This is a genomic window from Nonomuraea mesophila (assembly GCF_004352805.1).
GTDB lineage: Bacteria > Actinomycetota > Actinomycetes > Streptosporangiales > Streptosporangiaceae > Nonomuraea > Nonomuraea longispora.
In genome coordinates, this window is sequence record NZ_SMLD01000071.1 from 1 (window position 1) to 43360 (window position 43360).

Here is a 43360-nt window from a genome sequence, read left to right on the forward strand (position 1 = left end):
TGCACCTCCTCACTGAACCCCGAAGGACGAAGAATGTCGTTCACACCGGAGTTGCCAGGCCCACCCGGATTGGTCAGCAACGACCCGATCCGCGCGGAAGGATCAGCGGCCTTACGCCGGGCGAGAGTCAACTCCACGGTGGGCCCGTCCGGCTTCGACCAGTCGATCGGGACAGCCAGCTTGCCGCACTCGACGCTGGGCTCCTCCTCACACGCACCCCACGCGATGCCACCCTTGTCGGCGGCGTCCGTGGCGCCCTTTCCTGTCACGTCCGCGTCGTCCGCCCCGGCCATCAGAGCGGTCGACAACGTCGCCACCGCCACGAGGGCGGCGACGAACAGGAATGTTTTCTTCGGCACATTGCTCCTATCGATGATCCGCCGGCCGGCCTGCTCACACGACCCGCCGGCGATCCACCCGTCGATGACGGCGCGGACGCTCACCTCGTCGACGTCGCCGTGGGTCTCGGCGAACTCCGCGACGGGTCCGGTCGACGGTCCTGGTTCCGGTCATCAGGATGATCACAGCCGGGCGAATGGCGTCGTTCCCGCCGCCCGGACCTGCGGATCAGTTGCCCGGAGCATCCAGGTCTTACTTACTTGAGTTAAATTTACCTTTTATGAGTAATCAACGGCAACCCACCGTGGTGGTGCACGAGAACTCGTGGACACGCAACGTCACCGGAGCGCGCGAAGCGTGATTGTCCGCGCCCGATCAATTCGGATACAATTACCTGTGCCAGCAGGACCTGATGCCCCTCACACCTTCACGGCGACCGCCCGCCGCCAGCAGATCATCGCCGCGACGATCGACACGATCGCCGAGCTCGGTTATGGCCAGGCCACGTTCGCCCGGATCGCCGAACGCGCCGGCCTGAGCAGCACCCGGCTGATCTCCTACCACTTCGAGGGCAAGGCCGAACTCATGAGCGCCGCGGTGGCCGAGGTCTATGGGCGGCTCCGCCCGTTCGTCGCCGAACGCATGACCGGCCACCCTGACGCACGCGGCGAACTGCACGCCTACATCACCGGTTCGATCGAGTTCATCGCCGAACACCGCGTCCAGATGCAGGCCCTGATGGCGATCTTCCTGAATCTCCGCACCATCGAGGGCGGCAGCCGCTTCTACAATCCCGACAACGACCGCAACGTCGTCGGCCACGTCGAGTCCATCCTGAGCAAGGGTCAGGCCAACGGCGAGTTCCGCGACTTCGACACGTTCGTCATGGCCGCGACCATCCAGCGGAGCATCGACGGCCTGCCCTTCCTGCTGCAGAGCGCACCCGACCTCGACCTGACCGGCTACGCCAGAGAGCTGACGACCCTGTTCGATCTGGCCACGCGCGCACAACCTGCGCGGCCGGAGGAACCGCCGCCGCCGCAGGATCGTTGAGCAGGCAGGCGGACCACCGAGTTTCGGGAGTTCAGCGTGGAGATCACCGGCATCATTTCCGGTCTCATCATCGGCATCGTGATCGGCGCCTTGGGACGACTGGTCATCCCAGGGCGGCAACGCATCCCCATCTGGCTGACCATCGTGATCGGCGTCGTCGCCGCGCTGATCGGCACGGCCATCGCGGCGGCCCTCGGGGTCGCCGACACCGGCGGCATCGACTGGATCGAGTTGGGCATCCAGGTCGCCCTGGCCGCCCTGGGCGTGTCGCTGTCGGTCGGCATGTACGGCAAACGCCGCGAGTGACGTACGGGCGGCGGGCGGCGCACTCACGGCCGCCCGCCGCCCGCAGTCGGGCGCTCCGGTGATCACGATGGGACGCGGGCCGCTTTGAGCTTCGCCGCCGTCTCCACCGCGCGCCGCGCCTGGTAGCGGCCGCTTTCCAGGGCCAGTTCGCCGGGCTCGCCGTCACTGTCGAGGTGGGTGGTGCCGTACGGCGTGCCGACCTGGAACTGGACGGAGTGGGTGTATCCGGGCGGGACGATGATGCCGCCCCAGTGGTAGAAGATCGTGTGCAGCGAGAGCAGTGTGCTTTCGTGCCCGCCGTGTCGTGTGCCGGCCGAGCCGAAGGCGCCATAGACCTTGTCGGCCAGCAGCCCCTGCTGCCATACCGGCCCGGTGATGTCGATGAACTGCTTGAGCTGGCTGGCCATGGCGCCATACCTCGTCGGCGTTCCCAGCAGCACCGCGTCGGCCCAGAGCAGGTCGTCCAGGCTCGCTTCTGCGACGTCGCGCGTGTTCTCGACGTGCTCGGCCCACTTCGGGTTGCCCGCGATGGCCTGGGGCGGGGCCAGCTCGGCCACCTTGCGCAGGCGCACTTCTGAGCCGGCCTTCTCCGCGCCCTCGGCGAGTGCGGTGGCAAGCGCGTGCACGTTGCCGGTCGAGCTGTAGTAGATCACGGAGGTCTTGACGGGTTCGCGCATCGTTTTTCCTTACTGTGTCGTGCGAAGCGTCGGCCGGCGGGCCGGCCAGGTCAGGGCCAGTACGCTGGCGCAGGCCAGCGCCGTGGCGAGTGCGACGGCCAGGCGCATCCCCTGCGGCTCGTAGCCGGCGAGGGCCCATACGCCCGTGGCCAGCGCCGGGCCGAGCGCGACGCCCAGTTGGCGGGCGAGGCTCGTCGTCGCGGCGGTGGTGCCGAGCAGCAGGCGAGGTGTGGCGGCCATGGCCATGGCCTGGTCGGGGCCGGCGAACAGGCCCGCGCCCGCCCCCACGACGGCCAGCCGCCAGGCCAGGTCGGCCGGGCCCCAGCCGGAGCCGAGCGGGATGATCAGCGCGATGCCGGCGGTCACCAGCACCGTGCCCAGGCGGGCCACCCGCCTGGCATCCCAGCGGTCGGCGAGCGCGCCGCCGACCGGACCGGTCAGCAACATCGCCACGGGGAAGGCCAGCATCGTCAGTCCGATCTGCGCGGGCGCGACCCCCGCGACCCGCTGCAGGTGGAACGGGACCAGGAACTGCACGGCCATCACGGCCGCCATCTCGGCGAGCAGCGCCAGATGCGGGGCCGCCACCCCGGGTGCGCGCAGCAGGTCCACGACGGGCCGGCTGCCCGGCAGCCGGAGCCACACCAGCATGAACGGCACCGCGGCCGCCGCCAGCGCCACCCAGCCGGCGCCTGATCCGCCCGCGAGTGACAGGGCGAGCAGCAGGGCCACGGCGGCGGCGCCGAGCAGCCCGGCCTCGGCGACCCAGGCCCGGTCGGGCAGGTGCGGCCGGCCGCCAGGGGGAAGCTGTGTCATCCCGATCGCGATCACGAGGACGCACGCGGGCACGTTGAGATAGAAGATCCAGGGCCAGCCCAGCGTCTCGATGAGCAGGCCGCCGAGCACCGGGCCGCTCATCCCGCCCAGGCCGCCCAGCAACAGCACGAGGGACATCGCCCTGCCGCGGGCCTGCTCGCGTACCGCGATCGTGGCCAGGAGGGAGATCAGCGCCAGCAACACCGCGCCGAACGCGCCCTGCAAGGCCCGCGCCACGACCAGCCAGACGATGCCGGGCGCCAGCCCGACCAGGGCGCTGGCGACGCCGAAGCCGGAGACGGACAGCACCAGGGCGGTACGCGCCCCGACGCCGTCCAGCCAGCGGCCGCTCGGCACGGTCAGGGCGATCAGAGGCAGCGTGTACGCCAGCACCACCCACTGGGCGAGGCTGGGCCCGATGCCCATCTCCTCCTGGATGGTGGGGATGGCGACGTTGACGACGGTGGCGTCGAGCTGGGTCATGAACACGGCGATCCCGCTGGCGGCCACCAGCCACCACCGGTTCCGCGGTGTCTCTCCGTTCATGTGCCCAGGCTCCCCGAAAACTTCTCATGCTGTGCAGTTCGTAAAGTACATAGCGCGAGAAGTTCAACGCAAGGAAATCTGGACAAGTCGTCCTTAAGCGTGGGATTTCCGGCCGTACGGAACCCCGGACCGCGGCCCGCCGCTCAGCGCACGAACGTCGACTCGTAGAGCACGAGCAGATGCTCCAGGACCCGCTCCTCCGGCCAGCCCCGATCGACCATGATGCGGTCGAACAGGTCGGTCGCGATCAGGCTCCAGAGCATGTCGGCCGCCGTGTCGACGGTCCACGGGGGCGCCAGCCGGTCCTCGTCGGCCAGGCGGGCGGCGATGCGGCGGCAGTTGTCCATCTGGGCGGTCGCGACCGTCTCCTTGTGCCGGGCGGCGTCGGCGTCGTGGGGGTCGACCCGGCTCAGCGCGTGGTTCATCGCGGTCAGCCGCGGGTGATAGCGGACCAGGTGGCGTACCCACGCCCGCAGCCCCTCCGCCGCGTCGGGAGCCTTCCATACCTCGGCCAGCGACTCCGCCAGCCCTTCCCGCCCGGCCACGTGCCCGAACAACGCGGTCACCAGGTCGGTACGAGAGTGGAAGTGCAGATAGACCGCGCGCCGGGAGACGCCCGCGCGTGCGGCGACCTCGGCCATCGTCAGGGCGTCGAACCCCTCACGCTCCAGGATCTCCCTGGTCGCCGCCAGCAGGGCGTCGCGGGTGCGCCGGCTGCGCGCGTTGTGCGGATCATCGATCGCCGGTGTCATGGCCGCCCCTCGTCGCTGACAACTGCGCATCATGTGCACTTTACTGGGCGACCCGTATGCCCCACGATGCCGGTAGCCTGCCTTGCATGACGCGCGCCTGGGCCCTGCCGATGGTGTTCGCGGTCTGCGGCGTGTTGGCGGCGGTCGTCCAGGTGTCCAGCGGTGCTCCCGGCGCGGCCGTCGCTCTGCTGCTGGTGTTCGGGCTCCTCGCCGTCATGCACTCGTCGCTGGTCTTTCCGCGGTCGATCGCCGCGGTGGAGGCACAGCGCCGCAGCGCGGTCGACGGCCGGCCGATCGTCTACTGGAGGCCGGGGTGCAAATACTGCCTGCGCCTGCGGATCCGGTTGGGCCGCAACGCCCACCGGGTCCACTGGGTGAACATCTGGCGTGACCCGGACGGTGCGGCGGCGGTGAGGGCGGCCGCCAACGGCAACGAGACGGTGCCGACCGTCGTGGTGACGGGCCAGGCACACGTCAACCCCGATCCCGCATGGGTACGCGGGCAGCTCTCCCCGCCTGCGTGACCGCCGTACCCCTCGGGGTGGTGTGGCACGGCGGGTGCGGTGACGCCGAAAAGGCGTGGTCAGCGGATCGTGTAGCCGCCGTCCACGAGGATGTCCGCGCCGTTGATCATGTCGGAGCCGTCCGAGGCGAGGAACAGCGCCGTGGCGGCGATCTCCCCGGGGAGGGCGAAGCGGCCCGTGGGGATCTGCGCCTTCAACGCCTCGCCCTTCGGCCCCTCCCACGCCTTGCGCCCCAGGTCGGTGAGCACCACGGTGGGGGAGATGGTGTTGACCGTCACCCCGCGCCCCGCCCACTCCGAGGCGAGCACCTTCGACAGGCCGACCACGCCGAACTTGCTGGCGCAGTACGCGGCGTGCTGGTCCAGAGCCACGGTGGCGGCCTGCGACGCCAGATTGATGATCTTGCCGCGGCCGGCGGCCAGCATGTGCCTGCCGACCTCCTGGCACATCAGGAACGTGCCCTTGAGGTTGATGTCGATCGTCCGGTCGAACGCGCTGACGTCGAGTTCCTCGGCCGGGGCCAGGATCGCGACACCGGCGCTGTTCACCAGGATGTCGATGCGGCCGTAGGCGTCCACGACCGCGCCGGTCGCCGCCCTGACCGCCTCCGGGTCGGCCACGTCGCACGCGAACCCGGCGTGACCCGGCCCGAGTTCCTTCGCCTTCGACCCGGCGGCCTCGTGGTCGATGTCGACCACGGCGACCCGGGCTCCCCTGGCCGCGTACGTCGCGGCGACGGCCGCACCGATGCCCGACGCGCCGCCGGTCACCAGCGCCACCCTGCCCTCCAGCCCGAACGTGAGGTCGAGGTCCTTGTCCGCTGCCGTCATGAGCACTGCTCCTCGCTGTTGGTCTGTACGGCCTGCTTGTCCTGTTCGTCGGCGGTGCCGAGGGACGAGTGCACCAGTTCCTCACCCAGCCGCAACGTCTCGGCCTGGTCGGCCAGGTCGTGTCCCGACTCGTACTTCAGCAGGGTCCTGACCTTGGCCGCCGAGCTGGAGTTGGCGTCGAAGCGGTAGCCGAGCCACTCGCTCGCCAGGCGGCGGGCCAGTTCGAGGCCGACGACCCGCTGCCCGAAGCAGAGGATCTGGGCGTTGTTGCTCAGCACGGACCGTTCGACGGAGAAGCTGTCGTGGGCCGTCACCGCGCGGATGCCGGGCACCTTGTTGGCGCTGATCGCGACCCCCAGCCCGGTGCCGCACACCAGCAGCGCGCGGTCGGCCTCGCCGGCGGCGACCATCCGGGCCGCCGTGACGGCGATGTGCGGGTACGGTGTCGTGTCGTCGGCCCCGACCCCGATGTCGACGACCTCGGCCACCCTGGCGTCCTCCTCCAGGTCGGCCTTCAGGGCGTTCTTGTACTCCAGGCCGGCATCGTCGGAACCGACGATGATCCGCCATTGGTGAGGCATGGCCCCCCATCCCTTCCTCTTCGTACGACTCAGCGGGCGTGTTCCAGCACGTCCGCGACGGCGAGGGCGCACAGGGCGAGCGACGTCGCGCCCGCGTCCGGGGTCCCCACGCTGCGTTCGGCGAGGGGACGCGCCCGGCCCACCCGGGGACGCAGCCCGGCGGTCGCCCCTGCCGCGGACTCGCACGCCCGCGCGGATTCCCGCCAGGCGGCGGCCAGCTCAGCCCCGGAGCCGACGTGTTCGGTCAGCGCCTCGCAGAACGGCACGAAAGCATCGACCATCGTCTTGTCACCCGGCTGCGCCTTGCCGAGGTCGAGCAGCGCCTTCAGCCCCGCCGCGACGGCGTCCGCGACGTCGGTGCCGGTGATCTTCTCGCGGTCGTCGCCCAGGTTCTGGCCGACGGCGCACAACACGGCGCCCCAGAGCACACCCGACGTGCCGCCGGCCTTCGCGGCCCACGCCTCGCCCGCCGCCACCAGGACCGCCCGTGCCCCGGCCCCCGCTGCGGCCACCTCACGGGCGGCGGCGAACGCGGCGGACGAGCCCTTGACCATTCCGCGCCCGTGATCGCCGTCGCCGGCCACCGCGTCGATGCGGCCCAGCTCGGTCTCGGCCCCCGCCATGGCGGCGGCCACCGCCTCGAGCGCCGAGACGGCGACCTGGGCACAGGCGCGGGAGGCGGGCGAGCCGGGTGGATACGCGGTCCCGGACGGCTGGTCCTCGTGCGCGGTCCCGGACGGCTGGTCCTGGTGCGCGTCCAGGGCGTCCGGGCGTCCGCCGGGCTGATCGCGTGCCCCGGCGGCACCGGGCGCCGCCCTGCGCAGGGCCGCCGTGCGCGGTTCCACGCGGCCCCTGCGGAAGGCCGGGGAGTCGGCGGGCGCGCACCACAACCGTTCCAGCTCGTCGTCGAGGAAGACCAGGGTCAGGGAGCACCCGGCCATGTCGAGGCTGGTGACGAGCTCGCCCACCTCCGGCGCGACGACCTCGAGCCCCTGTTCGGCGAGCAGCGCGGCCACGGTACGCCAGACGACGAAGAGCTCCTCGTACTTCGTGGTGCCGAGGCCGTTCAGTATCGCGGTCACCCGGTCGCCGGAGCCGGCGGGCTTCTCCGCCAGCACGCCGGACACCAGCCGCCGGGCCAGCTCGGCGGCGGGCGGCAGCGCGTCCTCGCCGACGCCGGGCTCGCCGTGGATGCCGAGGCCCACGCCCATGCGCCCGGCAGGTACGGCGAACAGCGGCTCGGTGCCGCCGGGCATGGTGCACCCGGCGAAGGCCACCCCGAGCGTGCGGGTCCTGTCGTTGGCGTGGCGGGCTACCCGCTCGACCTCGTCGAGGTCGTAACCCTCCTCGGCGGCGGCCCCTGCGACCTTGAAGACGACGAAGTCGCCGGCGATCCCACGGCGTTGCCCGGCCTCGGACGCGGGCGCGCTGGCGATGTCGTCGGTCACGAACACCACGCGGGTGTCGATGCCCTCCTCGTTCAGCCGCTGCTGGGCGAGGGTGAAGTTCATGACGTCGCCGGCGTAGTTGCCGGTGGAGAACAGCAGGCCGGCGGTGCCGGCGGCGGCCCTGCCCACCGAGTACGCGTCCTGCGCCGACGGCGAGGTGAAGATGTTGCCGACGACGGCGCCGTCGGCGAACCCGGGCCCGACCACGCCGCAGAAGGCGGGGTAGTGCCCGGAGCCGCCGCCGACGACGACCGCGACCTTGCCGGGCGGGGTCTCCGCGGCGCGTACGACGCCGCCCGGCACGCCGGTCACGGTGTCGCGGTGCACGTCGAGGAACCCGGCGAGCATGTCGTCGGTGAAGGTGGCGGGGTCGTCGTACAGACGGGTCATTGAGGTTGTCCCTTCGGTCGCGACGGGTGGGCGCGCCTGCGTGTCAGCGCTGGGGGTTGATCACGGACTTGACGGCGAGCGGGTCGCGTTCGGCGGCGAGCAGCGCCGCCTCCGACTCCGCGAGGGGGAAGTGACCGGTGACGAGGCTGTCGACGTCGACCCGGCCGGAGGCGGCGAGCGCGATGGCCGCGGGCCAGGTGTTGGCGTAGCGGAACGTGCCCGTGACCTCGATCTCCCGGCTCTGGACGAACGTGAGCGGCAGCGGCAGCCCGTCGTCGCCCATCCCGACCAGCACGGCGCGGCCCGCCCTGCCCAGGGTGCGCAGCGCGTCGGTCGTGGCGCCCGGGTGGCCGGAGCACTCCAGCAGCACCGTGGGCTCGATCCCCGTCTCGCCGAGCGGGGTGTCCCCGGCGTCGACGGTGGCGGTCGCGCCCAGGTCACGGGCGAGCTTGAGCCGGTGCGGGTTCAGGTCGGCGACCACGATCTCGGTGGCGCCGAAGGCGCGGGCGCACTGCGTCGCCACCAGCCCGATGGGTCCCGCGCCGGTGATGAGGACGCGGCTTCCCGCGCCCACGCGGCCCTTGCGGCAGGCCCAGACCCCGACCGACAGCGGCTCCAGCAGCGCGGCGGCGTCGTCCGAGATCGAGTCGGGCACGGGATGGGCGAAGGCCGCGTGCACGGTGACGTACCCGGCGAGCGAGCCGTCGATCGGCGGCGTCGCGAAGAACCGCATGCCGGGGCAGAGGTTGTAGCGCCCGGCGAGGCACTCCGGGCAGGTGAGGTCGGGTACGCCGGGCTCGACGGAGACGCGCTGCCCGATCCGGGAGGCGTCCACGCCGGGCCCCACGGCGGTGACGACGCCCCCGGACTCGTGGCCGAGCACCATGGGCCGCTCCACCACGAAGTCGCCGATGCGGCCGTGCTGGTAGTAGTGGACGTCCGAGCCGCACACGCCCACCGCGTCGACCCGCACCAGCACCTCTCCGGGGCCGGGTTCGGGGACGGGCCGCTCCTCGATCGCCAGGTGCCGGATGTCACGCAGGACCGCTGCCCGCATCGTCGTCATGGAGGATCTCCTCGTTGCTCGGACCGGCCTACTTGGCCGTCTCCTCGTTGGCGATGTCGCCGGTCTTGAGATTCGCCTCGATCAGCGCCGGCAACTGCTGGAGGAACTGGTCCTTCTTGGTGACCACGTGCTCCATGTAGGTGTCCACGTTGTCCTTCGTGACCTTGGGCATCAGGTAGACGGGGTTCTTGTCGACCTCCTCGCCCTTGGCGATCTTGGCGGCCACGGCCAGGCCGGTGGCCAGCTCGACGGTGCCGTGCTGCAGGTTCGTGCCGATGAAGTCGCCGCTCTTGACGGCGTTCAGGCCGTCCTCGATGCCGTCGACGCCGACGATCGGGATCTTGACGCCGGCCTCGCGGGTGGCCTGCAGGGCGCCGAGCCCCATGTCGTCGTTCTCCGCGACGACCCCGTCGATCTTGTCGCCGAAGCTGGAGAGCCAGTTCTTCATCTTGTTGACGGCCTCGTCACGCTTCCAGTTGGCCGTGTCCTTGGCGAGGATCTTGATGTCGGGGTACTTGGCCAGGACGTTCTGGATGCCCTTGGTACGGTCGATCTCGCCCGACTGGCCCAGCGGGCCCTGCAGGACGACGATGTTGCCCTTGCCGTCGAGCTCGTCGGCCATCATCTGCATCTCCTGCTCGCCGGCCTTGACGTCGTCGGGCAGGACGGTGCCGGCCAGTTCCTTGCTGTCGAGGCCGGCGTTGACGGCGAGGAACGGGATGTTCTTCGCCTTGGCCGCGGCGACCTGCGGGCCCAGCGAGTCGGCCTGGACGGGGACGACCATGATGGCGTCCACGCCGGCGTTGACGTACTGGTCGACCTGGCTGGCCTGGGTGCTGACGTCCAGGCCGGCCGAGTTCCAGAGGACCTCGATGTCGTTGGCCTTGGCGTAGGCGTCGATGCCGGCCTTGCCCGCGGTGATGAAGGACGACATGTCGTAGACGCTGATGCCGACGCGGAGCTTGCCCTCGCCGGACGCGCCGGCGTTGGGGTCGCCCGCACCGCAGGCGGAGGTGGCGAGCAGGGTCGCGCTCGCGGCGGCGAGGACGACGGCACGCAAGCTTTTCATGCGCATGGAGACTCCATTGGTGCGTTTCGTGCAGGTCTGTAGGGGAGGTGGGGCGTCAGCCCCTGCGTTTCGCGGACCAGACGTCCACGGTGACCGCGGCGACGATGAGCGCTCCCTTGATCACGCTCTGCCAGTAGGCGGGGACGACGAGGATGTCGAGGCCGTTGTTCAGCGTCTGGATCAGGAACAGGCCGAGCGCCGTGCCGAGGATGCTGCCCCGGCCGCCGAGCAGGCTCGCGCCGCCGATGACCACGGCGGCGATGGCGTCCAGTTCGTACCCCTGGCCGAGGTTCGGCGGGCCGGAGATGACCCTGGACGCGAGCATCACGCCGGACAACCCGGCCAGCAGCCCGCTGAGCGCGTAGACGCTGAACAGGATCCGGGTGGTCTTCACGCCGGCGATCTGCGCCGCCACGGGGTTGCCGCCCACGGCGTAGACGCGCATCCCGTACGAGGTCCGCTTCATGATGAGGGCGAGCGCGACGATGCCGACGATCATCACCACGACGGGGATCTGCAGGCCGAGGATCTGGTTGTTGGCGATCTCGCCGAAGTTCTGCGGCAGGCCGTTGATCGGCGCGCCCTGGCCCACGACGTACGCCAGCCCGGACGCCGTGGTCAGCATGCCCAGCGTCGCGATGAACGGTGGCACGTTCACTTTCGAGACCAGGAAGCCGTTGACCGCTCCCGCCGCGAGCCCGACGAGCATGGCGACCAGCAGGGCCAGCCAGAGCCGTTCCGGATGATCTTTTACCGTGTAGGCCGCGGTCATGGCGCTGAGCGCGATGATGCTGCCCACGGACAGGTCGATGCCGCCGGTGAGGATGACCAGCGTCTGGCCCAGCGCGATGAGCGCGAAGGGTGCGGCGGCGATGGCGATCGTCTGGAGGTTGTCCAGCGTTCCGAACCGGGCGCTCCGGTAGCTGAAATAGGCGATGATCAGGAGCATCACCACCACCATCGAGTGGCGGATCAGCTGGTCGCGGATCCATGGTCCGGACAAGCGCCAGGGCAGGAGCCGCGCGGCCGCTCCGCCCGGGGTCGTGGGCTCCTGGGCTGACTCCTGCGTGGTCATCGGCCCTCCTTCTCGGTGTGTCGGGGCGCGGGGGCGCTGTCCGGGTTCAGTCCGGCGGCGTACCTGAAGATCAGGTCCTGGACGTGGGGCGAGGACAGGTCCTCGCGGGTGAGTTCGCCCGCGACCCCTCCTCCTCGCATGACGAGCGCCCGGTGGGCCAGGCTGAGGATCTCGGGCATGTCGGAGGAGGCCATGACCACGGCCATGCCCGACGCCGCGAGTTCGGTGATGATGCGGTAGATCTCGCTGCGCGCGCCGACGTCGACGCCGCGGGTGGGCTCGTCGAGCAGCAGCACGTTGACGTTGCCGGTCAGCCAGCGCGCGAGGACCACCTTCTGCTGGTTGCCGCCGGACAGCGTGCCGACCTGCTGCGACAGTCCGCGGCTGCGCAGCTTGACCGACTCCATGGCCGCGCCGACCTGCCGGCTGCGGCTGCGCTGCCGCAACCAGCCGGCGACGGTGAAGCGGGACAGGCGCGGCAGGGAGCCGTTGTCCAGCACGTTCATGGTCAGCACGGCCCCCGCTCCCTTGCGGTCCTCGGGGACGAGGGCCATGCCGCCGGTGATGGCGGCGGCGGGGGCGTTGCGCTTGACGGGCCGGCCGGCGACGGTGACGGTCCCCGCGGTGCTCCTGCGCACGCCGAAGATCGCTTCGAGGAGCTCGGTCCGGCCGGCCCCCACGAGTCCGGCCAGACCGAGGATCTCGCCGCGGCGCACGGTCAGGTCCACCGGCCGCGGATAGCCGCTGACGTGCAGCCCGCTGACCTGGAGGGCGACCTCGTCACCCGGCGCGTGCAGGTCGGGGAAGAAACCTTGGAGCTCGCGCCCGATCATGGCGTGCACGATCTCGTCGTCGGTGATGTCGCCGATCGGCCGGTCGAGGACCAGCCCTCCGTCGCGCAGCACGACCACCCTGTCCGCCAGGGCGCGGATCTCCTCCATCTTGTGGGTGGTGTAGAGCATGGCGACGCCCTGCTCGCGCAGCCTGCCGATGACGGCGTAGAGCCGTTCGACCTCGCGGTCGGAGATGGCCGAGCTGGGCTCGTCCAGCAGCAGGATGCGCGCGCCCCCGCTCGTGCTCTTGACGATCTCGACGAGCTGCCGCAGGCCGACCGGCAGGCGCCGCATGGTCGCCTGCGGGTCGATCTCCACGCCGAAGACGTCGAGCAGCTCGCGGGCCCTGCGCGCCATCCCCCGCCGGTCGAGCAGCCCTGCCCGGGTGCGCAGTTCCCGGCCGATGAACAGGTTCTCGTACACCGTCATGTCCATGATCGGCGCGAGCTCCTGGGGGATGATCGCCACTCCGCTGCGGTGGGCCGCCTGCGGGTCGCCGTGGGGCAGCGGCTCGCCGCCGACCAGCACCTGGCCTCCGTCCGGCTTGACCTGGCCGGACGCGATCTTCATCAACGTCGACTTGCCCGCGCCGTTCTCCCCGGCGAGGGCGGTGACGGAACCGGCCTCGAGAGCAAGGGAGACGCCTTTCAGCACGGGCACGCCGCCGAATGCCTTGGCCAGATCCCGGCACTCCAATGCGACATCTTGCACGACTGATCTCCAGTCCCGGCCTGACGGCTCGGTGTTCGGTCGGGGGCCCACCCGGAGGGCGGCGGCCGTCCGGAACGGGTCCGGACGCGGACGGAAGGTGCCGGGTGCGAGAAGCCGATCCAGGTCAGGGTGGCCGGCGCTCGCCCGACGGGTTCCGAGCGAGATCCCTTGTTGTTTGCTTGTGTGAACATCACACGAAGCGACATCCCAGTGTCAAGGGTGTGTTACCCATTCGATACCTCTCGCATGGAACGTGACCTGCGCCGTGCTGACCAGGAGAAGGCGGCATTACGCGGCCTTGAACAAGGCGGCCGGATCATCTATCGTTCACTCGCCAGCGATCCCATGCTGTCTCCTGACGAGACTGCGTGTGTGAAGTTGACAAGACTGAACAACAGAGGAGAGCGAAGCCGGCATGGGCGTCAGGAGCAGCGTGGACCTGGAGAGCAGGCGCCAGGCGCTGGCCGAGCTGCTGTCGTCCAGCGGCAGTCTGCGCATCGAAGACCTGGCTGCCCGCTTCGAGGTCAGCACCATGACCATCCGGCGGGATCTCCAGGCTCTGGAGGACGAAGGTCTGGTCCGCCGTGTGCGCGGCGGCGCCGTCAGCTCGGCGCAGCCCTTCGAGGCGCGCAAGAGCCGGGCCTGGCGGGCCAAGGAGGAGATCGCGCGGAAGCTGACCAGCCTGGTGCCCTCCGGCGGGGTCGGCATCTGCATGGACGCCTCGTCGACGCTGGCCGTGCTGGCCGGCTCGATGCCTCCCGCCGAGAACCTCTCCGTCGTCACCGACGGGATCGAGACGTTCCTGACCCTGACGAGAAACCCGCGGGTGCACGCCTACCTGACCGGAGGTCAGAAGGACCCCAACGCGGGCAGCCTCGTCGGCCCTCTGGCCTCACTGACGCTGAAACAGTTCTCGTTCGCGCGGGCGTTCCTGTCCGCCGCCGCCATCGACCCGCACTTCGGCACCAGCGAGTTCAGCGCGGAGGAGTGCGAGATCAAACGGCTCATGGCCGAGCTGTCCGAGCACGTCGTCATGGCGGTCGACTCGCAGAAGCTCGGCACCGGAGCCGCCGCCCGCTGCCTGCCCTGGGACGGGATCGACCTGATGGTCACCGAGCTCGACGTCTCCGACGACCGGCTCGACCCCTACCGCGACCACGTCGAGCTGCTCTGATCCCGCCCCTGCGCCGTTCACGGCATCGCGTGCCCGGCGCCCTCCACCGCGTACGTCACCAGCGTGGTGAGCACGTCCCTGACCGACGCGCGGTCGCGCACGTCGCAGAGCACGATCGGCACGTGCGCGTGCAGCCCGAGCGCCCGCCTGACCTTGGCCGGGTCGTGGCGGCGGGCGCCGTCGAAGCAGTTCACGCCGACCACGAACGGGATGCCGCGCTGCTCGAAGTAGTCCACGGCGGGGAACGAGTCCTGCAGGCGTCGGGTGTCGGCGAGCACGACCGCGCCGAGCGCGCCCAGCGCCAGCTCGTCCCACATGAACCAGAACCGGTCCTGCCCCGGGGTGCCGAACAGGTAGAGCCACAACCCCTCGCGGATGGTGATGCGGCCGAAGTCCAGCGCCACGGTCGTGGTGCTCTTGGACTCCACGCCCGAGACGTCGTCCACCCCGACGCCGCGCTCGCTCAGCAGTTCCTCGGTGTGCAGCGGCCGGATCTCGCTGATCGTGCCCACCATGGTCGTCTTGCCGACGCCGAACCCGCCCGCGATGAGGATCTTGATGGCCAGAGCCGAGGTGACCGCGGTCGCCCCCGGCTCATAGGCTGCGTAGTCCATCCAGCACTTCCCTGTAGATGTGTTCGTCGATCGTCTGCGCGACCGGGCGCGGGCGCTCGATGGTGACGAAACCCTCCCGCCGGAGGTCACCCAGGATGACCCGGGTGACGTTCAGCGGCAGCCGGAGGTGCGCCGCGACGTCCGCCACCGGCGTGGGCCTGCGGCACACCGACAACACGGCGCGATACTCCGGGATCAGGTCCGCGAGGGTGTGCGGGCCGCCGACCGTCGTGACGATGGCCACCAGGTCGAACGTCTCGCCCTGCGGGCGCGCCCTTCCCCCGGTCAGGCCGTACAACCGGATCAGCGGCCCGGGATCCTGCCCGGTCACGGTCGTGAGCCGTTCCAGGCGGGTGCCGGTGCCGCTCCTCTCGGCTGCGCGGAGAGGTGCTCGCCGACCCTCTTGACCATGAGCGCCATTTCGTACGTGACCATGCCCAGCTCGGCGTCGCCCGCGGCGAGCACGGCCAGCCGCGCGCCCTGGCCGGCCGCGGTGACGAACAGGAAACCACCCTCCATCTCGATGATGGTCTGGCGTACGCCGCCCAGGCCGAAGTGCCGTCCCGCGCCCATGGCAAGACTGTGGCTGCCGGCGGAGATGGCGGACAGGTGCTCGGCGTCCTCCCGGGTCAGCTCCCGGGAACCTCCCATGGCCAGCCCGTCGGAGGACAGCACGATGGCGTGCCGGATGCCGGGGACTCGCTGGGTGAGGTCGTCGAGGAGCCAGCTCAGTTCACTTCTGGGGTCGGGCATCGGGATGGTCGTCCTTTCGGTTCCACATGTCGGCTCCGTGCTCGACCTGGCGGCGTCCTTGCCGCCAGCCTTGCTGCATGGACGACATGAGTTGTGCGAGTTCCTCAGGCGAGCGCGCCGATACCGGGCGCCGCGCGGGGCCTCCGGTGGAACGCAGCTGGGGAGCCATGCTTGCCTGCGGTATCCGCATCGGCAGCCCGTCGAGGTCTTCGTCGGCGTCCTGAGCCGGCACCGTGACGCTCCATTCGACGGAGGGCCCCGGCGGCTGGGACGCGGTGGGGGAGAACTGCCGTGCCGGACGGGTCACCGGCGGGCCGGCTTCGCCGTTCCTCTGCGCGGGCACGGCCTCGAACCAGGTGCCCGGCGCCGGCTCGGGGGAGTTCTCCACCGGGTCGGCGTGCCGGCCGTTGACCGCGTCCGGCCGCTCGGGAGCGGCGGAGACGACACCGGAGAGCGTGCCGGACGGCGCCGTGCCGAGCGCCCGCGCGGGCCTGCCCGTCCGGTCGCCCGGGGTGACGGAGGGGGCGGTGGAGCCGGCGAGCAGGACGGTGGGCAGCAGCACGATCGCGGTGGTCCCGTCGTACGGCGAGGGGCGCAGCGAGACCTTGACGCCGTGCCGGGCCGCGAGCCTGGACACCACGAACAGGCCGAGCCTGTCGCTGTCGGCCAGGTCGAACTCGGGCGGCTCGGCCAGCCGGGCGTTGTACTCGTGGAGCAGGCCCGCGTTCAGCCCCAGCCCGCGGTCCTCCACCTCGATCGCGAAGCCGTTGGCCGCCGTCATGCTGCGGATCTGCACGGTGGTGTCGGGCGGCGAGAAGACTGTGGCGTTCTCCACCAGCTCGGCGACCAGGTGGATGACGTCGGTGACGGCCGCGCCGACGAGCATTGGGGCGTCGGGCATGGGCGCGACGGTGACGCGGGTGTAGTCCTCGACCTCCAGCACGGCCGCGCGGACGACGTCGAACAGCGGCACGGGGTCGCGCCAGCGGCGCGCGGGGGCGGAGTCGGCCAGGATGATGAGGTTCTCGGCGTGCCGCCGCATGCGGGTGGTGAGGTGGTCGAGCTTGAACAGGTCCTCCAGGACCTCCGGCTCCTCCACGCGGCGCTCCATGGTGTCGAGCAGCGTGAGCTGGCGGTGCAGCAGCGCCTGGTTGCGCCAGGCCAGGTTGAGGAAGACCTGGCTGACGCCCTTGCGCAGGACCGCCTGGCCCACAGCGGCCTCGACGGCGGTGCGGCGTACGGCGGAGAACGCGTCGACCACGCGGTCGACCTCGGCCGTCTCCGCGGAGTCGAGGCCGGGCGCCTCGGTGGCCGGGTCGACGTCCTCGCCGCGGCGCAGCCGGGCGACCAGCCGGGGCAGCCGCTGCTCGGCCAGCTCGACCGCCGAGGCCTGCAGCCGCTTGAGCTCGTCGATCAGCGACTGACCGAACCGGTACGACAGCGCCAGCGACGCGAGCATCGCCGCCAGGCCCACCAGCAGGACGAGCCCGATCCGCCAGTAGGCGCCGGTCTTCTGCCCCTCGGCCTCGGCGGCGGCGCGGGCCAGCTCCTTCTGCGTGTCGCGGTTGATCGTGTTGACCACGGCGTCGGCGTCGCTCTTCCACTGGGCGGGCTCCACCGGCGGCGCCCCGTTGGTGTCCCAGTTGAACAGCTCGTCCTCGACCTCGACCAGCCGCTTGTAGGCGGCGCTGTCGACCAGCTTGTCGTAGTCGGCGCGCAGCTCGGGGCCGGCGTCGCGTTCGGCGTTGGCGAAGACGAGCCGGCGGCTGGTCATGGCGGCGACGAACGCGGCACGGTCGGTGGCGGTCATCTTGCGCTGCACGATGGTGCTGGTGAGCACGGCGTGCTCGCGGCCGAGATATTCGGCGGTGGCGTTGTAGGCGGCCATGCCGCGCACGGCCCGGTAGGAGGAGACGCTGCTCAGCGCGTCGCGGTCGTTGAACTGCCCGTTGGCGACGGCGATCAGGTTGTCGTAGGCCTGGATGATCGTCAGGGGCGGGGCCAGCACGCCGCCGTCGGCGGAGGCCCGCAGGGACTGCAGCCCGTCGAGCGCCTGCACGAGCGCCTGCACCTGGGCGGGGGTCTCGGCGCCCGACGACTCGACGTCGACGGCGCCGATGACCTCGCGTAAGCGTTCGACCTTCTCGTCGGTCACGTGCCGCTGCTCCGACAGGGGCGCGTACGTGGCCGTGCTCTTCGGCGCCTCAGCCGACAGCTGGCGTTCCCGTTGCAGCTCGACGATCAGTTGTAACAACGGGGACCCGATGGCCTCCCAGCGGTCCTGCGTCTGGGAGACTTCGGCGATCTCCTCCACGCTGGAGTAGGCGATGAACCCCCACAGAGCGACCATGGACACGAGCGGGAGCAGCAGAATCCTGAGCAGCTTGGTACGGAGAGGTGGGGGCGAGCTCATCCATCTTGTCCAATTCCGCGCGTGATGATGCGCCGCTGGCAGTCGCGACCTGGTACCGGCCCCCGAGAATCCCGTCACGACTGGTACGCCTGTGGTCCGTCCACTATGCCGATGGGGCAGATGTACTTCAAGCAACAGATGTGAACATTCGTCCCGAATGGCGGGTTGACTCATAGTCAGCATACGTGTCGTGAATGTAACCATGGGTAAGCGTCACGGACGGTGATGACGGCCCCGTCTTTCCTTACTGCCAGGCCTGATCTGTAAGGCCTTCCGGTCACCATGTTCGCCCCCTCCGCCACGGTTGGCCGCGCCGGGGTCGTCCCCACGCCAGGGGTTTCGTTCCGTCCAGATTCAAGGGACGATACGGGAGGAACCGGGCAAAACGGTCGAGCAACGGTTTTCGGCCTGCTATTGACGTCCGTATAGGGACGTTCCTAAGTTGGCCTCCCAATGAACGCAAAGACAGTTCCACTGAGTGGAAGCGAATCCCGTACCAGCTACCTCGCCCGGTTGCTCGACGTCCTGGACGTCGCGGTCACCCACGACCGCGCCCCCCTGCAACTGGGCGAGATCGCCGCGGCGGCGGGCGTTCCGCCCTCGACCGCGTCGCGGCTGGTCGCGCTGCTCGTCGAGCGCGGGTTCCTGGTGCAGCTGGACCGGTCCGGCTACGCCGCCGGGCCGAGGCTGCTGCACCTGTCCGTGCGGACGCTCGACCAGATGCACGCCGCCGACCGGCTGAAGGCCTCCGTCGAGGCCCTGGCCGAGCAGACCGGCGAGAGCGCGAGCGCCGGCCTGCTGGTGGGTGACGAGATCGTGCTGGTGGCGCGGAAGGAGCCCGCGCACTCGCTGCGGGCCGTGGCGCGCGTCGGTGACGTGCTCAACCCGCACACCTCCGCGATGGGCAAGGCCGTGCTGGCGATGTTGCCCGCGCGGAGGCGGCTGGAGGTGCTGCGCACCGCCGTCGGCGACCACGCCGAGGAGGCGCTGCGCGAGGCGGAGGCCGAGCTCGCCACCGCCCGCACGGAGGGATTCGCCGTCGATGAGGAGAGCTACGCGGTCGGCCTGCGCTGTCGCGCCGCCGCGATCCTCGACCGGTCGGGGCAGGCGGTGGGCGGCATCTCGATCGCCGGGCCCGCCGCGCGCTTCACGCGCGAGAACGCCAACGCGTGCGTGCCCGCGCTGCTGGCCGAGGTCGAACGGCTCTCCCTGGAGATCAGGAGTAACAAGTGAGCACGTCGCAGAGCCTGTACGAGCGCGCGAGCCGGTACGTCCCCGGCGGGGTGCATTCCAACACCCGCTTCCAGGCGCCGCACCCCGTCTACTTCCAGCGCGCCGAGGGCGCGTACCTGTGGGATGTCGAGGGTGAGCGGTACCTCGACTGCACTATGGGCAACGCCTCGGTGATGCTCGGCCACGCCCACCCCGGCGTGGACGCGGCCGTCGCCGACGCGGTGAGCCGCGGGCTGACCACCGGCGTGGAGACCGAGGCCGCGGTGACCGCGGTGGAGACGCTGGCCGGCATGATCCCGGACTTCGGCCGGGTCAGGTTCGCCAACACCGGCACCGAGGCGCTGATGCACGCGCTCACGATCGCCCGCCACCACACCGGCCGGGAGCGGGTGGCCAAGGCCGAGGGCGCCTACCACGGCTGGTTCGACCCGCTGTGGGTGTCGACCTGGCCCGCCCCCGACCAGCTCGGGCCCGCCGACCGGCCGGCCGCGCCCCCCAGCTCCGCCGGTCTGTCGCGTTCGGCGCAGGGCACGGTGGTGCTGCCGTTCAACGACGCGGACGCGACCGAGCGGCTGCTGCGCGAGCACGCCTCCGACCTGGCCGCCGTGGTCGTCGAGCCCGTGCTCATCGACATCGGCTACATCCCGGCGACCGGCGACTACCTGCGCCTGCTCCGCGACCTCACCGCCGAGCTGGGGATCGTGCTCGTCTTCGACGAACTGCTCACCGGGTTCCGCCTGGCGCCCGGGGGCGCCCGCGAGGTCTACGGCATCACCCCCGACCTCACGACGTACGGCAAGGCCCTGTCCAACGGGTACCCGCTGGCCGCGGTCGAGGGCCGCGCGGACCTGATGGCCAGCACCGACCCGTCGAGCGGCGGCCCGGTCGGCTGGGTCGGCACCTACAACGGGCACGGCTCGGCGGTGGCCGCGGCGGCTGCGGCGCTGCCGCTGCTGGCCGACGGCTCGGCCCAGGCCCGGCTCGACCGGCTCGGCGGCCTGCTGCGCGACGGGTTCGCCGAACTGTCGCGCACGTACGGCGTCCCGGCCGTGGTCGCGGGCGGGGGCGGCCACTTCCAGCCGTACTTCCTGTCGGAGCCGGTCACCGGCTACCGCACGGCGATGGCCACCGACGCGGCCCGTTACGGGGTCCTGCACCGGGTCGCGCGCGAGCACCGCATCCTGCTGCCGGCCAAGCCGCTGCTGCACGCGGCGCTGTCCACCGCGCACACCGAGGACGACGTGGCGGCCCTGCTGAAGGCGGCCGAGGAGGCGTTCGCGGAAATGAGGAGCGCGACATGACCGGAGCGGCGACCGGCGGGCCCGATGCCGAACTCCGCGGCATCCGCAAGGTCTACGACAACGGCGCCAGGGGCGTCGAGCAGGTCGACTTCACCGTGGCCAAAGGGGAGTTCTTCTCCATGCTGGGCCCTTCGGGCTGCGGCAAGAGCACGACGTTGCGCATCCTCGCGGGGCTGGAGGAGCCCACCTCGGGCGAGGTGCTGATCAGGGGCGAGCCGATGCGGGGCCGTCCCGCGCACCGGCGTCCCACGAACATGGTCTTCCAGCGCCTGGCCCTGTTCCCGCACCTGACCGTGGCCGACAACATCGCCTTCGGGCCGAAGCTGCGGCGCAGGACGGCCAGGCAGGTGAGCGAGATCGTCGGCTCGATGCTGGACCTGGTGGACCTGGCCGGTTACGGCGCCCGCTACCCCGCCCAGCTGTCCGGCGGCCAGCAGCAGCGGGTGGCCATCGCCCGCGCGCTGGCCAACGAGCCGGCCGTGCTGCTGCTCGACGAGCCGCTCGGCGCGCTCGACCTGCGGCTGCGGGTGCAGATGCAGCAGGCGCTCAAACGGATCCAGCACGACTCGGGCACCACGTTCGTCTACGTCACGCACGACCAGGTGGAGGCGCTGACGATGTCGGACCGGATGGCGGTGATGAACGAGGGCCGCATCGAGCAGATCGGCCCGCCGGCGGAGCTCTACCGGTCGCCGGCCACGACGTTCACCGCCACCTTCCTGGGCGACACGAACCTGTACGAGGGCACGTACGACGGCGGCCTGCTGGAGGCGGAGGGCATCGGCGTCAAGGTCGCGCGTCCCGGCCGCGCGGTGTCCGTGCGGCCCGAGCACGTCGCCGTCGGCAAGGGCCTGACCTGCGCCAACCGCTATCACGGCCGCCTGGAGGACGTGATCTTCCAGGGCGCGAGCACGCGATACCACGTACGTCTGGCCTCCGGCGTACTGGTGATCTCCGAACGGCGCGAAGAAGCCGGATCCACCCTGACGGTCGGCGACGAGGTCGAGACCGGCTGGGACGTGGACGCCGGTGTCGTCCTCGACCACTGAGGGAGTTAGCTCGATGACGGGTATGTCCGATATTTCGCGACGCCGGTTTCTCGGCACCGCGGCCGGAGCGGCGGGCCTCGCCCTCGCCACGGCCTGCGGCAGCGTGTCCCCCCAATCCGCCGCGCCGTCCGCGTCGAAGGGCGGCAAGCTCACCCTGACCATGTTCGCCTTCCTCGGCGGCGACCTCGGCAAGATGCCCAAGGAGTTCGCCAAGGAGTACATGGCCTCCCACAAGAACGTCGAGCTCAAGATCTACGAGCAGTCGAACTCCGTCGGCTACACCAAGATGCTGGCCCAGAAGAAGGCCGCGCCCGACCGGCCGCTGGTCAACTTCGGCTTCTTCAACGCCCAGACCTCCGTCCAGGGCGCCGACGACAAGATGTTCACCAAGCTCGACTACTCGGCGATGAGCAACGCCGCCGACATCGACGAGCGCTTCCGCTACGACGACGGCATCGGGATCGGCATCGGCATCGACCAGCTCGGCCTGCTCTACAACAAGCAGGAGATCTCGCAGGCCCCCGGCTCGTGGGCCGACCTGTGGAACCACGCCCACCAGGGCAAGGTCGCGTTCTTCTCCTTCCCCTGGTACGCCGTCTACATGGCCGCCAAGCTCAACGGCGGCGGCCTGGAGAACATGGAGCCCGGCTGGGAGTTGTGGAAGCGCGAGGCCAAGCAGATCCGGCTGCTCGTCGAGTCGAACCCGCAGTATCTCAACGTGCTCAGCAACGGCACCGCGCCGCTGACCGCCTACTTCGCCGGCACCGGACAACAGTGGATCAACTCCGGCGCCCCGCTGACGTACGTCGTGCCCAAGGAGGGCGCGATCCCGCTGCCGGTCAACCTCCAGGCCGTCGCGGGCCAGTCGCAGAGCCAGCTCGAAGCCATCCACGACATCATCAACGAGATGCTCTCGCCCAAGTGGTGCGCCCGCTGGGCCGAGACCAGCGTCGAGGTGCCCGCCAACACCAAGGCCGAGCTGCCCGAGAACCTGGCCGGACTGCCCGCCTTCAGCAAGGCGACCAGCGACGGCTTCCAGCAGATCGACTACGGCATCGTGGGGCGCAACAACGCCGAGTGGCAGAAACGCTGGGAAACCGACGTCGCCTCGCGCATCTGAGAGGCCCGGCGACATGCGCAGACATCGCACGGCCTACCTGCTGGCGGCGCCCAGCGTCGTCCTGCTGGCCGGTGTGTTCGCAGGGGCCATGCTCACCCTGCTCGAATACAGCTTCCACCAGTACCTGCCCGACGGCACCGACATCGCGCACACCACCGTCACCTGGCAGACGTTCCTGACGGGCGGCTACCACTGGCAGATCGTCGGGGAGACCGTGGTGCTCGGCCTGATCACCACGGTCGCCGCCGCCGTCGTCGGCTATCCCACGGCCTACGCCCTGCACCGGGTGCGGCAGTCGCGCTGGCGTTACGTCGGGCTGTTCATCATCTTCGCGCCGCTGCTGACCAGCGTCGTGTCCCGCACCTACGGCTGGGAGCTGATCCTGGGCGACAGCGGGGTGCTCAACAGCCTGCTCGAACCGGTCGGGCTCGGCCCGGTCGAGCTGCTCTACGAGCGCTCCTCCGTGGTGATCGCGCTGGTGCACATCCTGCTGCCGTTCATGGTGTTCCCGATCATCCAGTCGCTCGGGCAGCTCGACCCGGCGTTCGGGGAGGCGGCCGGCGACCTCGGCGCGGGCGCGTTCCTGCGCTTCGTCAAGGTCACGCTGCCGCTGACCATGCCCGGCCTGATCGGCGGGGCGCAACTGGTGTTCGCCTTGTCGATCAGCTCGTTCGCCACGCCCAGCCTGCTCGGAGGCGGACGGGTCAACGTGCTGGCCACCGAGATCTACGACAACGTCAACAACGTCGACTGGCCGCTCGCGGCGGTCTCGTCGTACGCGCTGCTCGCGCTGGCCGTCGTCGCGCTGGGCGTCTTCGGCTGGCTGCAGCGGCGTACCGGGCGGGCCGAGCAGGGCGGGGTGACGGCGGCGGGCGCGGCCTCCTCCGGGGCGCGCGGCTGGAGCGTGTGGCTCGTGGCGGTCTACGTGTACGTGCTGCTGCCGCTGGTCATCATCGTGATCAACTCGTTCTCGTCCGTCTCGTACGGCACGTGGCCGCCGCCGGGCCTGTCGGTCAAGTGGTACGCCAACCTCTTCGAGCAGGAAGGATTGGGCGCGGCGACGCTGCTGAGCCTGGAGGTGGCGATCGCGGCCACCGTCCTCGCCATGGTCATCGGCACGGCCGTCGCGGTGGCGCTGGTCCGGCACCGCATGCCGGGGCGCGGGGCGTTGCAGTCGTTCGTGCTCTCGCCCACCGTCGTGCCCAAGGTGGCCTTCGGCTTCGCCGGGTTCATCTACCTGCACCGGCTGGGCCTGTTCGGCGGCGTCGTCGGGCTGGTCGTGACGCACACCGTGATCGTGCTGCCGTTCGTCGTCATCGTGGTGACGGCGGCGCTGATGCGGGCCGACGCCACCCTCGACGCGGCGGCCAAGGACCTGGGCGCGGCGCCGCTGCGGGCCTTCCGGCTGGCCACGCTGCCGCAGATCAGACCCGCGCTGATCGCGGCCGCGCTGTTCGCGTTCGTGGTGAGCTTCGACGAGGTCGACATGACGGTCTTCCTGCTCTCGCCCGACCAGAACACGCTGCCGGTCTGGATGTTCATCTACATGCAGAAATTTCAGGACCCGACGCTGGCCGCGCTCTCCACCCTGCTCATCGTCGCCGCCCTCGCCATCGCCGCGACCGTCGCCGTGCTGCTGGCCCGCTCCGGCGTCTTCTCCTCCCTGACCCCCTCCCCTGAAGAACCCGTTGAGAAAGTGAAGGAAGGAACCTCCGCATGACCGTCGAACGGATCCCGGTGACCACCCTGGCCAGTGGCCACCGCCTGGAGCTGACCGTGCACACCCTGCGAGGCGCCTCCGAGGGCCCCCGCATGGTGATGTTCGGCGGCATCCACGGCGACGAGCCGATGGGATCGGAGACGGTCCGCCGCCTCCTGGACGCCATCGACCCCGCCGAGCTCAGCGGCACCGTCGTCGCTGTGCCCGTGGCCAACCCGTACGCGCACCAGGCGCTGACCCGCAACACGCCGCTCGACGGCGTCAACCTCAACCGCATCTTCCCCGGCGACCGGGGCGGCAGCGTCACCGAGCAACTGGCCGCCGTGCTCTCGGAGATCCTGGACGGCGCCGACTATTTCATCGACTTCCACTCGGGCGGCAACTTCGCCACCGTCGAGTACGCCTACCTCCACGACGCCGGCGCCGAGATGTCGCGGGCGTACGGCACGTCCGTGCTCTACCGCGGCCACCCCTATATCGGCTCGGCCACCGGCTGGGCGCTGGAGAAGGGCGTACGCTGCATGGTCAGCGAGCTCGGCGGCGGCGGCCAGCGCATCGAGCACTACCTGAAGCGGGGCGTCGACGGCACGCTGAACGTCCTGCGCACCATCGGCATGCTGCCGGGCGACCCGGTGGCGCCGCCGGAGGACCAGGTGGTCGTCGACACGCTGACCACGCTCAGGCCCACCGTCGGCGGCACCGTGCTGTCGGACTTCGGCGCGGCGCGGCTGGGCGAGCGGGTGCCCAAGGGCACGGTGCTGGCCACGGTCGTCAGCCCGTACACGTCGGAGGAGCTCGAAGTGATCAGGGCGCCGTACGAGCCGAGCATCCTGGTCCTCGGCCGTGAGCACCTCACCAACGTCGCCCCCGGCGACTACGGCTTCATGGTCGCCGACGGGGCCACCGCCAAGCCGGCCGACGCCGGCTGACCGGTGTCCGGGGAGGGCGCCGATGCGTGGACGGATGTCGAAGCGTCACACAGCGTCGTCGTGATGCGTACTACCGTGATCGTGCATGAGGTACACGACCGTCATGACATCCTTAATCGCCGCTTTTCTGGTCACCGGGTGCTCGATCACCACTCCCGAGCCCGACCAGAAGGGCATCGTCTACGACGCCGGCGTCTTCTCCGACACCACGTTCCAGAACTGCGTCGACCCGGGCGTGCGCGACGTGTCAGGACCGGGTGACCAGGGCTACGTCTATCCGGCCGGCCAGCGCACGTTCGAGTTCGCCGCCGACCCCAACGATCCGCAAGGGGAGAAGACGAAGCCGGGGGCCGAGGCCGGGCCGCTGACGATGTGGACGAAGGACCCGCTGGAGATGCGGGTCTCCGGCGTCGTCACGTTCTCGCTCACCAGCGACTGCAAGACGTTGCGGCAGTTCCACGAGCAGATCGGGCTGAAGTACGAGGCCGACACCGACGAGGGCTGGGACAAACTGCTCAGCGTCTACATCGGCCAGCCGCTCGACCGGGCCCTGGACGCGGCCAGCAAGGAGTTCGCCTGGCGCGAGCTGACGTACCGCGATCCGCAGGCCAAGCAGCAGTGGGAGGCGAAGGTCGCCGACTACATGGTGCAGTTCCTGCGCGAGCAGGGCGGCACGGCGTTCTTCGAGAAGTTCTCGGTCACGCTGCAGCAGCCGCAGCCGCCGCTGAAGGTGCGCGAGGCGATGGCCGCGGTCCAGCAGGCGCAGGAGGAGAACACGGCGCAGAAGGCCAAGAACGAGAAGGCGCGTACGGAGCTGGAGGCCATCAAGGACCTGAAGAACGTGCTCGGCCCGCAGGGCGCGGTCATGTGGCAGGCCGTCAAGGACGGGCGCATCCAGATCATCGTCTCCGACAGCGGTCAGATCAACGTCACGCCGAACCAGCGACGGCAGGGCGACTGACCTGTCGCCGCGCCTACCGGGGGAGGAGCGGCTTGGACAGGGTGTAGACGCCGCCCAGCCCGCTGTCGGGCCGATCGTTGACGACGGCGGCCAGGGCCTTGGCCGAGATCACGTGGGATCCGAGCGCGCCCTTGGCCACGTTCGGGTCCCAGACGGTGATCGTGCCCTTCGCCCTGTCGTAGCCGTAGGCCACGATCGCGTGACCGTAGGTCCTGCTCGCCTTGCTCCACGGCAGCTTGTTGCCGAGCACCGCGAGGATCGTGGGCTTCTTGAGCACGCCCACCGCGTGCGAGACCCGGAGCATCAGCGCGGCGGGTCTGTTCCTGGCGTAGGTCAGCCGGAACGTGTAGCCCTTCGGCTTGAGGTGCCGGTTGAGCACGGACAGGGTGTTCTGCCGTTTGGTGGCGCCCGCCTTCGGGTCGGTCTTCATCTCCTTGGCGAGCTGGTCCTGGCTGCGCTTGACGCCGAACATCCGCAGGACGATCGAGCTGGACGCGGGTGCGCAGTAGTAGCCGGTCTTCTGCGCCTGCCCCTTGATCTTCACCGAGCCCTTGAACAGCGGCAACCCGGTGAGCCGGGCGCTGACCGGCGGCTGGGCCGCGGTCCGCGCGGCGGCGGGGGAGGCGCCCGCGGACAGGCCGGTGGCCATGACCGCCGTGGTCAGAAGGGTGCCGAGGGCGAGCTTGGCAGGGGCCACGTGGTGCCTCTCCGTGCACGAGGGGTTACGGAAGTGACCAAGATACCGAATCCGGCGATTGTCCGTGACCATGAAGGCCGGGCCGCGTCCGGCCGGGGCCTCAGAGCTTGAAGAGCTTGGGGTACGGCGCGACGATGCGACGGGTCACGGCGCCGAAGTCGACCAGGACGGCGACGCCCTCCTCGACCCCGATGACCGACCCGAGGCCGTAGGTGTCGTGGCTGACCTTGTCCTGGAGGACGAAGCTTTCGAGCGGAGGAAGGGCGACTTCGGGGACGTTGAACGGGCTCCCGGGAAGGCGTCGCCGAGGTGCGGATCGGTGAGACGTCATTAATGCAGTATGCGCCCTTTTGGCGGGTATATCTCGATCTTTGCCATAAAAATAGGTGTTAGTGCAGGTGAGCGACGGGCGGAGGGCCAGGGCCCGCGCGGGAGTCGCTGGAGGCGCAGGGCTACGCGGTCGAGATCATCGACCTGTACGCCAGAGGGTGGCAGCCGTACGCAAGGGGTGGATCGATCGCGTCTTAGTCATGGGCGCGGTGTTCGGCGGCGAACTCGGCATCTTCGATGAGGCGGCGCTGACCGGACGGCGCGCCGTGGTGCTGGCCACCACGGGCGGCGCGCCGTCCTCGTTCACCCCCGACGGTGCCTTCGGGCACATCGACGCGTTCCTGTTCCACGTCCACCGCGGGATGCTGGAGTTCGTCGGCTACGACGTCCTCGAACCGGTCATCACCTACGGCCCGGCCCACCTGGACGACCCCGCCCGGGCGGAAACGCTCGACGCCGTACGCCACGCCTTCGCCGGCATCGACGGCCGGTCGCGGTCAGGTCAGCCGGCCGTGTCGTCCGTGGCCCAGGAGTCCCGGAACGCATAGCGGGCCGGCGCGCTCGCGTAGCGCAGGAAGGCGGAGCCGGAGGCGCTGCTCACCGCGGTGTTCGTGTGGTAGAAGCGGCATCCCTCGTAGATCATCTTGCCGTGGGACAGCGAGGTGCCCGCGGCGTCGACGAGGTGGTAGCCGCCGAGCGTGCAGTCCTGGTACCGGACGGTCGGGAGCCGGCCGGACGTGGCCGCGTACCGGTGCAGGTTGTAGTCCGCGGCGTTCGACCGCTGGATCGCGGCCATGTCGGAGCAGGAGGTGAACGTCACGCTGCCGTTGTTCCAGTTGCAGTCGATGATCTTGTGCTTCTCGCTCTTCGGCTCGAACCTGACGCCGTTGACGTTGAGCCTGGTCGCGCTCATCTCGCCGTTGGCCAGCGGCATGTAGAAGTAGCGGATGTCCTGTACGCCGAGTTGGGAGTCGTTGACCATCGACCACGAGCCGCCGTACACGTTGATCGAACCTCCCCTGTCGAACCTGAAGAAGTCGCCCTTCGCGACCGCGAAGTTGCAGGAGAGCATGAAGTAGTTGAGGAACTGGTTCTGCTGGTTGCGCGAGGCGGGTTCCGAGATCCCGCAGTGCAGGAAGGCGTCGTTGAAGGCCGACCTGGTGTCGGTGGAGCACAGGATGAAGTGGTGCTCGCTGTTGTTGTTGGCCTCGTGGTCGCCGTCCAGGCCGATGACCCGGTCCCACCTCCCCTTCCACTCGATGTTGCGATAAACGAAATACTGGTTCTGGCCGAACCCGTACTCGGGGTACTGCGACTTCCCGTCGGAGTCGAGGGCGTCGACCGACCAGAAATAGGCGAAGCGGTTGTGCTCGTTCTCCGAGCGGAAGCTCATGTCCTCGAAATACGTGTACCTCAGCCGCACCGCCGCCGTGATCAGGTTGTTCTCCCGCGGGTCGGAGGTGGCGGTGAAGTCGGTGTCGAAGAAGATGTTCGTCACCCGCGGGCCGCAGCCCCGGAAGCGTAAGCCGAAGACCTGGTCGGACTTGCCGTTCGTGGGCGACCACATCAGGGTGTCCTTCTTCGTCACCCGGTAGTTGCCCGGCGGGAAGAAGATGTCCTTCTTCACCACCCCGCCCGAGCGGCCGGCGATGGCGGCCGTCACCGCGGCCCGGATCGCGTCGGAGTCGTCCATCACCCCGTCGCCCTTGGCGCCGTGATCCTTGACGTCGACGGTGAAGACCGAGGGGTCGGTGTTGGCGGACGCGGGTTGTGCTCCCCAGGTCGCCAGGGCCCCCATGCCCGCCGCGACACCCAGGCCCAGCGCTCGCCTGCTCATCACGTTGTCTTCCGGCCCGTCGTTCATCGGCATGTGAAGTCCACTCCTCTTTCGGTCGCGTACGCGGGACGCGCGGGATCGCGGGTCCCGGACAGGGCTGCCTGGGGGCGGGGCTCAGGCCGCAGGTGAGTAAACGTTTTCGGACACGCTGCGTAACCTCGCCCTCTTGTCGCCATCATGGCTCCGCCCTGGAACACCGGCGCCGTCCGTCGCGTCGGCGGCGCCGGTCGCGATCACCGTACAGGGCTCAGAATGAGCAAAACAGCCCCTGGCGCTGCACCGAAGGCTTCTCGTCGAAGTGGACCGTTCGAATACGGAAGAGGCATGCCCTCTCGGCGATGACGGTCACCGAGAGGGCATGTCCGATCCACGTGGAGTGCCCGATCGTCACATTGGGTGATCGACCTGAGAATGGTTCAGAAGCGCACCTTCCTGAGGTAGCGGTAGCCGACCTCCGCCGTACGCCGGGGCGTCACGTCCGGGGTGTCGTTCTCCACGATGTACTCGATCACCCGGTGCTTGTCGAAGATGCGCCGGAAGTCGATCGTCCCGGTGCCGAGGTCGGCCATGTCGCCGTCGAGATGCCGGTCCTTGACGTGGAACTGCAGCACCCGCTGGGGCGCGCGGCGGATCACGTCGAGCGTGAAACGCACCGGATCGCGCTCACCGCGCCCGACGCCGCCGGTGACCGCCCAGTAGAGGTCGATCTCCAGGTGGACCAGGCGCGGATCGAGTTCGGAGGTGAGCACGTCCCAGGGCGTCCTGCCGCCCCCGAGGTCGGTGGTGAACTCGTGGGCGTGGTTGTGGTAGCCGTAGCGCAGCCCCGCCTTGCGGGCGGCGGCGGCCTCCACGTTCATGCGCTCGGCCCAGGCCTTCCACTGGTCCTCGCTGTCGGAGTTCAGGTAGGGCACGACCATGAACGACTGGCCGAGCGTCAGGGCGTTCTCGATCTTGGTGTCGAGCGCGGCGTCGTCCGGACTGATGTTGTCGTGGCTGGAGGTGGAGCGGATGCCGAGCCCGTCGAGGAACGCGCGCAGCTGCGCGGCAGTACGCCCGAAATAGCCGAGCGCCAGCTCGACCTTGGGATAGCCGACCTCGGCCAGGTAGGTGAGGGTGGCGTCGTAGTCCTGGGCGAGGTCGTCGCGCACCGTGTAGAGCTGCATGCTGATCTGGCCCGGCGGAATGCGGTGCTTGCGGTGGTGGTGGGGCGGCGTGGCGGCGGCGGGCGACGCGGCGCCGGCGATGGCCGCCGTCCCGAGCCCGAGTCCCGCCGCGAGCAGCGAGCGCCTGCTGGGGCCGTAGCCGTAGCACATGGGGGATCTCCTATCGCGTGGGTTGGAGCACGACCCTGTCGGTGCCGGTCAGCGGGGGCAGGTCGCCGCCCGGGTCGGTGTAGGTGGCGACGAAGACGCCGGTCAGCTCGTCGGTCTCCGGATCGTGCCCGCTCGGCTCGGTCGTCTGGATGGAGCCGGTGCAGCCGCGGGCCGTCGTCTGCGGATGACCGTGGTCGTCGTGGCCGAGGATGTAGTCCACGGTCACGTCGGCGCAGTCGACCTCCTGGTCGTCGGTGACCCGCACCTCGAACTCGACCACGTCGCCGAACGCGAACGGGTCCCCGTCCACGGGCGTGACCAGCTCCACGACCGGCGTGGCGTTGCCGATGACGATCCGCACCGACGTCGCCGCCGACCTGCCGTGCCGGTCGGTGACCTTCAGCGTGGCCTGGTACAGGCCGTTGTCCTCGTACGTGAACGACGCCTCGGGGCGGCGGGAGTCGACCCGGCCGTCGGCGTCGAAGTCCCAGGCATAGGTGAGCCGGTCGCCGTCGGCGTCGGTGGTGCCGTCGGCGGTGAAGGAGACCGCGAGCGGCGCGTGGCCGGCCGTCACCGACGCCGTGGCCGCGGGGACGGGCGTGTGGTTGCCGGTGTTGCCGATGTAGTCGTAGCGCGCCAGCTGGGCGTCCTCGTTCTCCTGGAAGTAGCCGTCGCCGTACTCGAGCACGTACAGGGCGCCGTCGGGGCCGAACTCCATGTCCATCGGGTTGTCGAAGACGAGCGAGGGCAGCACGTCCTCGATGCGCCCGTCACGGTGGAACGCCTTCACGTAGTCGCGGGTCCACTCGTAGAACAGCGGGACGCCGTCGTAGTACTTCGGCCAGCCCACCGCCGTGCGGCCGCGCGTGTCACGCGGGTCGTAGTCGTGGGCCGGGCCCGCCATCGGGCCGATGCCGCCCGTGCCGAGCTGCGGGAACTCCGCCGACTGCCCGTACGAGTACCACACCTGCGGTTGAGTGACCGGCGGGAGCTCGCGCCTGCCGGTGTTGTGCGGCGACTCGTTGACGGGCGCGGCGCAGTCGAACGCCGCGCCGGACGCGCCGGTCGCGAAGTCGTGGTCGACGTACGGGAGCCGCGCCGTCGCGCAGTACGGCCAGCCGTAGTTGCCGGCTCTGCGGATCGTCGTCCACTTGCCCGTGCCCGCCGGGCCGCGCTGGGGGTCGGCCTGCCGCGCGTCGGGGGAATAGTCGCCCACGTACAGGTCGCCGGTGGACCGGTCGAGCTCGATCCTGAACGGGTTGCGCAGGCCCATCGCGTAGATCTCCGGGCGGGTACGCGGCGTGCCGGGCCTGAAGAGGTTGCCGCGCGGGATCGAGTAGGACCCGTCCGCGCGTACCTTGATGCGCAGGATCTTGCCCCGCAGGTCGTTGGTGTTGCCGGAGCTGCGCTGGGCGTCGAAGGCCGGGTTGCGGTCGGGCCGTTCGTCGATCGGGGTGAAGCCGTCGGAGGAGAACGGGTTGGTGTCGTCGCCGGTCGACAGGTAGAGGTTGCCCTGGGCGTCGAACACGATGTCGCCGCCCACGTGGCAGCAGATGCCGCGGTCCACCGGCACGTCGAGGACGCGCTGCTCGGTGCGCAGGTCGATCGTGTCGCCGGTGAGGCGGAAGCGCGACAACCGGATCAGCCCCTTGAAGGGCGCGAAGTCGTCCGGAGTGCCGGTGAGCGGGGCGTCGCCCTCGTTGACGTCCGGGGTGGCCGGGTCGTCGACGGGGGTGTCGAGCGGCGGGGAGTAGTAGAGGTAGACCCAGTCGTCCTTCTTCGACCCCTGGCCGAAGCCCGGACTGAGGGCGATGCTCTGCAGCCCCTCCTCGTCGTGCTGGTAGACGTCGAGCCGCGCGGCCAGGGTGTTGAGGCCGGTCTTCGGGTCGTGCAGCCAGACCTCACCCCTCCTGGTGGTGTGCAGCACCCGCGAGTCGGGTAACACGGCCAGGTCAATGGGTTCGCCCGGATGGTCGTTCAGCGTCACCTTCTGGAACTGGTCGTCGGACGGCGGGGCCGCGCCTCCGGACGTCCCAGAGACCGGCCCTGTGACGGTGACGGTCGCGGCGGCGTTCGTGGCGGCGGCCGGCAGGAGGAGCGCCGCGGCAACGATGGCCGCCATCACGGTTCTCGTTCTCATCAGATCCTCCTGGGGGAGTCGTCGCCTTGGGGCGACGTGGGAATCGGGACGGGGAGACCTGTACGGCACGGAGGAGTCACGCCTCTCCCTTCGGTCTGCTCAGGGGGGTAAGAGAGGGCGAAGCACCGTGAATGTAACCCGAGTTTCTTCGATGCAGGAGGGCCTAATCACGGATCGTCGTCCGTCTTTCGCCTGTGATCGCACTAAGTGCTCCCCACGACTTCTGAACCGGCCGGGAGCCGTGTCACGACCGTGCGAGGACGATGGCGGAGCCGCACCCCCTCGCGGTAGTGGCCGCGCCGACTCCTTGACGGCTGTCGTACAGATTGTTAACAATCGCGGCGGCATCGGGTCGACAGTAAGAGGCGGTTGTGGCCGACCACCCGACACCATCCCGCCGGGCCCGCGAGATCGTCGCCGGCGCGTACGACATCCACATCCATGTGGCGCCCGACGTCATGCCGCGGCGCATCGACGACCTGACCCTCGCCTTACGATTCGCCGAGGTGGGGCTGGCCGGCTAGTTACTGAAATCCCATGGCGGTAGGCAACTCCCGATGGCTGGACCTCAGGCTGGCCGGGCCCTGAGGTCCGCTTCACGACGCCAGGGTCCGGACGCGCCGGGCCCTGGCCGGCGGCATGCCCACCGGAGAAGTCCGGAAATCGATCGGTCATGAGACCGAAATAGGCTTGACATTGGCAATCAGATTGTCAACAATTCTGGCTACGGTTTCATCAACAGGATGGTCGGGAGCCGGCGTGACAATGATCGCGATGTTGGGGCTGGGCGAGGCCGGCCGGATCTACGCACGTGACCTGCGTGCGGCCGGCTTCGGTGTACGGGGCTTCGACCCGTACGCGCAGGCCGGTGACGACGTGGAGCAGGTGCCCTCGGCCGGGCAGGCCGTCGACGGCGCCGACCTCGTCATCAGCCTCGTGGGCGCCAGAGCCGCGGAATCGGTCGCCCGGCAGGCTCTTCCTAGTTGTCCGAAACATGCTATCTACGCCGACCTCAACACCGGTTCTCCCGCACTGAAGCGCACACTGGCGGAGCTCGCCGCGGCCGAGGACGTCCGGTTCGCCGACGTCGCGGTGCTCGCGCCCGTGCCCCGCCAGGGCGCCCGCACCCCGCTGATGGCCAGCGGCACCGGCGCCGACACGTTCGCCGCCCTCGTGCGGCCCGCCGCCGTGCCCGTCGAGAGCATCCCCGGCGGCGCGGGCGCCGCCGCCGCCAGGAAGCTGCTGCGCAGCGTCTTCATGAAGGGCATGGCCGCGCTGATGCTGGAGTGCGAGACCGCCGCCGGCGCCGCGGGCGAGCGGGAGTGGCTGCGGGCGCAGATCGTGGCCGAGCTGTCCGGCGACGTCGACGGGCTGATCGACCGGCTGGTCGAGGGCAGCAAGGTGCACGCCGCCCGGCGGGTGCACGAGGTCGAGGACGCCGCGGGCTACCTCGCGGAGCTCGGCACCCCCTCCTGGGTCATGGGCGCATCCCGCGCCTGGCTCGCCTCCCTGCTGGACGAATGACCGCTCCCTCCCACCACGACGAAAGGGCCACCCAAGACATGACCGTACGAAGAATGCTGGTCGTCGGAGCGCACAGCGCGGACTTCGTCTGGCGCGCGGCGGGCGCCATCGCCAAGCACACCCTGGCCGGCGGCGAAGCCCGCGTGGTGACGCTCTCGTACGGCGAGCGCGGCGAGTCCGGCGAGTTGTGGAAGGAGCCCGGCCAGACGGTCGAGAACGTCAAGCGCGTCCGGCACGCCGAGGCCACCGAGGCCGCGCAGGCCGTGGGCGCGGGCTACGAGTGCTTCGACCTGGGCGACTACCCGCTGCGCGCGGGCGGCGAGGCCATCGACAGGCTCGCCGAGCTGATGCGTGACTACGCTCCCCACGTCGTCCTCACCCACCCGGAGAAGGACCCGTTCAACCCCGACCACCCCGTGGCCTACCAGGTCGTCTCGCAGGCCCGGCTGCTCACCTCCGGCGCGGTCGTCGAGGCCGGGTTCCGCACCGCGCCGCCGTCGGAGTTCCTGGTCTTCGAGCCGCACCAGCCGGACCTGTGCGGGTTCGTGCCGACGGTGTTCGTCGACATCACCGAGGTGTTCGAGGCGAAGGCCAAGGCCATGGACGCGATGAGCGCGCAGGCGTACCTGAAGCAGTACTACACCGAACGAGCCGGGCACCGGGCCAACCACGCCCGCAAGGTCACCGGCGACAAGGCGATCCGGCACGCAGAGGCGTTCCAGCGGATCGTCCCGAACGTGGTGGGGGCGCTGTGAGCGGGCGCGACGGCAGGTTCGACGAGCTGGCCCGCCTCGGCGTGGCCACCGTGTACGAGGCGGCCGGCCGTCAGGGCCTGGTCGACGAGGACTTCATCCAGCTGATCCCGGGCACCGCCGTCGCGGGACCCGCGCGGATCGCCGTGTGCGGCCCGGCCGACAACCGCGCCGTGCACGAGGCCGCCGCCCGCACCCGCCCCGGCGACGTCGTCGTGCTCACGATGGACAACCCGGTGCCCGTGGCCGTGGTCGGCGACCTGCTCGCCACCCAGTTCAAGGCCCAGGGAGCGGCGGGCCTGCTGATCAACGCCTCGGTGCGCGACGCGGACACGCTGCGCGAGCTCGGCCTGCCGATCTGGACCCGCTGGATCCGGGTGCGCGGCGCCGCCAAGGCCCACCGGGGCACGATCGACCGGCCGGCCGTCGTCGGCGGCACGCTGATCCGCCCGGGGGACGCCGTGCTCATGGACGGCGACGGCGCGGCCGTCGTCCCCGCCGATCGGATCGACGAGGTGGTGGCGGCCGGCCAGGCCCGCGAGGCGAAGGAGGCCAAGGCACGCGAGCAGTACCTCGCGGGCGGGCTCTCCTACGACCTGCACGGCTTCCGGGCGGCCGACGAGAAGGGCTCACCATGAAGGTCGACGTCCACGGGCTCACCCTGAAATACGGCGACGCGGTCGCGGTGTCCGACCTCGACCTGACGGTCGACGAGGGAGAGTCCCTGGTCCTCCTCGGCCAGTCGGGCTGCGGGAAGACCAGCACCATGCGCTGCATCGCGGGCCTGGAGACGCCGGCGTCGGCCGTCATCACCATCGGCGACCAGACGGTCTTCGACAGCGGCAAAGGCATCAACCGCGCGCCTAACAAGCGCAACGTCGGCATGGTGTTCCAGTCGTACGCCATCTGGCCGCACATGACCGTCTTCGACAACGTGGCCTTCCCGCTGAAGATGAAGGGCAGGAAGAAGGCGGAGACCGACCGGGCCGTGCACGAGACGCTCGAACTCGTCGGCCTCGACCACCTCGCCGACCGCGGGGCCAGCCTGCTGTCCGGCGGCCAGATGCAGCGGGTCGCCCTGGCCCGTAGCCTGGCCATGCAGCCGTCGGTGCTGCTGCTCGACGAGCCGCTGTCCAACCTGGACGCCCGGCTGCGCCACCGGCTCAGGATGGAACTGCGCGAGCTGCAGTTGCGGCTGCGGCTGACCTCGCTGTACGTCACCCACGACCAGGACGAGGCGCTGGCCCTGGCCGACCGGATCGCCCTCATGCAGGCGGGCCGCATCGTGCAGATCGGCGAGCCGCACGAGATCTACGCCAACCCGAGGAGCGCCGCCATCGCGGAGTTCCTCGGCGTCGACAACGTCATCCCCGTCACGCCTCAGGACACCACCTGCGTCGAGCTGGCCGCCACCGGGCAGAAGCTCAAGGTCGAGCCGTACGAGACGGCCGAGACCCTGCGGCTGTGCGTCCGGGCCGAGGATGTGCTGCTCGGCGCGGGCGGCCAGGAGGGCGTCAACACGCTGCCGGGGACGATCGTCAGCTTCGCGTTCCAGGGCTCCACCGTCGCCTACCGCGTCCGGGTCGGCGACGGGCTGGAACTGGACGCCGTGCAGCTCAAGTCCGCCGGACGGCCGTACGGCATGAACGACGCGGTCACCGTGTCGCTGCCGGCCGGCGCGATGCGGGTGCTGCCTGCGGAAGTGGCCGCGTGATGACGTCGCGGACCGCCGAGCAGCCCGTACGGAACCGGCCGCCCGAACTGCGGGGACGCGTCCGGCGCCTGCTGCGTGAGATCACGCTGCCCGGGGTGCTGTTCGCGGTGCTCGCCCTGCTGATCCTCGCGCCCGTGGCCCTGGTGGTGCTGTCGGCGTTCGCGTCGGACACCCCGCGGCCCGGCAACTTCGGCCTCACCGGGCTCACCTTCGACAACTTCGTCAACGTGACGAGCGCGGGCTCGGTGAAGGCGGCGCTCAACTCGCTCGCCGTCGGCGTCGGCGCCTCCGTGCTGGCGCTGCTCATCGGCGGTTTCCTGGCCTTCGTCACGGCGCGCACCAACGTGTACTGGCGCGGGTTCCTCTACCTGGTGGGCCTGCTGCCCATGTTGCTGCCGTCCTACGTGGGCGCGCTGGCCTGGTCGGTGCTGGGCAGCGAGAACGCCGGGCTGGCCAACATCACGCTGCGCGACCTCGGGCTGCCGCCGTTCGTCGACATCAACAACATCGCCGGGCTGATCGTGGTGCTCGCGCTCTACTACGCGCCCTACGCGTTCCTGCTCATCCACGGCGCGCTCAGCCTGATGAACCCCGACCTGGAGGAAGCCGCCAACGTGCACGGCGCGCCCTTCGGCCAGGTGCTGCGCCGGGTCACCCTGCCGCTGGTCACCCCGGCGTTCCTCGGCGCGGCCGTGCTGATCTTCGTGCTGACCATCGAGAACTTCCCCGTGTCGCAGATCATCGGCGGGGCCGCCGGCGTGGAGACGCTGCCCACCTACATCTACCGGCTGATGAACTCGACGCCGTCGCGCGGCAACGAGGCGGCCGCGGTGGCGATCGCCCTGGTGGTGGTCGTGCTGGTCGTCACCGCGCTGCAACGGCGCATGCTGGCCAGGCGCTCCTTCACCACCGTCTCCGGCAAGGGCATGAAGCCGCGCCGGATCGACCTCGGCGGCTGGCGGCTGCCCGCGCTGCTGGCCGGGCTCGGCTACTTCGTCCTGTCGACCGTCCTTCCTGTGCTCGCGCTGGCGTTCGTCGCGCTGCACGACTCGCCGTACATCGGCACGGTGCTCGGGGCGTTCGGCAAGCCGGACGCGTTCACCGTCGAGGCGTTCGCCGACGTGCTGGACTCCAGCATCGCGCAGCGGGCCACGGTCAACAGCGTCGTGGTGTCGGTCGCGGCGGCGCTGCTCGGCACCCTGCTGGCGTTCGCGGTGGCGTACGTGGTGCAGCGCACCAAGCTGCCGGGCCGCCAGTCGCTGGAGTACGTGTCCATGCTGCCGCTGGCGATCCCGGCGATCGTGCTCGGCCTGGGCCTGCTGTGGACGTGGCTGATCATGCCGATCCCGGTGTACGGGACGCTCGCCGTCATGGTGATCGCGTTCGTCGCGGCGCAGATGCCGCAGGGGTTCCGCGGCGTCGCCTCGTCGATCGGCCAGGTGGACCGCGATCTGGAGGACTCGGCCGTGATGCACGGCGCCTCCCGCACCCGGGCGATCGCCACCATCACGGCGCCGCTGCTGCGGGTGGGGCTCACCTCGACCTTCCTGCTGCTGCTGATGTTGTCGATGCGCGAGCTGACGGTGCCGTTGTTCCTCTTCACGTCGGACACGCGGTTGTTGTCCATCGTGATCTTCGACGACTTCGACAACGGGATCCTGCAGCGGGCGGCCGCCACGAGCCTGCTCTACTGCCTGGTGATCCTCGCCCTGTCCATCTTGTCCAGGCGTTTCGGCGCCAGCGAGCAGAGATAGCCCAACTCTCGTAGGGAGACATCATGAATGCTGGCCGTACGGGTCGCAGAGCCCTTGCGACAGCCGTCGCCGCGGTCCTCGCGCTGGCCGGATGCGGCGGTTCCGGCGGCGGCGCCGGCGAGGCCGCGAAGCTGGAGGTCGGCGGCGAGCTGATCGCCGACGAGCAGCTGTTCTCGGCCGCCAAGGAGGAAGGCTCCCTGGTCTTCTACACCGGCGGCAGCGAGCACTCGGAGAAGGCGGTCACCGACGCCTTCACGGAGGCGACCGGGATCGACGTGGAGATGATCCGGCTGGCCCCGAACAAGCTCGCCGAGCGCGTGCTCTCGGAGGTCGGCGCGAAGAAGCTCGGCGCCGACGTGATCCGCATCTCGGGGGAGGACATCATCGTCTCCCTTGCCAAGGCCGGAACGTTCCAGAAGGCCCCGCTGCAGAACGCGGTGAAGACGGCGGCGGGCGACGCGATCAAGGACGATGGGCTCTACTTCTCCAGCTTCGACCGGGTCTACTCGTTCGCGTACAACAACGCCGTCGTGCCCAAGGGGCAGGAGCCGAAGAACTGGGCCGACCTGCTGGACCCGAAGTGGCGGGGCAAGCTCGGGATCGTCCAGGTCGGCGCCGGCGGCAGCACCGCCGCGCTCACCAGGTTCCAGTTCGACGAGATCGGCGACGACTACCTGAAGAAGTACGCCGCCAACAAGCCGCGCATCTTCGACTCGTCCGCGGGGCAGACCGACGCGCTGACGCGCGGCGAGGTGTCGGTGTCGACGATGCCGGTGGCGACCGGGGTCGGCGCCATCGCCGAGGGGGCGCCGCTGACGATCGCCGTCCCCGAGGAGGGCGCGGCCGGCTACCCCTTCTACGTGGGCGTGGGCGCACAAGCTCCGTCGCCGAACGCCGCCAAGGTGTTCGCCGCCTGGCTGCTGTCCAAGGACGCCCAGAAGATCGCCGTACAGCAGGGCGACTATCCGGTGCGCACGGACGTCGGCGCCCCGCAGGTCGGTGACCAGACCTTCCCGGCTGCCGACTCCGGCTGGCTCTACCGGACGGACGCCGAGACTTCGCTCAAGCACGTCGAGGAGGACGCGAAGCGGTGGCGGCAGATCTTCGGCTACACCGGCTGACGAACCGGTGGCCATGCTCTGGCAGTCCCGGCGGGCCGTCCCGCCGGGCGAAGCGATCACGTGAGTCAGGATCGGGGACGTCCGACCAATGAACGTAGTGGACCGGATTCGTGAAGCCATCTTCGCGGGGGACCTGGCACCGAATCAGCGCCTCATCGAGGCGGATCTCTGCGCCCAGCTCGGCGCCTCCAGGTCGCACGTGCGCAACGCGCTCGCCGACCTGGTGAGCGAGGGCCTGGTGGAGCGGATCCCGAACCGGGGCGCGCGGGTCCGGGCGATCACCCTCGCGGAGGCCATCGAGTTCACCGAGGTCCGCATGGTCGTCGAGGGACTCTGCGCGGCCAAGGCGGCCGCCAGGGTCACCGACGGCCAGGCGGCCCAGCTGCGCTCCATCGGGGAGCGGATGCGGCAGTACGAGGCCTCCGGCGACCTCATCGAATACTCCAACTGCAACAAGGAGCTGCACGCGTTCATCAGGACGATCAGCGGCCAGTCGGCGGCCGGCGACATCATCGAGCGCATCCGCGGCAACCTGACGCGCTACCAGGTGCGGCTGGCCCTCCAGTCGGGCCGGGCGGCCGTGTCGCTGCCGCAGCACCTGGAGATCATCGAGGCCATCTGCGCCCGTGACGAGAGCCGGGCGGAGGAGGCCATGCGCGCTCACCTGCGCAGCGTCATCGAGGCACTGGAGAACACCCGGCCCGCAACGTCGAACGGAGACCCATGGTGACCGGGCGTACCGGAATCCCCTGCATGATCATGCGCGGGGGCACGTCGAAAGGGCTGTACTTCCTCGCGGACGACCTGCCGGACGACCGCGAGGAGCGCGACGAGCTGCTGCTGCGGATCATGGGGTCGCCGGACGACCGGCAGATCGACGGCCTGGGCGGCGCCCATCCGCTCACCAGCAAGGTGGCCGTGGTGTCCCCGCGGGACGACGGCTCGGTCGACTACCTGTTCCTCCAGGTCTTCGTCGACCAGGCGCTGGTGTCGGACCAGCAGAACTGCGGCAACATCCTCGCGGGGGTCGGGCCGTTCGCCATCGAGCGCGGCCTCGTCGCGGCTGGGCAGGACACCACGTCCGTACGCATCACCATGGCGAACACCGGCGGCGTCGTGGCCGCGACGGTCCGCACGCCCGGCGGCGAGGTCCGCTACGACGGCGACGTCGCGATCGCCGGGGTGCCGGGCACGGCCGCGCCCGTCGTGCTCGACTTCCAGGGCACGGCCGGCTCGACCTGCGGCTCGCTGCTGCCGACAGGACACGTCAGCGAGGTCATCGACGGCGTCACCGTCACCTGCGTGGACAACGGCATGCCGGTCGTGGTGATACCCGCGGCCCAGCTCGGCGTCACCGGCGCGGAGAGCCCCGCGGAACTGGAGAACGACGCGCCGCTGCGCCGCCGCCTGGAGGCGCTGCGCCTGGAGGCGGGCCGCCGCATGGGGCTGGGCGACGTCAGCGACACCACGGTGCCCAAGCTGACCATGGTGTCCCCGCCCCGGTCCGGCGGCGCGTGCGGCACCAGGACCTTCATCCCGCACCGGTGCCACACCTCGATCGGTGTGCTGGGCGCGGCGAGCGTGGCGGCGGCGCTGCGGCTGCCGGGCAGCGCGGTCGACGGCATCGCGGAGCTCTCCGACGGCCCGCGGGTACGGGTGGAGCACCCGACGGGCTACCTCGACGTCGAGGTGGAGCTCGACGGGCACGACGTCACCAGGACCGGAGTCGTACGCACCGCGCGCAAGCTCATCGACGGCACCGCCTATCCGCGATGACCGCGGGCCGGGTCTTCTGGCCCCTGCTCGTGGTCCACGCGATCCTGGTCCAGGTCATCAGCTACGGGCTGCGGCCGTCGTTGTCGTACGCGGTGATCGAGCTCGGGTACGGCTCGGTGTGGCTGGCCGTGCTCGCGGCCATGTTCGCCCTTCCCCCGCTGATCCTCGCCGTGGCCACGGGCCGGCTCGTCGACCGGGTGGGGGAGCGGCCCAGCATGGTGATCGGGGGAGCCGCGCTGACCGGCGCCTCGGCGATCGCCCTCGTCGCCTCCGACCACCTCGCGCTGCTCATCGCCGCCACCGCGCTGCTCGGCATCGGCATCATCTTCTCGATGGTCGCCGAGCAGTCGGCGGTGACGGGTCAGGCGCGGCGGCGCGGCATGGACACCGTCTTCGGCGTGTACACGTTCATCACGTCCCTGGGGCAGGGCGTGGGCCCGCTGCTGCTGCTGATGCCGCCGGCGCCCGGCGCCCTCTCGCCGCCGCTGGAGCCGATCGCCGCCGCGTGCGGGCTGGCGAGCCTGGTGACGCTGGCGGTCTCGTTCGGGTTCGGCAGCCATCACCGCGCCGCGCCGGCGCCCGTGTCCGAGGGCCGCTGGCCGGCGCGGCGGCTGCTCGCCATCCCCGGCATGTACCGGGCGCTGCTGGTCAGCGGGCTGATCCTGGCGTCGATCGACGTGACGCTCGCGTACCTGCCGGCTCTCGCGCACAGCAGGGGCATCGCCCCCGGCTGGGTGACCGCGATGCTGGCGGCCCGCTCGATCATGACGATGGCGTCGCGCATCAACCTGGGTTCGCTGGTGCGGCTGCTCGGCCGCAGGAAGCTCACGGTGGCGGCTTGCGCGGTGTCGGCGCTGGCGCTGTGCGGCCTGCCCCTTCCCGTGCCCGTCGCCGTCCTCATCGCGCTCACCGCCGTGTACGGCTTCGCCGCCGGTCTCGGCCAGCCGATGACGATGGTGTGGGTCACCCGGCTGACGCCGTCCGGCACCCAGGGCACGGTGTTGTCCCTGCGGATCGCGGGCAACCGGCTGGCTCAGACGCTGATCCCGGCGGTGTCCGGGGCCGCGGCCGCGGTGAGCGGGGTCTCAGGAGTGCTGCTGCTGACGGGGGCGACGCTGGGGGTCGCGGCGTGGTCGGCCACCGCGGTTCCCGACGACTGAGAAGTCCAGCCCAACCATACTGGTGAGTAAGGTTCTGTTGATCCCTGCGTAGGGACACAATTACCGCATGCCATCCTTCATGCCCCTGGTGCCCGGCGATCCCGAGCGTCTGAGCGGCCTTCCGCTGCTCGGCAGGTTGGGCGAAGGCGGACAAGGCATCGTCTACCTCGCCAGGACGCCCATGAACGCGTACGTGGCCATCAAATGGCTGCGGCCCGACCAGTCGGGCGACGAGGAGAACGCCGAACGGTTCCTGCGCGAGGCGCAGGTCGCCCAGCGGGTGGCGTCGTTCTGCACCGCCGACGTGCTGAGCACCGGCGTCGAGCACGGGCGGCCGTACATCATGAGCGAATACGTCGAGGGGCTCTCACTGGACCGCGTCGTCCGCGACGAGGGCCCGCGGGGCGGCCCGGCGCTCGACCGCCTGGCCATCAGCACGGCCACGGCGCTGGCCGCCATCCACGAGGGCCAGGTCGTGCACCGCGACTTCAAGCCGGGCAACGTCATCATGGCCTCCGACGGGCCCCGTGTGATCGACTTCGGCATCGCGCGCACGCTGGACCCGGTGCAGATGACGAGCAGCACGCAGATCGGCACGCCGGCGTACATGAGTCCGGAGCAGATCCTGGGCCGGCCGGTGGGGCCGGCGGCCGACATGTTCTCCTGGGCCGCCACGATGGTCTTCGCCTCCTGCGGGCGGGCGCCGTTCGGCGCCGACGGCACGCACACCGTGATGCAGCGCGTGCTGCACGAGCAGCCCGACCTCGGCGCGCTCGACGGGCTGCTGCGCGAGGTGGTCGAGCAGTGCCTGGCCAAGGACCCGCAGCGGCGGCCGACGGCCAAGAGCGTCATGATGCGGCTGCTGCGCAGGTCGGGGTCGGACGCCGGGCCCGGAGAGAAGGGCGGCGACGAGGGCGGCGGGCAGGTGGCGTCGACCGCCACCCCGCCCACCCCGCTGC

Annotated in this window: 42 protein-coding genes and 1 pseudogene; 23 read left to right on the plus strand and 20 right to left on the minus strand. The window is 70.4% G+C overall.

The features are described 5' to 3' along the window. Positions 1-443, minus strand: a pseudogene (locus tag E1295_RS25035) (hypothetical protein); the annotation flags it as partial. 220 nt (positions 444-663) lie between these two features. Between E1295_RS25035 and E1295_RS25040 the strand changes: the two are divergent. Together E1295_RS25040 and E1295_RS25045 are read left to right on the plus strand one after the other, a co-directional pair. Continuing rightward, entirely contained in the window at positions 664-1392 is a 729-nt protein-coding gene (locus tag E1295_RS25040) for a TetR/AcrR family transcriptional regulator (protein ID WP_132633237.1), read from the plus strand. A 36-nt stretch (positions 1393-1428) separates the two neighbouring features. Next, positions 1429-1698: a GlsB/YeaQ/YmgE family stress response membrane protein gene (locus E1295_RS25045; RefSeq protein ID WP_132633239.1), complete on the plus strand. Its 270-nt coding sequence runs from the start codon at positions 1429-1431 to the stop codon at positions 1696-1698. Positions 1699-1760: 62 nt separating this feature from the next. Here E1295_RS25045 and wrbA read toward each other — a convergent pair whose 3' ends face one another. The 3 genes from wrbA to E1295_RS25060 form a co-directional block, all read right to left on the minus strand. Then, positions 1761-2375, minus strand: coding sequence for an NAD(P)H:quinone oxidoreductase (gene wrbA, locus E1295_RS25050; RefSeq protein ID WP_132633241.1), 615 nt, complete (start codon positions 2373-2375; stop codon positions 1761-1763). 9 nt (positions 2376-2384) lie between these two features. After that, entirely contained in the window at positions 2385-3737 is a 1353-nt protein-coding gene (locus E1295_RS25055) for an MFS transporter (RefSeq protein ID WP_132633243.1), read from the minus strand. A 143-nt stretch (positions 3738-3880) separates the two neighbouring features. Beyond that, on the minus strand, positions 3881-4489 hold the full coding sequence (locus E1295_RS25060) for a TetR/AcrR family transcriptional regulator (RefSeq protein WP_166427399.1): 609 nt from the start codon (positions 4487-4489) through the stop codon (positions 3881-3883). 86 nt (positions 4490-4575) lie between these two features. Here E1295_RS25060 and E1295_RS25065 point away from each other — a divergent pair, with 86 nt between their 5' ends. Next, the gene (locus tag E1295_RS25065) at positions 4576-5013 is read left to right on the plus strand and encodes a glutaredoxin domain-containing protein (protein ID WP_132633247.1); all 438 of its coding nucleotides are present in this window, start codon (positions 4576-4578) and stop codon (positions 5011-5013) included. A gap of 59 nt (positions 5014-5072) precedes the next feature. Here the strand turns inward: E1295_RS25065 and E1295_RS25070 are convergent, their stop codons facing one another. Genes E1295_RS25070 through E1295_RS25100 form a run of 7 tightly spaced genes read right to left on the minus strand, consistent with a single transcriptional unit; the run spans position 5073 to position 13016 of the window. Beyond that, positions 5073-5843 (minus strand): GolD/DthD family dehydrogenase, encoded by a 771-nt coding sequence (locus E1295_RS25070; RefSeq protein ID WP_132633249.1) that lies wholly within the window; start codon positions 5841-5843, stop codon positions 5073-5075. Then, on the minus strand, positions 5840-6424 hold the full coding sequence (locus tag E1295_RS25075) for a ribose-5-phosphate isomerase (protein ID WP_132633251.1): 585 nt from the start codon (positions 6422-6424) through the stop codon (positions 5840-5842). Before E1295_RS25075 ends, E1295_RS25070 begins: the two co-directional genes overlap by 4 nt. A gap of 29 nt (positions 6425-6453) precedes the next feature. Continuing rightward, complete coding sequence (locus tag E1295_RS25080; RefSeq protein WP_132633253.1) at positions 6454-8262, minus strand: dihydroxyacetone kinase family protein; 1809 nt, start codon at positions 8260-8262, stop codon at positions 6454-6456. 43 nt (positions 8263-8305) lie between these two features. Further along, positions 8306-9328: an NAD(P)-dependent alcohol dehydrogenase gene (locus E1295_RS25085; RefSeq protein ID WP_132633255.1), complete on the minus strand. Its 1023-nt coding sequence runs from the start codon at positions 9326-9328 to the stop codon at positions 8306-8308. Between the two features lie 28 nt (positions 9329-9356). Next, complete coding sequence (locus E1295_RS25090; RefSeq protein ID WP_425465366.1) at positions 9357-10397, minus strand: substrate-binding domain-containing protein; 1041 nt, start codon at positions 10395-10397, stop codon at positions 9357-9359. A gap of 55 nt (positions 10398-10452) precedes the next feature. Then, positions 10453-11472 (minus strand): ABC transporter permease, encoded by a 1020-nt coding sequence (locus E1295_RS25095; RefSeq protein ID WP_132633259.1) that lies wholly within the window; start codon positions 11470-11472, stop codon positions 10453-10455. Next, positions 11469-13016, minus strand: a complete 1548-nt coding sequence (locus E1295_RS25100; RefSeq protein ID WP_132633261.1) for a sugar ABC transporter ATP-binding protein — start codon at positions 13014-13016, stop codon at positions 11469-11471. Before E1295_RS25100 ends, E1295_RS25095 begins: the two co-directional genes overlap by 4 nt. Positions 13017-13431: 415 nt before the next feature. Between E1295_RS25100 and E1295_RS25105 the strand changes: the two genes are divergently transcribed. Next, positions 13432-14190: a DeoR/GlpR family DNA-binding transcription regulator gene (locus E1295_RS25105; protein WP_132331215.1), complete on the plus strand. Its 759-nt coding sequence runs from the start codon at positions 13432-13434 to the stop codon at positions 14188-14190. 17 nt (positions 14191-14207) lie between these two features. On the opposite strand, the gene E1295_RS25110 is transcribed toward E1295_RS25105, so the two are convergent. From E1295_RS25110 to E1295_RS25125, 4 genes are read right to left on the minus strand one after another with little or no spacing between them, the layout of a single operon-like run. Next, the gene (locus E1295_RS25110) at positions 14208-14804 is read right to left on the minus strand and encodes a GTP-binding protein (protein WP_132633263.1); all 597 of its coding nucleotides are present in this window, start codon (positions 14802-14804) and stop codon (positions 14208-14210) included. Further along, positions 14785-15135 (minus strand): DUF742 domain-containing protein, encoded by a 351-nt coding sequence (locus E1295_RS25115; RefSeq protein WP_201760457.1) that lies wholly within the window; start codon positions 15133-15135, stop codon positions 14785-14787. The genes E1295_RS25110 and E1295_RS25115 overlap by 20 nt, the downstream gene beginning before the upstream one ends. Then, positions 15132-15557 (minus strand): roadblock/LC7 domain-containing protein, encoded by a 426-nt coding sequence (locus E1295_RS25120; RefSeq protein WP_132633267.1) that lies wholly within the window; start codon positions 15555-15557, stop codon positions 15132-15134. The genes E1295_RS25115 and E1295_RS25120 overlap by 4 nt, the downstream gene beginning before the upstream one ends. After that, positions 15538-17970, minus strand: a complete 2433-nt coding sequence (locus E1295_RS25125; RefSeq protein ID WP_166427400.1) for a sensor histidine kinase — start codon at positions 17968-17970, stop codon at positions 15538-15540. The genes E1295_RS25120 and E1295_RS25125 overlap by 20 nt, the downstream gene beginning before the upstream one ends. 513 nt (positions 17971-18483) lie before the next feature. On the opposite strand from E1295_RS25125, the gene E1295_RS25130 reads away from it, so the two are divergent. The 7 genes from E1295_RS25130 to E1295_RS25160 all read left to right on the plus strand — a co-directional run bounded on the left by E1295_RS25130 (position 18484) and on the right by E1295_RS25160 (position 26283). Beyond that, entirely contained in the window at positions 18484-19203 is a 720-nt protein-coding gene (locus E1295_RS25130; RefSeq protein ID WP_166427401.1) for an IclR family transcriptional regulator, read from the plus strand. Further along, positions 19200-20504, plus strand: a complete 1305-nt coding sequence (locus E1295_RS25135) for an aspartate aminotransferase family protein (protein ID WP_132633273.1) — start codon at positions 19200-19202, stop codon at positions 20502-20504. The genes E1295_RS25130 and E1295_RS25135 overlap by 4 nt, the downstream gene beginning before the upstream one ends. Then, positions 20501-21553: an ABC transporter ATP-binding protein gene (locus E1295_RS25140; RefSeq protein WP_166427402.1), complete on the plus strand. Its 1053-nt coding sequence runs from the start codon at positions 20501-20503 to the stop codon at positions 21551-21553. Before E1295_RS25135 ends, E1295_RS25140 begins: the two co-directional genes overlap by 4 nt. Before the next feature lie 13 nt (positions 21554-21566). Continuing rightward, positions 21567-22673, plus strand: coding sequence for an ABC transporter substrate-binding protein (locus E1295_RS25145; RefSeq protein WP_132633275.1), 1107 nt, complete (start codon positions 21567-21569; stop codon positions 22671-22673). Between the two features lie 13 nt (positions 22674-22686). Next, positions 22687-24393, plus strand: coding sequence for an ABC transporter permease subunit (locus tag E1295_RS25150; protein ID WP_132633277.1), 1707 nt, complete (start codon positions 22687-22689; stop codon positions 24391-24393). Next, on the plus strand, positions 24390-25322 hold the full coding sequence (locus E1295_RS25155) for a succinylglutamate desuccinylase/aspartoacylase family protein (RefSeq protein ID WP_132633279.1): 933 nt from the start codon (positions 24390-24392) through the stop codon (positions 25320-25322). The genes E1295_RS25150 and E1295_RS25155 overlap by 4 nt, the downstream gene beginning before the upstream one ends. A gap of 103 nt (positions 25323-25425) precedes the next feature. Next, positions 25426-26283: an SPFH domain-containing protein gene (locus E1295_RS25160; protein WP_246080330.1), complete on the plus strand. Its 858-nt coding sequence runs from the start codon at positions 25426-25428 to the stop codon at positions 26281-26283. Between the two features lie 13 nt (positions 26284-26296). Here the strand turns inward: E1295_RS25160 and E1295_RS25165 are convergent, their stop codons facing one another. Continuing rightward, complete coding sequence (locus E1295_RS25165; protein ID WP_166427403.1) at positions 26297-26980, minus strand: C39 family peptidase; 684 nt, start codon at positions 26978-26980, stop codon at positions 26297-26299. A gap of 100 nt (positions 26981-27080) precedes the next feature. Further along, complete coding sequence (locus E1295_RS25170) at positions 27081-27311, minus strand: hypothetical protein (RefSeq protein ID WP_132331190.1); 231 nt, start codon at positions 27309-27311, stop codon at positions 27081-27083. Between the two features lie 157 nt (positions 27312-27468). Here E1295_RS25170 and E1295_RS25175 point away from each other — a divergent pair, with 157 nt between their 5' ends. After that, positions 27469-27858 carry an NAD(P)H-dependent oxidoreductase gene (locus E1295_RS25175; protein WP_281284769.1) on the plus strand — a complete coding sequence of 130 codons (390 nt, stop codon included), beginning with the start codon at positions 27469-27471 and terminating at the stop codon, positions 27856-27858. On the opposite strand, the gene E1295_RS25180 is transcribed toward E1295_RS25175, so the two are convergent. From E1295_RS25180 to E1295_RS25190, 3 genes are all read right to left on the minus strand, one after another. Beyond that, entirely contained in the window at positions 27813-29180 is a 1368-nt protein-coding gene (locus E1295_RS25180) for a glycosyl hydrolase family 28-related protein (protein WP_132633287.1), read from the minus strand. The genes E1295_RS25175 and E1295_RS25180 overlap by 46 nt on opposite strands. A gap of 383 nt (positions 29181-29563) precedes the next feature. Further along, positions 29564-30460 (minus strand): sugar phosphate isomerase/epimerase family protein, encoded by an 897-nt coding sequence (locus tag E1295_RS25185; RefSeq protein WP_132633289.1) that lies wholly within the window; start codon positions 30458-30460, stop codon positions 29564-29566. Positions 30461-30470: 10 nt separating this feature from the next. Beyond that, positions 30471-32600: a PQQ-dependent sugar dehydrogenase gene (locus E1295_RS25190; protein WP_132633291.1), complete on the minus strand. Its 2130-nt coding sequence runs from the start codon at positions 32598-32600 to the stop codon at positions 30471-30473. Between the two features lie 371 nt (positions 32601-32971). Between E1295_RS25190 and E1295_RS25195 the strand changes: the two genes are divergently transcribed. The 11 genes from E1295_RS25195 to E1295_RS25245 all read left to right on the plus strand — a co-directional run. Then, complete coding sequence (locus E1295_RS25195; RefSeq protein WP_220448880.1) at positions 32972-33124, plus strand: DUF6282 family protein; 153 nt, start codon at positions 32972-32974, stop codon at positions 33122-33124. Between the two features lie 241 nt (positions 33125-33365). After that, entirely contained in the window at positions 33366-34124 is a 759-nt protein-coding gene (locus E1295_RS25200) for an NAD(P)-dependent oxidoreductase (protein WP_132633311.1), read from the plus strand. Positions 34125-34162: 38 nt separating this feature from the next. Next, positions 34163-34879, plus strand: a complete 717-nt coding sequence (locus tag E1295_RS25205; RefSeq protein ID WP_132633293.1) for a PIG-L deacetylase family protein — start codon at positions 34163-34165, stop codon at positions 34877-34879. Further along, the gene (locus E1295_RS25210) at positions 34876-35514 is read left to right on the plus strand and encodes an RraA family protein (protein ID WP_132633295.1); all 639 of its coding nucleotides are present in this window, start codon (positions 34876-34878) and stop codon (positions 35512-35514) included. The genes E1295_RS25205 and E1295_RS25210 overlap by 4 nt, the downstream gene beginning before the upstream one ends. After that, the gene (locus E1295_RS25215) at positions 35511-36590 is read left to right on the plus strand and encodes an ABC transporter ATP-binding protein (RefSeq protein ID WP_132633297.1); all 1080 of its coding nucleotides are present in this window, start codon (positions 35511-35513) and stop codon (positions 36588-36590) included. The genes E1295_RS25210 and E1295_RS25215 overlap by 4 nt, the downstream gene beginning before the upstream one ends. Next, positions 36590-38344: an ABC transporter permease gene (locus E1295_RS25220; protein ID WP_132633299.1), complete on the plus strand. Its 1755-nt coding sequence runs from the start codon at positions 36590-36592 to the stop codon at positions 38342-38344. The genes E1295_RS25215 and E1295_RS25220 overlap by 1 nt, the downstream gene beginning before the upstream one ends. A 23-nt stretch (positions 38345-38367) precedes the next feature. Beyond that, positions 38368-39465 carry an ABC transporter substrate-binding protein gene (locus E1295_RS25225; RefSeq protein WP_132633301.1) on the plus strand — a complete coding sequence of 366 codons (1098 nt, stop codon included), beginning with the start codon at positions 38368-38370 and terminating at the stop codon, positions 39463-39465. An 88-nt stretch (positions 39466-39553) separates the two neighbouring features. Further along, positions 39554-40195: a GntR family transcriptional regulator gene (locus tag E1295_RS25230; protein WP_132633303.1), complete on the plus strand. Its 642-nt coding sequence runs from the start codon at positions 39554-39556 to the stop codon at positions 40193-40195. A 23-nt stretch (positions 40196-40218) separates the two neighbouring features. Next, complete coding sequence (locus E1295_RS25235) at positions 40219-41241, plus strand: 4-oxalomesaconate tautomerase (protein ID WP_246080331.1); 1023 nt, start codon at positions 40219-40221, stop codon at positions 41239-41241. Further along, positions 41238-42401, plus strand: a complete 1164-nt coding sequence (locus E1295_RS25240) for an MFS transporter (protein WP_132633307.1) — start codon at positions 41238-41240, stop codon at positions 42399-42401. The genes E1295_RS25235 and E1295_RS25240 overlap by 4 nt, the downstream gene beginning before the upstream one ends. Positions 42402-42468: 67 nt before the next feature. Further along, the coding region (locus E1295_RS25245; RefSeq protein ID WP_132633309.1) for a serine/threonine-protein kinase at positions 42469-43360 on the plus strand (892 nt) is incomplete at its 3' end.

Excerpts from the sequence above, each read along its gene's own strand:
- wrbA (WP_132633241.1), bottom strand. The coding sequence starts at position 2,375 with ATGCGCGAACCCGTCAAGACCTCCGTGATCTACTACAGCTCGACCGGC.
- E1295_RS25055 (WP_132633243.1), bottom strand. The coding sequence starts at position 3,737 with ATGAACGGAGAGACACCGCGGAACCGGTGGTGGCTGGTGGCCGCCAGC.
- E1295_RS25060 (WP_166427399.1), bottom strand. The coding sequence starts at position 4,489 with ATGACACCGGCGATCGATGATCCGCACAACGCGCGCAGCCGGCGCACC.
- E1295_RS25065 (WP_132633247.1), top strand. The coding sequence starts at position 4,576 with ATGACGCGCGCCTGGGCCCTGCCGATGGTGTTCGCGGTCTGCGGCGTG.
- E1295_RS25070 (WP_132633249.1), bottom strand. The coding sequence starts at position 5,843 with ATGACGGCAGCGGACAAGGACCTCGACCTCACGTTCGGGCTGGAGGGC.
- E1295_RS25075 (WP_132633251.1), bottom strand. The coding sequence starts at position 6,424 with ATGCCTCACCAATGGCGGATCATCGTCGGTTCCGACGATGCCGGCCTG.
- E1295_RS25080 (WP_132633253.1), bottom strand. The coding sequence starts at position 8,262 with ATGACCCGTCTGTACGACGACCCCGCCACCTTCACCGACGACATGCTC.
- E1295_RS25085 (WP_132633255.1), bottom strand. The coding sequence starts at position 9,328 with ATGACGACGATGCGGGCAGCGGTCCTGCGTGACATCCGGCACCTGGCG.
- E1295_RS25090 (WP_425465366.1), bottom strand. The coding sequence starts at position 10,397 with ATGAAAAGCTTGCGTGCCGTCGTCCTCGCCGCCGCGAGCGCGACCCTG.
- E1295_RS25095 (WP_132633259.1), bottom strand. The coding sequence starts at position 11,472 with ATGACCACGCAGGAGTCAGCCCAGGAGCCCACGACCCCGGGCGGAGCG.
- E1295_RS25105 (WP_132331215.1), top strand. The coding sequence starts at position 13,432 with ATGGGCGTCAGGAGCAGCGTGGACCTGGAGAGCAGGCGCCAGGCGCTG.
- E1295_RS25110 (WP_132633263.1), bottom strand. The coding sequence starts at position 14,804 with ATGGACTACGCAGCCTATGAGCCGGGGGCGACCGCGGTCACCTCGGCT.
- E1295_RS25120 (WP_132633267.1), bottom strand. The coding sequence starts at position 15,557 with ATGCCCGACCCCAGAAGTGAACTGAGCTGGCTCCTCGACGACCTCACC.
- E1295_RS25125 (WP_166427400.1), bottom strand. The coding sequence starts at position 17,970 with ATGAGCTCGCCCCCACCTCTCCGTACCAAGCTGCTCAGGATTCTGCTG.
- E1295_RS25140 (WP_166427402.1), top strand. The coding sequence starts at position 20,501 with ATGACCGGAGCGGCGACCGGCGGGCCCGATGCCGAACTCCGCGGCATC.
- E1295_RS25145 (WP_132633275.1), top strand. The coding sequence starts at position 21,567 with ATGACGGGTATGTCCGATATTTCGCGACGCCGGTTTCTCGGCACCGCG.
- E1295_RS25150 (WP_132633277.1), top strand. The coding sequence starts at position 22,687 with ATGCGCAGACATCGCACGGCCTACCTGCTGGCGGCGCCCAGCGTCGTC.
- E1295_RS25155 (WP_132633279.1), top strand. The coding sequence starts at position 24,390 with ATGACCGTCGAACGGATCCCGGTGACCACCCTGGCCAGTGGCCACCGC.
- E1295_RS25160 (WP_246080330.1), top strand. The coding sequence starts at position 25,426 with ATGACATCCTTAATCGCCGCTTTTCTGGTCACCGGGTGCTCGATCACC.
- E1295_RS25170 (WP_132331190.1), bottom strand. The coding sequence starts at position 27,311 with ATGACGTCTCACCGATCCGCACCTCGGCGACGCCTTCCCGGGAGCCCG.
- E1295_RS25180 (WP_132633287.1), bottom strand. The coding sequence starts at position 29,180 with ATGCCGATGAACGACGGGCCGGAAGACAACGTGATGAGCAGGCGAGCG.
- E1295_RS25185 (WP_132633289.1), bottom strand. The coding sequence starts at position 30,460 with ATGTGCTACGGCTACGGCCCCAGCAGGCGCTCGCTGCTCGCGGCGGGA.
- E1295_RS25190 (WP_132633291.1), bottom strand. The coding sequence starts at position 32,600 with ATGAGAACGAGAACCGTGATGGCGGCCATCGTTGCCGCGGCGCTCCTC.
- E1295_RS25200 (WP_132633311.1), top strand. The coding sequence starts at position 33,366 with ATGATCGCGATGTTGGGGCTGGGCGAGGCCGGCCGGATCTACGCACGT.
- E1295_RS25205 (WP_132633293.1), top strand. The coding sequence starts at position 34,163 with ATGACCGTACGAAGAATGCTGGTCGTCGGAGCGCACAGCGCGGACTTC.
- E1295_RS25215 (WP_132633297.1), top strand. The coding sequence starts at position 35,511 with ATGAAGGTCGACGTCCACGGGCTCACCCTGAAATACGGCGACGCGGTC.
- E1295_RS25220 (WP_132633299.1), top strand. The coding sequence starts at position 36,590 with ATGACGTCGCGGACCGCCGAGCAGCCCGTACGGAACCGGCCGCCCGAA.
- E1295_RS25225 (WP_132633301.1), top strand. The coding sequence starts at position 38,368 with ATGAATGCTGGCCGTACGGGTCGCAGAGCCCTTGCGACAGCCGTCGCC.
- E1295_RS25230 (WP_132633303.1), top strand. The coding sequence starts at position 39,554 with ATGAACGTAGTGGACCGGATTCGTGAAGCCATCTTCGCGGGGGACCTG.
- E1295_RS25235 (WP_246080331.1), top strand. The coding sequence starts at position 40,219 with ATGATCATGCGCGGGGGCACGTCGAAAGGGCTGTACTTCCTCGCGGAC.
- E1295_RS25240 (WP_132633307.1), top strand. The coding sequence starts at position 41,238 with ATGACCGCGGGCCGGGTCTTCTGGCCCCTGCTCGTGGTCCACGCGATC.